Annotated in this window: 75 protein-coding genes (1 of these 75 cut by a window edge); 51 read left to right on the forward strand and 24 right to left on the reverse strand. The window is 47.7% G+C overall.

From position 1 onward, the window contains the following. The 32 genes from JFN88_RS05885 to JFN88_RS06040 form a co-directional block, all read left to right on the forward strand. Nucleotides 1-465, forward strand: partial view of an ECF-type sigma factor gene (locus JFN88_RS05885; protein WP_199018396.1) — the 3' portion only. The gene continues 90 nt to the left of window position 1, outside the view; the window shows 465 of its 555 coding nt (coding positions 91-555); its start codon lies beyond the left edge, outside the window; the stop codon is at nt 463-465. Then, complete coding sequence (locus JFN88_RS05890) at nt 447-815, forward strand: hypothetical protein (RefSeq protein WP_199018397.1); 369 nt, start codon at nt 447-449, stop codon at nt 813-815. The genes JFN88_RS05885 and JFN88_RS05890 overlap by 19 nt, the downstream gene beginning before the upstream one ends. Beyond that, complete coding sequence (locus tag JFN88_RS05895) at nt 815-1321, forward strand: ASCH domain-containing protein (RefSeq protein ID WP_233167429.1); 507 nt, start codon at nt 815-817, stop codon at nt 1319-1321. Before JFN88_RS05890 ends, JFN88_RS05895 begins: the two co-directional genes overlap by 1 nt. A 31-nt stretch (nt 1322-1352) precedes the next feature. Then, nucleotides 1353-1748, forward strand: coding sequence for a hypothetical protein (locus JFN88_RS24410; RefSeq protein ID WP_233167430.1), 396 nt, complete (start codon nt 1353-1355; stop codon nt 1746-1748). A 16-nt stretch (nt 1749-1764) separates the two neighbouring features. Continuing rightward, nucleotides 1765-2073, forward strand: coding sequence for a hypothetical protein (locus JFN88_RS05905; RefSeq protein ID WP_199018398.1), 309 nt, complete (start codon nt 1765-1767; stop codon nt 2071-2073). Nucleotides 2074-2180: 107 nt separating this feature from the next. Next, nucleotides 2181-2363 carry a DUF6877 family protein gene (locus JFN88_RS05910; protein WP_199018486.1) on the forward strand — a complete coding sequence of 61 codons (183 nt, stop codon included), beginning with the start codon at nt 2181-2183 and terminating at the stop codon, nt 2361-2363. A 92-nt stretch (nt 2364-2455) separates the two neighbouring features. Next, complete coding sequence (locus JFN88_RS05915) at nt 2456-2899, forward strand: ArpU family phage packaging/lysis transcriptional regulator (RefSeq protein WP_199018399.1); 444 nt, start codon at nt 2456-2458, stop codon at nt 2897-2899. Between the two features lie 588 nt (nt 2900-3487). Continuing rightward, nucleotides 3488-3721, forward strand: a complete 234-nt coding sequence (locus tag JFN88_RS05920) for a hypothetical protein (RefSeq protein WP_199018400.1) — start codon at nt 3488-3490, stop codon at nt 3719-3721. Further along, nucleotides 3718-4254 (forward strand): ParB N-terminal domain-containing protein, encoded by a 537-nt coding sequence (locus JFN88_RS05925; RefSeq protein WP_199018401.1) that lies wholly within the window; start codon nt 3718-3720, stop codon nt 4252-4254. The genes JFN88_RS05920 and JFN88_RS05925 overlap by 4 nt, the downstream gene beginning before the upstream one ends. Further along, nucleotides 4251-5315, forward strand: a complete 1065-nt coding sequence (locus JFN88_RS05930; RefSeq protein WP_199018402.1) for a DNA cytosine methyltransferase — start codon at nt 4251-4253, stop codon at nt 5313-5315. Before JFN88_RS05925 ends, JFN88_RS05930 begins: the two co-directional genes overlap by 4 nt. Then, entirely contained in the window at nt 5290-6582 is a 1293-nt protein-coding gene (locus JFN88_RS05935; RefSeq protein WP_199018404.1) for a DNA methyltransferase, read from the forward strand. The genes JFN88_RS05930 and JFN88_RS05935 overlap by 26 nt, the downstream gene beginning before the upstream one ends. Before the next feature lie 136 nt (nt 6583-6718). Then, the gene (locus JFN88_RS05940; RefSeq protein ID WP_199018406.1) at nt 6719-6937 is read left to right on the forward strand and encodes a hypothetical protein; all 219 of its coding nucleotides are present in this window, start codon (nt 6719-6721) and stop codon (nt 6935-6937) included. A gap of 34 nt (nt 6938-6971) precedes the next feature. Continuing rightward, complete coding sequence (gene terS, locus JFN88_RS05945) at nt 6972-7859, forward strand: phage terminase small subunit (RefSeq protein ID WP_199018407.1); 888 nt, start codon at nt 6972-6974, stop codon at nt 7857-7859. Then, nucleotides 7852-9273, forward strand: coding sequence for an AAA family ATPase (locus JFN88_RS05950; RefSeq protein ID WP_199018408.1), 1422 nt, complete (start codon nt 7852-7854; stop codon nt 9271-9273). Before terS ends, JFN88_RS05950 begins: the two co-directional genes overlap by 8 nt. A gap of 14 nt (nt 9274-9287) precedes the next feature. Then, nucleotides 9288-10778, forward strand: coding sequence for a phage portal protein (locus JFN88_RS05955; protein WP_199018409.1), 1491 nt, complete (start codon nt 9288-9290; stop codon nt 10776-10778). After that, nucleotides 10775-12328: a minor capsid protein gene (locus JFN88_RS05960; RefSeq protein ID WP_199018411.1), complete on the forward strand. Its 1554-nt coding sequence runs from the start codon at nt 10775-10777 to the stop codon at nt 12326-12328. The genes JFN88_RS05955 and JFN88_RS05960 overlap by 4 nt, the downstream gene beginning before the upstream one ends. Further along, nucleotides 12325-12489, forward strand: a complete 165-nt coding sequence (locus JFN88_RS05965; RefSeq protein ID WP_199018413.1) for a hypothetical protein — start codon at nt 12325-12327, stop codon at nt 12487-12489. The genes JFN88_RS05960 and JFN88_RS05965 overlap by 4 nt, the downstream gene beginning before the upstream one ends. A gap of 50 nt (nt 12490-12539) precedes the next feature. Further along, entirely contained in the window at nt 12540-12803 is a 264-nt protein-coding gene (locus tag JFN88_RS05970; protein WP_199018415.1) for a hypothetical protein, read from the forward strand. A gap of 114 nt (nt 12804-12917) precedes the next feature. Next, the gene (locus tag JFN88_RS05975) at nt 12918-13556 is read left to right on the forward strand and encodes a phage scaffolding protein (RefSeq protein ID WP_199018421.1); all 639 of its coding nucleotides are present in this window, start codon (nt 12918-12920) and stop codon (nt 13554-13556) included. A 6-nt stretch (nt 13557-13562) separates the two neighbouring features. Beyond that, nucleotides 13563-13922, forward strand: a complete 360-nt coding sequence (locus JFN88_RS05980) for a hypothetical protein (RefSeq protein WP_199018422.1) — start codon at nt 13563-13565, stop codon at nt 13920-13922. A 24-nt stretch (nt 13923-13946) separates the two neighbouring features. Beyond that, nucleotides 13947-14996: a major capsid protein gene (locus JFN88_RS05985; protein WP_199018423.1), complete on the forward strand. Its 1050-nt coding sequence runs from the start codon at nt 13947-13949 to the stop codon at nt 14994-14996. Between the two features lie 48 nt (nt 14997-15044). Beyond that, on the forward strand, nt 15045-15293 hold the full coding sequence (locus JFN88_RS05990; RefSeq protein ID WP_199018424.1) for a hypothetical protein: 249 nt from the start codon (nt 15045-15047) through the stop codon (nt 15291-15293). Further along, entirely contained in the window at nt 15290-15673 is a 384-nt protein-coding gene (locus JFN88_RS05995; protein WP_233167431.1) for a DNA-packaging protein, read from the forward strand. The genes JFN88_RS05990 and JFN88_RS05995 overlap by 4 nt, the downstream gene beginning before the upstream one ends. Beyond that, a complete protein-coding gene (locus tag JFN88_RS06000) occupies nt 15670-16044 on the forward strand; it encodes a DUF6093 family protein (RefSeq protein WP_199018425.1) in 375 nt (124 codons plus the stop codon). The genes JFN88_RS05995 and JFN88_RS06000 overlap by 4 nt, the downstream gene beginning before the upstream one ends. After that, complete coding sequence (locus JFN88_RS06005; protein ID WP_199018426.1) at nt 16044-16445, forward strand: HK97 gp10 family phage protein; 402 nt, start codon at nt 16044-16046, stop codon at nt 16443-16445. Before JFN88_RS06000 ends, JFN88_RS06005 begins: the two co-directional genes overlap by 1 nt. Beyond that, nucleotides 16442-16891 (forward strand): phage tail terminator family protein, encoded by a 450-nt coding sequence (locus JFN88_RS06010; protein WP_332908440.1) that lies wholly within the window; start codon nt 16442-16444, stop codon nt 16889-16891. The genes JFN88_RS06005 and JFN88_RS06010 overlap by 4 nt, the downstream gene beginning before the upstream one ends. Before the next feature lie 16 nt (nt 16892-16907). Beyond that, a complete protein-coding gene (locus JFN88_RS06015) occupies nt 16908-17123 on the forward strand; it encodes a hypothetical protein (RefSeq protein WP_199018428.1) in 216 nt (71 codons plus the stop codon). After that, nucleotides 17124-18440: a phage tail sheath family protein gene (locus tag JFN88_RS06020; protein ID WP_199018429.1), complete on the forward strand. Its 1317-nt coding sequence runs from the start codon at nt 17124-17126 to the stop codon at nt 18438-18440. After that, a complete protein-coding gene (locus tag JFN88_RS06025) occupies nt 18441-18905 on the forward strand; it encodes a phage tail tube protein (RefSeq protein ID WP_199018430.1) in 465 nt (154 codons plus the stop codon). It abuts the gene before it with no gap. Between the two features lie 30 nt (nt 18906-18935). Continuing rightward, a complete protein-coding gene (locus JFN88_RS06030; RefSeq protein WP_199018431.1) occupies nt 18936-19358 on the forward strand; it encodes a phage tail assembly chaperone in 423 nt (140 codons plus the stop codon). A 188-nt stretch (nt 19359-19546) separates the two neighbouring features. Then, nucleotides 19547-22822 carry a phage tail family protein gene (locus tag JFN88_RS06035; RefSeq protein ID WP_199018432.1) on the forward strand — a complete coding sequence of 1092 codons (3276 nt, stop codon included), beginning with the start codon at nt 19547-19549 and terminating at the stop codon, nt 22820-22822. Nucleotides 22823-22834: 12 nt separating this feature from the next. Then, on the forward strand, nt 22835-23077 hold the full coding sequence (locus tag JFN88_RS06040; RefSeq protein ID WP_199018433.1) for a PDDEXK family nuclease: 243 nt from the start codon (nt 22835-22837) through the stop codon (nt 23075-23077). On the opposite strand, the gene JFN88_RS06045 is transcribed toward JFN88_RS06040, so the two are convergent. Continuing rightward, complete coding sequence (locus JFN88_RS06045) at nt 23010-23675, reverse strand: hypothetical protein (protein WP_199018434.1); 666 nt, start codon at nt 23673-23675, stop codon at nt 23010-23012. The genes JFN88_RS06040 and JFN88_RS06045 overlap by 68 nt on opposite strands. A 172-nt stretch (nt 23676-23847) precedes the next feature. Between JFN88_RS06045 and JFN88_RS06050 the strand changes: the two genes are divergently transcribed. The 12 genes from JFN88_RS06050 (at nt 23848) to JFN88_RS06105 (ending at nt 33515) form a co-directional block, all read left to right on the forward strand. After that, nucleotides 23848-24552, forward strand: a complete 705-nt coding sequence (locus tag JFN88_RS06050; protein WP_199018435.1) for a hypothetical protein — start codon at nt 23848-23850, stop codon at nt 24550-24552. Between the two features lie 363 nt (nt 24553-24915). Further along, nucleotides 24916-25632 (forward strand): LysM peptidoglycan-binding domain-containing protein, encoded by a 717-nt coding sequence (locus tag JFN88_RS06055; protein WP_199018436.1) that lies wholly within the window; start codon nt 24916-24918, stop codon nt 25630-25632. A 4-nt stretch (nt 25633-25636) separates the two neighbouring features. Further along, nucleotides 25637-26611, forward strand: coding sequence for an XkdQ/YqbQ family protein (locus tag JFN88_RS06060; RefSeq protein WP_199018437.1), 975 nt, complete (start codon nt 25637-25639; stop codon nt 26609-26611). Then, a complete protein-coding gene (locus JFN88_RS06065) occupies nt 26608-26907 on the forward strand; it encodes a DUF2577 domain-containing protein (protein ID WP_199018438.1) in 300 nt (99 codons plus the stop codon). Before JFN88_RS06060 ends, JFN88_RS06065 begins: the two co-directional genes overlap by 4 nt. After that, nucleotides 26904-27287 (forward strand): DUF2634 domain-containing protein, encoded by a 384-nt coding sequence (locus JFN88_RS06070; RefSeq protein WP_199018439.1) that lies wholly within the window; start codon nt 26904-26906, stop codon nt 27285-27287. Before JFN88_RS06065 ends, JFN88_RS06070 begins: the two co-directional genes overlap by 4 nt. Further along, nucleotides 27287-28366 (forward strand): baseplate J/gp47 family protein, encoded by a 1080-nt coding sequence (locus JFN88_RS06075; RefSeq protein WP_199018440.1) that lies wholly within the window; start codon nt 27287-27289, stop codon nt 28364-28366. Before JFN88_RS06070 ends, JFN88_RS06075 begins: the two co-directional genes overlap by 1 nt. Beyond that, the gene (locus JFN88_RS06080; RefSeq protein WP_199018441.1) at nt 28359-28946 is read left to right on the forward strand and encodes a putative phage tail protein; all 588 of its coding nucleotides are present in this window, start codon (nt 28359-28361) and stop codon (nt 28944-28946) included. The genes JFN88_RS06075 and JFN88_RS06080 overlap by 8 nt, the downstream gene beginning before the upstream one ends. Next, entirely contained in the window at nt 28943-29227 is a 285-nt protein-coding gene (locus JFN88_RS06085) for a ketopantoate hydroxymethyltransferase (protein WP_199018442.1), read from the forward strand. The genes JFN88_RS06080 and JFN88_RS06085 overlap by 4 nt, the downstream gene beginning before the upstream one ends. Then, complete coding sequence (locus JFN88_RS06090; protein ID WP_199018487.1) at nt 29227-32076, forward strand: right-handed parallel beta-helix repeat-containing protein; 2850 nt, start codon at nt 29227-29229, stop codon at nt 32074-32076. Before JFN88_RS06085 ends, JFN88_RS06090 begins: the two co-directional genes overlap by 1 nt. A gap of 18 nt (nt 32077-32094) precedes the next feature. Next, the gene (locus tag JFN88_RS06095) at nt 32095-32301 is read left to right on the forward strand and encodes a hypothetical protein (RefSeq protein WP_199018443.1); all 207 of its coding nucleotides are present in this window, start codon (nt 32095-32097) and stop codon (nt 32299-32301) included. 34 nt (nt 32302-32335) lie between these two features. After that, the gene (locus JFN88_RS06100) at nt 32336-32800 is read left to right on the forward strand and encodes a phage holin family protein (RefSeq protein WP_199018444.1); all 465 of its coding nucleotides are present in this window, start codon (nt 32336-32338) and stop codon (nt 32798-32800) included. After that, nucleotides 32787-33515: a M15 family metallopeptidase gene (locus tag JFN88_RS06105; protein WP_199018445.1), complete on the forward strand. Its 729-nt coding sequence runs from the start codon at nt 32787-32789 to the stop codon at nt 33513-33515. The genes JFN88_RS06100 and JFN88_RS06105 overlap by 14 nt, the downstream gene beginning before the upstream one ends. 172 nt (nt 33516-33687) lie before the next feature. On the opposite strand, the gene JFN88_RS06110 is transcribed toward JFN88_RS06105, so the two are convergent. The 4 genes from JFN88_RS06110 to JFN88_RS06125 form a co-directional block, all read right to left on the reverse strand. Continuing rightward, nucleotides 33688-35007 carry a hypothetical protein gene (locus JFN88_RS06110; RefSeq protein ID WP_199018446.1) on the reverse strand — a complete coding sequence of 440 codons (1320 nt, stop codon included), beginning with the start codon at nt 35005-35007 and terminating at the stop codon, nt 33688-33690. 49 nt (nt 35008-35056) lie between these two features. After that, nucleotides 35057-35998 (reverse strand): tyrosine-type recombinase/integrase, encoded by a 942-nt coding sequence (locus JFN88_RS06115; RefSeq protein ID WP_199018447.1) that lies wholly within the window; start codon nt 35996-35998, stop codon nt 35057-35059. Further along, a complete protein-coding gene (locus JFN88_RS06120) occupies nt 35995-36330 on the reverse strand; it encodes a hypothetical protein (RefSeq protein ID WP_199018448.1) in 336 nt (111 codons plus the stop codon). The genes JFN88_RS06115 and JFN88_RS06120 overlap by 4 nt, the downstream gene beginning before the upstream one ends. A 101-nt stretch (nt 36331-36431) precedes the next feature. Continuing rightward, nucleotides 36432-36809 carry a hypothetical protein gene (locus tag JFN88_RS06125; protein WP_199018449.1) on the reverse strand — a complete coding sequence of 126 codons (378 nt, stop codon included), beginning with the start codon at nt 36807-36809 and terminating at the stop codon, nt 36432-36434. 148 nt (nt 36810-36957) lie between these two features. Here JFN88_RS06125 and JFN88_RS06130 point away from each other — a divergent pair, with 148 nt between their 5' ends. Then, nucleotides 36958-37137, forward strand: a complete 180-nt coding sequence (locus JFN88_RS06130) for a hypothetical protein (protein WP_199018450.1) — start codon at nt 36958-36960, stop codon at nt 37135-37137. Nucleotides 37138-37201: 64 nt separating this feature from the next. Here the strand turns inward: JFN88_RS06130 and JFN88_RS06135 are convergent, their stop codons facing one another. The 3 genes from JFN88_RS06135 to JFN88_RS06145 all read right to left on the reverse strand — a co-directional run bounded on the left by JFN88_RS06135 (nt 37202) and on the right by JFN88_RS06145 (nt 38120). After that, entirely contained in the window at nt 37202-37375 is a 174-nt protein-coding gene (locus JFN88_RS06135; RefSeq protein WP_199018451.1) for a hypothetical protein, read from the reverse strand. Nucleotides 37376-37581: 206 nt separating this feature from the next. Then, nucleotides 37582-37812: a hypothetical protein gene (locus JFN88_RS06140; protein WP_199018452.1), complete on the reverse strand. Its 231-nt coding sequence runs from the start codon at nt 37810-37812 to the stop codon at nt 37582-37584. A 95-nt stretch (nt 37813-37907) separates the two neighbouring features. Continuing rightward, a complete protein-coding gene (locus JFN88_RS06145) occupies nt 37908-38120 on the reverse strand; it encodes a hypothetical protein (RefSeq protein WP_199018453.1) in 213 nt (70 codons plus the stop codon). A gap of 158 nt (nt 38121-38278) precedes the next feature. Here JFN88_RS06145 and JFN88_RS06150 point away from each other — a divergent pair, with 158 nt between their 5' ends. From JFN88_RS06150 to JFN88_RS06160, 3 genes are read left to right on the forward strand one after another with little or no spacing between them, the layout of a single operon-like run. Beyond that, nucleotides 38279-38482 (forward strand): hypothetical protein, encoded by a 204-nt coding sequence (locus JFN88_RS06150; protein ID WP_199018454.1) that lies wholly within the window; start codon nt 38279-38281, stop codon nt 38480-38482. Between the two features lie 16 nt (nt 38483-38498). Further along, on the forward strand, nt 38499-38855 hold the full coding sequence (locus JFN88_RS24940) for a LexA family protein (RefSeq protein ID WP_199018455.1): 357 nt from the start codon (nt 38499-38501) through the stop codon (nt 38853-38855). Next, nucleotides 38845-39069, forward strand: a complete 225-nt coding sequence (locus JFN88_RS06160) for a LexA family transcriptional regulator (RefSeq protein WP_199018456.1) — start codon at nt 38845-38847, stop codon at nt 39067-39069. Before JFN88_RS24940 ends, JFN88_RS06160 begins: the two co-directional genes overlap by 11 nt. Before the next feature lie 40 nt (nt 39070-39109). On the opposite strand, the gene JFN88_RS06165 is transcribed toward JFN88_RS06160, so the two are convergent. From JFN88_RS06165 to JFN88_RS06210, 10 genes are all read right to left on the reverse strand, one after another. Further along, nucleotides 39110-40702: a recombinase family protein gene (locus JFN88_RS06165; RefSeq protein WP_199018457.1), complete on the reverse strand. Its 1593-nt coding sequence runs from the start codon at nt 40700-40702 to the stop codon at nt 39110-39112. A 64-nt stretch (nt 40703-40766) separates the two neighbouring features. Beyond that, nucleotides 40767-41198 carry a recombinase family protein gene (locus JFN88_RS06170; RefSeq protein ID WP_233167432.1) on the reverse strand — a complete coding sequence of 144 codons (432 nt, stop codon included), beginning with the start codon at nt 41196-41198 and terminating at the stop codon, nt 40767-40769. Nucleotides 41199-41224: 26 nt separating this feature from the next. Further along, nucleotides 41225-41395, reverse strand: a complete 171-nt coding sequence (locus tag JFN88_RS06175) for a hypothetical protein (protein ID WP_199018458.1) — start codon at nt 41393-41395, stop codon at nt 41225-41227. A gap of 328 nt (nt 41396-41723) precedes the next feature. Continuing rightward, the gene (locus JFN88_RS06180) at nt 41724-42041 is read right to left on the reverse strand and encodes a DUF960 family protein (protein WP_199018459.1); all 318 of its coding nucleotides are present in this window, start codon (nt 42039-42041) and stop codon (nt 41724-41726) included. Nucleotides 42042-42137: 96 nt separating this feature from the next. Continuing rightward, the gene (locus tag JFN88_RS06185; protein ID WP_199018460.1) at nt 42138-42602 is read right to left on the reverse strand and encodes a JAB domain-containing protein; all 465 of its coding nucleotides are present in this window, start codon (nt 42600-42602) and stop codon (nt 42138-42140) included. Nucleotides 42603-42819: 217 nt separating this feature from the next. Further along, nucleotides 42820-44325: an AICE element replication initiation protein gene (locus JFN88_RS06190; protein WP_199018461.1), complete on the reverse strand. Its 1506-nt coding sequence runs from the start codon at nt 44323-44325 to the stop codon at nt 42820-42822. Between the two features lie 73 nt (nt 44326-44398). After that, nucleotides 44399-45010 (reverse strand): hypothetical protein, encoded by a 612-nt coding sequence (locus JFN88_RS06195; protein ID WP_199018462.1) that lies wholly within the window; start codon nt 45008-45010, stop codon nt 44399-44401. A 143-nt stretch (nt 45011-45153) separates the two neighbouring features. Then, nucleotides 45154-45570 (reverse strand): hypothetical protein, encoded by a 417-nt coding sequence (locus JFN88_RS06200; protein ID WP_199018463.1) that lies wholly within the window; start codon nt 45568-45570, stop codon nt 45154-45156. 244 nt (nt 45571-45814) lie between these two features. Next, nucleotides 45815-46372, reverse strand: coding sequence for a hypothetical protein (locus tag JFN88_RS06205; protein WP_199018464.1), 558 nt, complete (start codon nt 46370-46372; stop codon nt 45815-45817). A gap of 298 nt (nt 46373-46670) precedes the next feature. Beyond that, nucleotides 46671-47981, reverse strand: a complete 1311-nt coding sequence (locus JFN88_RS06210) for a copper amine oxidase N-terminal domain-containing protein (RefSeq protein WP_199018465.1) — start codon at nt 47979-47981, stop codon at nt 46671-46673. Between the two features lie 435 nt (nt 47982-48416). Here JFN88_RS06210 and JFN88_RS06215 point away from each other — a divergent pair, with 435 nt between their 5' ends. Next, complete coding sequence (locus tag JFN88_RS06215) at nt 48417-48785, forward strand: helix-turn-helix domain-containing protein (RefSeq protein WP_199018466.1); 369 nt, start codon at nt 48417-48419, stop codon at nt 48783-48785. A 35-nt stretch (nt 48786-48820) separates the two neighbouring features. Here JFN88_RS06215 and JFN88_RS06220 read toward each other — a convergent pair whose 3' ends face one another. The 5 genes from JFN88_RS06220 to JFN88_RS06240 all read right to left on the reverse strand — a co-directional run bounded on the left by JFN88_RS06220 (nt 48821) and on the right by JFN88_RS06240 (nt 51817). Then, nucleotides 48821-49339, reverse strand: coding sequence for a hypothetical protein (locus JFN88_RS06220; RefSeq protein ID WP_199018467.1), 519 nt, complete (start codon nt 49337-49339; stop codon nt 48821-48823). A 97-nt stretch (nt 49340-49436) separates the two neighbouring features. Next, nucleotides 49437-49694, reverse strand: a complete 258-nt coding sequence (locus tag JFN88_RS06225) for a hypothetical protein (protein ID WP_199018468.1) — start codon at nt 49692-49694, stop codon at nt 49437-49439. Next, nucleotides 49684-50733: a hypothetical protein gene (locus JFN88_RS06230; RefSeq protein ID WP_199018469.1), complete on the reverse strand. Its 1050-nt coding sequence runs from the start codon at nt 50731-50733 to the stop codon at nt 49684-49686. The genes JFN88_RS06225 and JFN88_RS06230 overlap by 11 nt, the downstream gene beginning before the upstream one ends. 278 nt (nt 50734-51011) lie before the next feature. After that, the gene (locus tag JFN88_RS06235) at nt 51012-51404 is read right to left on the reverse strand and encodes a hypothetical protein (protein WP_199018470.1); all 393 of its coding nucleotides are present in this window, start codon (nt 51402-51404) and stop codon (nt 51012-51014) included. After that, nucleotides 51401-51817: a hypothetical protein gene (locus tag JFN88_RS06240; RefSeq protein ID WP_199018471.1), complete on the reverse strand. Its 417-nt coding sequence runs from the start codon at nt 51815-51817 to the stop codon at nt 51401-51403. Before JFN88_RS06240 ends, JFN88_RS06235 begins: the two co-directional genes overlap by 4 nt. Before the next feature lie 184 nt (nt 51818-52001). Here JFN88_RS06240 and JFN88_RS06245 point away from each other — a divergent pair, with 184 nt between their 5' ends. Together JFN88_RS06245 and JFN88_RS06250 are read left to right on the forward strand one after the other, a co-directional pair. After that, nucleotides 52002-52766 (forward strand): DUF5986 family protein, encoded by a 765-nt coding sequence (locus JFN88_RS06245; RefSeq protein WP_332908441.1) that lies wholly within the window; start codon nt 52002-52004, stop codon nt 52764-52766. A 30-nt stretch (nt 52767-52796) separates the two neighbouring features. Then, entirely contained in the window at nt 52797-53963 is a 1167-nt protein-coding gene (locus JFN88_RS06250) for a helix-turn-helix domain-containing protein (protein WP_199018473.1), read from the forward strand. A 175-nt stretch (nt 53964-54138) separates the two neighbouring features. On the opposite strand, the gene JFN88_RS06255 is transcribed toward JFN88_RS06250, so the two are convergent. Next, complete coding sequence (locus JFN88_RS06255; protein ID WP_199018474.1) at nt 54139-54978, reverse strand: PD-(D/E)XK nuclease domain-containing protein; 840 nt, start codon at nt 54976-54978, stop codon at nt 54139-54141. Nucleotides 54979-54997: the final 19 nt, after the last annotated feature.

The following is a 54997-nucleotide window of genomic DNA, read 5'->3' on the forward strand; positions in this document are numbered from 1 at the left end:
AAGCCATTCCGAGAGGATGACGAGCTACAGCGGATGCATAGCAAATGGCGCGTGGAGCCTGATTACCTGACAGAAGAAGACAAGCAACTGGTGAAGACAGCAAGGGAATACCTCATAGGTAATCCGACAGGAACGTTTAACCAGCTTGCTGCCGTGCCAAAATTCGGGATTGATTCAATAGACACTCAACGGCTGCAGGAATTACGAAAAAAAGTTAAACGGGTTATCGCTGATCGGAACCAAAGTAAAAACGATATCGATACAGTACTTGATAGAGTATCGGAGCTGCAAGAGCTCAAAGCCGAAATGAAGCGAATGGATCTTGCATTAGAAGCTTTGGCCAGTATTAAGTCAGCGTATACCGAAGTGTTGCGACTTCGGTATATAGAGGGCTTGCCGGTAAACGAAATCGCACAAAAGATGTTCATAAATCGGAGGACGGCACATTGGCAAATGAGATTGTAAATAAGGAGCAGTTACACGCTTTGTTCCTATCCGGCATGCCGCTTAAGGAGATTGCAAAACGGATGAATAGCAAGCCCGGCAGCATCCGGACGATGATATACCATGAGAGGCAGCGCAACCCGTACGAGTGGCCACACCGGATTCACTATCCGGGCAAGCCGAAAGAGCTGCCATTAATGATGCACAGCTACGAGTGTACTGAATGCGCAACTCGGTTTGCCGTTGAGGATTACGAGGACGTCGACCATTCTGCTACAGTCTGCCCGATTTGTCAAAGTAATCAGCACCTGCAGGATGGCAATTACGGGCGGTTCATCCCCACTTCGGTGACCAGGAGGGCAGAGGCTTAATGGAATTATTAACTCCTATTAAGACGATTACCGTGTGGCAGCCTTGGGCAACATTGATTGCGTTGCAGCTCAAACTGCTGGAGACAAGAGGCTGGGCAACGAAGCACCGCGGTCCGCTGGCTATCCATGCTGCACAAAAGATTGACCGGGAGGCCTGTGAGCGGGAGCCGATCAAGTCCGCGTTGGCCAAATACGGTTACACGGTGGACAATCTTCCAACCGGTTCAATTGTGGCCATAGCAAATTTGTCGGAATGTTATCAAATAGAAAGGCCTACACCGGAACAGATCGATGGTGGACCGATTTGGCTAAAAGCATCTGCAGGTGGAAGCAAAGGATGGGCCGGGAAATTCCCGGATGAATATTATTTTGGAGATTATTCCGCCGGTCGTTTTGCGTGGGAGCTAACCAACGTTCAGCAGCTCAAAGAGCCGATTCCGGCGAAGGGGCAGCAGGGATTGTGGAACTGGAACCATCGGCACCGATTACCAGCTATAGGGGAGTAACCCCCTAATCAAATAAAAGGGAGCGATTAATATGAAATCGAAAAGGGACCGTCGTTATACTTGCCATTTAACAAAAGAAGGTGTGTCTGCGCTCCTTAGAGAGAAAGAAACGATCCTCAGAGAGAAGCTTCCATGGGCTAAAGAACTGGTTAGTAAAGAACCTGACCGCCAGCAATACATTAACATCAAGCAGGGACTTTTGAAACGTATTCTTAAAATCAACCAGATGCTCAATTACAACTCAAACAAGACCTATGAAAGCATTCCAAGGAAACGTCTTGATCTAGTCGGTGCTATCGGCTCCGTTACACGCCGAATAGAGATACTGGATGCGTTTGAAGACAGAGGAGAAGTAGAAGTGCGGGTGCGCGATAGCATGGGGAATGAGTATTGGACAGAACTGGATGATGATATTTCATTAGATTAGGGGAGGGTGGTAGAGCATGAATATTGAGGAATGTATTGATTTTCTAGGTTACAGACTCGACAGGATCGACCAGCCAATGGTTGATCTAACCGTGCCCGTCATCAACGGCATAATTGCTACGTCTAACGGCTTGCAAATTAATCGCAATCGGTTAGCTAAAATGGCACTACCGGACGAACAATTGGAGCAAGTCCAGCGGGTATGGCGGGTCGGTATATGGGACCACACCAACGCCCGCGGGATTTCTATATTTGAGGATAAGACACTGATTGGAGCGCTGAAGCAAGCAGTTGCTCAAGTCAAGCTCTGGAGCAGCGCGAAATGAATCCGCCGCCGAAGCTTTATGCGGACGGTCGTCACCGAGGAACATGCTCGCGAATATTGGAAGCAATTCTTCAAGCAAATGAGCAAAAAGAGATTGGGAGAGGAGCAATGAAAATGGGTATGAGTCCTATGCAAGAACTGGCAAACATTTCGAACAGGCTCCCAGTCGATGTTTTACAAGACATTAATCAGCGGATAGGGGACTGGCTGGCCACTGGAGGCAAGGAAACGGATGCTTACATTGAGCAGCAGTTGCGGTATGCGAAGAACGTAATAGAAGCTATAAAATAGAATAATCCCCCGCACCTTGGCCGGACCGCGGGGGACATGGACTTTCAGGCAGCCCTTCACTGCAATTATATCATTGGGAAGCGGTGAGGGGAATGACTGAACAACTAGCTTTAAACATTTACAAAGTAGATGAGGAAGCAACGAGAGCGGCAGTGGAGAAGTATCTGCTGCAAGCGCGTGAATATAAGGTAACGGAATACATCCCTCTGGAGACAAGCGTTACTGCATCGTACAGCGATATGCCGCGTAGTTTCACTGGTCTGACGAGTGATCAGACGGCCAAGATTGCGCTGGCCAACACGGACGAGCCCGAACGCCGAAGAAAGCATATTGAACGAGCAGAGCGAGCTGTCAGCAGGCTTGGCAAACGCCAACAGCAACTCATTCAAATTCGGTACATGGAAGATGATGATGTTATGGACTACGATGCTGCGCAGGAGCTTGGATTCAGTGATCGACATTACCGCCGGATCAAGTCAGTAGCAATCTATAGGCTGGCCACGATGCTTGGATTGCTGGTGTTACATGACGATTAAATCATGTCCGCTTTATGTCCGTATTTTGGCCGAAAAATGTCCGGTATTTGTCCGTTTTCTTGGAATAGAGCGTGTTATATTAGTAATGTGCCAATTGAGGTCAACCATCTCCCCTCATACATGCCGCTCCTTCGGGGGCGGTATTTTTAATTCAGAAAGCAGGGCGACAGATTGCTTCCACTCTGGCTTTAAGAGATAGGAAGTTTTCTTCCGGTCTCTTGACGAGTTTTGGAATCGGCTGTAAAATGCCTTTATACGTATCTAGTTACTAAGTGCGTCTTTAATAATAATGAGCGACAGCGCAATTATAAAAGTTGTGGTTGTTGTGACTGCTACTACAGTGCGACACGCGTTTTGTAACTAAGTACGTATAACACCCCTCATTCATCGAATTATCATGGAATTTGTTGGATGAAATGAATAAAGAATATGAAGCCTCAGGAGCCGTTTTAAGCCCTTGGGGCTTTTTTTCGTTCAGTTGATGGATGAGGGAATTGAAAGGCGGGGAATAGGGCGTTGCTTTGCTCAGAATACGCGTTCGCATCCCTGCCTAACCGAAAACCGACATAACACAAGGAGTTGATAGATTTGGGTATGACAATCAGAGATGAAATGATGAGACAAGCAGTTGCGCAAGCAGTTATTTCAGAGCCGGAGCTGCGCATGATGTTCTTCCCGAAGGGTGTACATTCGCCAGCACTATCTGTATTCACTGTGGTACTGACCGATGAAGAGAAGCTACAGCGCATGCAGGCCATGATTCCGACAGCCAATCCGTGGGAACGAAGGGTGTATGTGGAGGGAGTGTTTCCGAGCGCATGAACATTCAGATTATTCCGATAGAGCGGATCAATCCGGCAGCCTATAACCCGCGGGTTGACTTGCAGCCCGGCGATCCGGAGTACGAGAAGCTTCGTAGCAGCATAGAGCAGTTTGGATATATTGACCCGATCATATGGAATGAGCGCACCGGAAACATGGTTGGTGGCCACCAGCGGTATAAGATCATGGTCAACGAGCTTGGCCATAAGGAGCTGACTGTTTCTGTTGTTGATCTGGATGACCAGCAGGAGCGGCTGCTGAATCTGGCGCTCAACAAGGTGTCCGGCCTGTGGGATGACGAGGCACTAGCCATGCTGATCGGTGAGCTACAGGTGAGCGGCGCTGATCTGGCGCTGTCCGGATTCGATGATGATGAAATCAGCCGGTTATTGGCCGATTTTATGGAGCCGCCTGCTGATCAGCTCGGCGATTTCGATAACCGGGAGCTGGATGTTGAGGATTTCGATGAATCCCGCTTCGACTGCAAATGCCCGCGCTGTGGCTTCGTGTTCAACCAGGAGCATACACCATGAGTCGCCCCGCGTGGGATTGGCGCTTGTCCGACTTGGCCAGTGTGCAGCAGAATGGGTTGACGGTTCTCTCCTGCTTCGCTTGCGGCGGCGGATCGACGATGGGATACAAGCGGGCCGGCTATACGGTTCTTGGGAATGTGGAGATTGACCCGCAGATGATGCGCATCTATCAGCGCAATCATAATCCACGCTTCCCGTTCCTGATGCCCATTCAGGAGTTCAAGTTGCTGCATGATAGCGAGCTGCCGGCAGAGCTGTTTAATCTGGACATCCTGGACGGATCGCCGCCATGCAGTGTGTTCTCCATGTCTGGCCAGCGGGAAGATAAATGGGGAAGTGAGCATAAATTTCGAGAGGGTCAGACTGTTCAGCGGCTGGATGACCTTTTTTTTGATTTCCTAGATGTGGCGGAGAAGCTTCAGCCGCGGGTCATCGTGGCCGAGAATGTCACCGGCATGATCAGAGGTAATGCACGGGGATATGTCAGTCTTGTGCTGTCCCGGATGCGAGAGCTTGGATACAGGCCGCAACTGTTTCTCCTAAATAGTGCGACGATGGGCGTTCCGCAGAAGCGGGAGCGCATTATTTTTGTCGCAGCACGCTCTGATCAGGACTTTCCGCCGCTCAAGCTCGAATTTAACGAACCACCAGTATTGTATGGCGAAGTACGCAGCGGCGAGGGGACACCTATTGGAAAGGATCGAGTGACTTACAAGCGCTGGTTGCTGCGGCGCCCTTCCGATGCAGATGTTGGGGATATTACTCGGCGTACAGAGGGGCGGCAGAGTAGCTTCAACACCCGTCTGCTGGCAGATAACAAAGTGGTGAATACCTTACTTTCATCATCGGTGTACTTACGTCATGATGAGCCGTGCAAAATATCGGACGAGGATATCATCCGGATCCAGACGTTTCCGGCGGACTACGAATTTATGGATGCTGATGTGCAATACGTTTGCGGCATGAGTGTTCCGCCGCTGATGATGGAGCGGATCGCAGAGCAGATATATATGCAATGGTTTGGAGGGAACAACAGTGAAGGTTCAGACAATACCGATTGAACAGCTCAGACACAACGAATGGAACCCGAACGAAATGGATGAGCATATCTACCGTTCTCTGGTGGCCAGCATTCAGAAGCATGGCGTGCTGCAGCCTATCCTTATTCGAGCGGATATGACGATCATCAAGGGAGAGAAACGTTGGAGGGCGGCGAAGGAGGCAGGGTTGACCGAACTGGTATGCGTCGTCGTAGAATCTAGCAGCGAGGAAGCCAAGCTTCTGACGGTGAGCCTCAGTAACCTGCGAGGGAAGACGGATGAGGAACTGCTGGCGTCGCTGATCGAAGAGCTGACCGCTACATACTCTCTTGAGGAGATTTCGCTGGAGACCGGACTTCAGTTTGATGAGCTTGCCGGGTTGCTGCAAGGAGTGTCGGCTTATGTAGATATTGCTGATCCGGTTGTGGAGGATGATTTCGACGTCAGCAAAGCGTTGGAGCAGATTCGGGAGCCCGAAACGCGCCGCGGCGACGTGTTGCAACTTGGCCCGCATCGGCTGGTGTGCGGGGATGCTACAGACCCAAATGATGTTGCGCTGCTGATGGACGGAGACAGGGCTGCACTGGTCGTCACCGACCCGCCCTACAACGTGGCCATCGAAAGTGATTCCGAACGTCTGGCCGCTGACGGCCGCAGCAGCATATTGAACGATGACATGCCCGCAGAGGAGTTTGCGGGCTTTTTGCATGCTGTATTTCAGCAGTACGCCGATATTATGGCGCCGACGTCAGCGATCTATGTGTTTCATCCTTCATCCTATCAACGTGAATTCCAGGACGCTATGGAAGCAGTCAGGATTGTCATTCGCAGCCAATGTATATGGGTGAAGAACGCTGCTTCCTTCGGATGGAGTCAGTACCGTTGGCAGCATGAGCCAGTCTTTTATGCTCATCTTCGGGGCAAGGCTCCTGCGTGGTACGGCGACCGCCGGCAATCAACAGTTTGGCGTGACGGTCTTCCTGGTGCAGAGTTGGAGCCGTCCAGCGTGTGGGAGGTATCTCGCGGTGATGTGGGCAAATACCTCCATCCTACTCAAAAGCCACTCCCGTTGCTTGCCATTCCGATCGGCAACAGCAGTCAGAAGGGTGATGTGGTGGTGGATTTCTTCGGTGGCAGCGGCTCCACTCTCATGACCTGCGATCAGATGAGGCGCGAATGTCGAACGTTGGAGCTCGATCCGGTATTCTGCGATGTAATCAAGCAGCGGTACCGGACAGCTACTGGCATCGAGCCTGTGCTGATTCGCCGGACTGAACCTGCAGAATAAATAAAAAAGGAGAGGCGCTCGAACGCCCCTCCCAAACACCAGGTAACCCCGGCTGAGATAGTGGAAACCGTGGCCACGGACTCTACAAGCCACTATCTCGCTTCCCATCATACAGGAAAGCCGAGGTTACCACAATATGACAGAGCAAAAACATGATGATTTGTTACTACAGCACGAGCTTGAGGTCATGCAAGGTATCATCGAATCAAAGGAGCAGTACCGCCGCATCATCAAAGCCGTGGTTGCCCGCTGGGTCAGAGACTTTCAGGACAACCGCATTGAGATAAACACTGTTGACGATCTGCGGAAGCTGATCGAACTAGATATAGAATTGCAGAAGGACGAGTTGCTATAGCCCGTTCTCCTTTTGCTGGGGGTGGTGATATGTAGTGGCCAGAGAGCGAAGTCCTGAGCGGGACAAGGCAAAACGGATGTGGCTGGAGAGCGGCGGGACGATGTTGCTAAAAGACATCGCTGCTGCTCTTTGTATATCGGATAGCAAGGTCCGGAAGTGGAAGACATTGGACAAATGGAATGAAGAACTGAAAGGGAGCGCTCCACTTGATTCTAAAGGGAGCGCTCCCCGTCGTGGTGCTCCCAAGGGTAACAAGAACGCCCTGGGGAACAAAGGCGGCGCGCCGAAGGGAAGCAAGAACGCCCTGGGGAACAAAGGCGGTCACGGCGGACCATTTGGCAACAAGAAGGCCGTCACGACCGGAGAACATGAAACGATCTGGTTTGACATGCTTGATGAGGATGAGCAGGAGCTGCTGGCCGGGATTGATACCGATCCTATCGCACAGGCAAACGAGTCCATTACGCTGTTAACCATCCGGGAGCGACGAATGCTTCAGCGTATCAAGCGGCTGACTGACGGGCTGACAGAAAATCAAAAGCGTGTACTTCAGCAGCTTAAATCCTTCAAAGAAATAATTGAGGTTCATGATGAGAAGAGCGGGAAAACGAGCAAAGTGCCTGTTACCCGGAACAAGATGGTTGAGGCTGAGATCGAGGAAACAACATATCGGGTCATCGATGATATTCTCAAATTAGAGGATGCACTGACTCGAGTCCAGGATAAAAAACTGAAGGCCATTGAGTTGAAAAACAGGCTTACCGTTGTGGATGAGGAAAAGGAAGTCCGTACTGCTATCCTGCAAATCGAATTGCAGAGCCTCCAAGGTGGGGCTGGCGCAACTCAAAGCTGGACAGAAGCCCTGAAGGAGATCGCGGAGCGGCGTAAGGCTAAACGAGCAGAGGCTTCTGCCGATGAGTAAGCCTTACAATGTTGTATCTGATATCGTCATCCTGCTTGATTTGTATTGGGATGATCCGGTCGCTTTTGCTGAAGATATGCTGAACTTCGATCCCGACGAGTGGCAGCGGGCTGTCATGATGGATGTGGCACAACATCGATTAACGAGTGTCAGATCGGGTCAGGGCGTTGGAAAAACTGGACTTGAGGCTTCTCTCGTGATCTGGTACCTGTGTTGCCGGCCAAATTGCCGTGTTGTCTGTACTGCACCGACAAAGCAGCAGCTCAATGACGTGCTTTGGGCAGAAGTGGCCAAGTGGTTGGAAACATCCATGGTCAAGAACCTACTCAAGTGGACGAAAACGAAGGTTTACATGGTTGGCCATGAAAAGCGATGGTTCGCTACAGCACGTACAGCAACAAAGCCTGAAAACATGCAGGGTTTCCATGAAGACTATATGCTATTTATCGTGGATGAAGCTTCCGGCGTGGCTGATCCGATCATGGAGGCCATTATGGGAACGCTGACCGGTGATGAGAATAAGCTGCTAATGTGTGGAAACCCGACTCGGACGAGTGGGGTTTTTTATGATTCTCATAACCGGGACAGAAGTCGCTTCCGTACACACAAGGTAGACAGCCGGACCAGCAAGCGGACCAGCAAAGATAACATTCAAATGCTGATTGATAAGTACGGCGCCGAGAGCGATGTCGTTAGGGTCCGAGTGTATGGTGAATTCCCCAAAGCTGAGGCGGATGCATTCATTGCTTTGGAAATTGCGGAGCTGGCTGCGGAAGCAAATATTGCCCCTGCTGGAGACACGCTGCACCTGGGCGTCGACGTCGCCCGCTTTGGTGATGACGAGACAGTCATTGCGCCGCGTGTCGGCATGAAGGTGTTCAAACTCAAATGCTACAACAAGCAGGATACGATGGTGACCGCCGGTTGGGTGATCGCTCTGGCTCGAGACATGCTCCGGAAGCATTCGTCGCTCCGCAATGTAGAAATCAAGGTCGATGATAGCGGCGTTGGGGGCGGAGTGACAGACCGGCTGAATGAAGTCATCCGGGAGGAGCGTCTGAAGGGTTGGCGTGTGACACCTATTAATAACGGAAGCAAGCCCACCCGCAAGGAAGAGGAGCATTACGAGAACCGAGGAACAGAGACATGGGCTGATTTACGGGATCTGCTGCAGGAGTCCTTTTCCAAACATATTCAGGGTCAGCCAGTCTCGCTTGAGCTGCCGGATGACGAACGCCTGGTCACACAGCTCACGCAGCGGAAGTACCGCATGACCAGCAAGGGTAAGCTTGCGCTGGAACGTAAAGAAGATATGAAGAAACGCGGACTGGATTCCCCGGACAGGGCGGATGCGGTCGTTTTGGCGTTCGCGCAGCCAGAGCGCGGCGGCGTATTCTTCCCGAATCAGAAATGAGAGGAGGAACAAACATGCCATGGCCATTTGGCGATGAACAGCAAAAAGAGATTGAAAACATCATTATTCGCGGCGCGAAGACAGCCGCCACGCTGGAGCAGATCATTCAACTTGAAATAGGCGACTGGCGAAAATCGGACAAGCGAGAATGGATGGGAATCGGCGAAAGGTACTACCGCAATAAAACCGACATCCTTGATCGTGAGAGGACGGCGATCGGCGCCAGCGGTGCCAAGGAGATTGTCGGCAATCTGGCCAACAATAAGCTGGCCAACGCTTTCTCGCGGAAGTTGGTAGATCAAAAGGTCGGCTATCTGTTGGGCAAGCCGTTGAGCATTCAGACGGTCAACAAGCAGTATGCAGACGCCTGGACTGAGATATTCAATTCAGCTATGTATCGTCGCCTACAGAGTACAGGCAAGGAAGCTGTGAATAAGGGGATTGCCTGGTGGTTTGTCAATTATGACGAGGCTGGTGAGTTGTCGTTCCGCAAAATGAAATCAGAAGAAATCATTCCACTGTGGGCCGATGAAGCACATACCATCCTGGACGCGGTTATCCGTGTCTATGATATCACCGTGTACGAGGGATTGCAGAAAAAGACGATCCGGAAAATCGAGTGGTGGGATAAATCCGGTGTGCGCCGCTATGTGATGGATGGTACCGGGCTATTGCCGGACGTCGAGGCCGGGGCGATAGAGTCGCATTTTACTGTTATAAAAAAAAGTAACGGTGAAGAGGAGCAGAAAAACTGGGAGCGCGTCCCGTTTATTTGCTGGAAGTACAACGAGGAGGAGCAGTCGCTTGTTGAGATCATCAAATCATTGGCTGATGACTATGACCGGAACAAGTCCGATAACAGTAACAATCTTGAGGACCTGCCCGATAGCATTTACGAGGTTGCAGAGTATGACGGAACTGATCCGGGTGAATTCAGAAAAAATCTCTCGGTATGGCGCACAGCTTTCGTGTCTAATGGCGGTGGAATTAAGGCGATCAACTTAGAAATAAATACCGAAGCCTACAAGATACACATGGAGCAGTCACGAAAAGACATCTATGAGTTTGGTCGGGGCGTAGACACTCAGGGCGTGGATATAGGGAGCGCACCCTCGGGTATCGCGTTGAAATTTCTTTATTCCGATCTTGATCTGGACGCGAGTCTAATGGAGACGGAATTCCAGGCATCTTTAGAGCAGGTTCGCTGGTTCGTTGATAATCATCTGTATTACATTTCCGGTACTGACTATAGTAACGAAGATGTGCAATTTATTTTCAACCGCGACATGCCAACCGATGAATCGGCTATCATTACGGCGATCAAGGACAGCGTGGGCATTCTGTCGGACGAGACGCTTGTCGCGCAGCATCCGTGGGTTCGGGACCTGCAAGCGGAGTTGAAACGGATCAAGAAGCAGAAGGAGGAAGCTTTGAAACGCATGTCCGACGGTTATGGTGGTATGCCGCCGAGCAAGGACCCGGACAAAGACGGTGGGGACGAATGAAGCCGGAGGAATACTGGTCTAAGCGCATGGAGGCACTGAACGAGGCTGAGCTGCGAAAGGGTGAGGAATACGTCCGGAAGCAGAACGAGGAATACGATAAGGCCATGGCCCGGATCAAACGGGACACGGACGCTTGGTATGCTCGTATGGCCAAGAATAATGATGTCAGCATGGCCGAGGCCCGGAAACTGCTTAAAGATAATGAGCTTCAGGAGTTCCGGTGGTCCGTCCAGGACTACATTAAAGCCGGTCGTGAGAATGCGATTGATCAGCGATGGATGAAAGAACTGGAGAACGCCAGTGCCAAGGTCCATATCACCCGGCTTGAGGAATTGCAGACCAAGCTGCAGCAGGAAGCGGAGCTTCTGGCAGCCAAGCGGGTCAAAGGGGCCACCGAAACGTTAGGTGATATTTACAAGGATGGCTATTACCGCGGTATCCATGAGGTTCAGAGGGGCGTGGGTAAGGGCGTTCCGTTTGCGCGGCTCGACGGCCGGCAGATCGACAAGGTGTTGTCCAAGCCCTGGGCGCCGGATGGCAGCAACTTCAGCGCGAGAATCTGGGCCGACCGCGATAAACTGGTTTCGGAGCTCCACACAACGCTGACTCAAAACCTGATCAATGGATCGCCATCAGATAAGGTAATCAATGATTTCGCGCAGCGTATGGGTGTCAGCAAGTCGATTGCTGAGCGACTCATTCTTACAGAGTCGGCCTACTTCGCGGGCCAGTCCCGGCTTGACGGGTACAAGCAAACCGGTATCACTCATTATAAATATGTGGCCACGTTGGACAGCCGGACCTCGGACAAATGCCGCCATATGGATTCAAAAGTCATTCCGATCAGCGAAGCGGAGCCCGGCGTGAATTATCCACCCTTGCATGCATATTGCCGCAGCACGACTATTCCTCACTTTGATGAGGCGGAGCCGGATTCGGACGATGACGAGGACCTTTATGATGTCCCGGAGGATATGCCTTACAAGGATTGGGCTGAGGAGCACGCGCCGGCAGATGCAACTGACCCGCCTAAGCCAGCGGACACAGCACCAGTAGGGCCGCCGAAGGTTACGACAGTAGAACCTGATAAACTGACAATTGATGAAGAGGCAGCCGTTACGAATTATATTGGAGGAGGCTCCTACACACTGAATGACAAACTTCGGCGTTCCCAGCCACTTAACAGTGAAGAGATGGCATGGGTGGAACAATTGGACAAGGCGCTGAATAAGCTTCCGAGATATTCAGGTGACTTGACAAGGTCCGTCCATTTCTTTTCGCCGGCAGCTTTGCAGGATTTTGTGAGAGACATCAAGCCTGAAACCGTGGTACAATATCCGCAGTATATATCCACTACTGCTGGCGATTTGTATAATTCAAAAGCCCAAGTGATTTTCTACATTCTCGATGCAGCTCTCGGGGCGGATATCACGGCGCTGAATCCTGGGGAAATGGAAGTGCTATACGGCAGGGACTTTCCTTTTAAAGTGGTCGAGCTGGAGATAATAAACGGTATGTACCATATCCTGTTGAGGGAGCTGACGAAATGAGTGAAAATAAGCCTTTTTCTGATCCCAGATGGAACGACTCCGGCAACCCAAAGGTGATCGGTCATTTTAAACGGACAGAGGAAGAACGGGCTGCTGACAAGCAGCGATTCCGTGATCATTTGCGGAAAGTCGGTATTTTGAAAGATGAATCGAAAGACTGAAGCACTCACGCTACGGCGAGGGTGCTTTTTTTATGGGGAGGTGGGTAATAGTGGTCAAGCTCTACAAAAAGAATGTATACGTCCAGACAATTAAATTCGACAACACGGCCGGTAACCACCAGGCGATCATTGAGTTTACAGGGTGGCCGATCAGCGTTGAGTATACCAGCGATGGGGTGCAGTTGCGCGTCATCCGGGGCGCATACAGCGTGCTGGTGGCCAAACTTGGTGAACTTATCGTAAAAGGAGCGGACGGCTCGCTTCGGGTTTGCACCCGGGAAGCATTGGAAACGGAATATGAACTTGTAGAATGATGGGCTCCGGCTGAGACTGCCGGGGCCTTTGCCGTCTTTGGCTGGTAGACGAAAAAACTGGCTCATCACCGGACGCAACCGGGTAAAAAGCGAAGATGAATAGGAGGATCACATATGACAAAGGAAGAGTTTATCGCATTAGGACTGACGGAGGAACAGGCCACAAAAGCCGCGACTGCTTCAGCCGAGGAACTGAAGGGATTCATTCCGAAGGCTCGATTTGACGAGGTGAATACATCGAAAAAGAAAGCCGAGGATGATCTGAAGGACCGTGACAAGCAACTGGAGGAGCTGAAAAAGTCCAGTGGCGATGCTGCGGAGCTTACGAAGAAAATCGAATCCCTTCAGACCGAGAATAAAGCTGCCAAGGAAAAGTATGAGACTGAGGCTGCTACTCTCAAGCTGAATACCGCCGTGAAGTTGGCGCTCGCCGGAAAGGTTCACGATCCGGACGATGTCACCCGGCTGCTCGATACGACTAAAATCGAGCTGGACGAGAACGGTAGTGTTAAGGCCGGACTGGACGACCAAATCAAAGGCCTGCAGACCAGCAAGGCTTATTTGTTCATTCCAGAGGATAGCGGAGCTGGCCAATTCCAGTTCCGCGGCACGAATCCGTTCGAGAGTGGCGGTTCCGGTGGAAGTGGTGGTAGCGGCAAAGACAAAGCGGCTGACTTCGGAAAGCAGATCGCCGAATACGCAAAAGCCAACGCTTCGACGTCCGATGCGCAAAAATCATATTTTGGAGGCTGATAATCTATGAGCAAGTTTGTAACCACGACGTATGGCAATCGAAAAGGAATCCTCAAATTCCCGGATCATTACGTTACGATACCGATCACCGTTGATAACACGGGAGTAACAGCAAACGCTGACGGCAAAAAGATTGTTCCTGCTGGTACGATCATGGGCGGCGGTGTAATTTCCGATGCCACGAAATTGGCGGTCAAGAAAAACGATGTAGGAGCAGAAGGCGTCTTGTTTAATGATGTTGACGTGACCTATGGCCCGGCGCCTGGTGCCCTATTGATTCACGGCTACATCGACTTGGCCAAAATACCGGAAGCACCGGTAACCGCCGCTGCTACTGCACTTAAACAAATCACATTTATCGCCTAATGGCGGGAAGGAGAACTGAAACATATGCCTACAATTTTTGATTATGTGACAGCGGGGGCGATTGCTTCCTATGTCACCAACAACCCAAGTAATAATATCCCGTATCTGGGGGCTACGTTGTTCCCGTCACGCAAGAAGTTGGGACTGGACCTGAGCTGGATCAAGGGGGCGCGAGGCGTGCCTGTCTCGCTGCAGCCGTCCGCATTCGACGCTAAAGCAACGCTGCGGGACCGTATCGGTTTTAGTAAAGTAGAGACCGAGATGCCATTTTTCCGCGAGGCAATGAGGCTGGGAGAAAAGGACCGTCAGGAGCTTCTACGTTTGCAAGATAACAGTAACGACCAGTACATCATGCCGATGATTACGCAAATTTTTGATGATCGTGCACAACTTGTTGCTGGTGCCCAAGTCATTCCCGAACGCATGATTATGCAGCTGCTGTCCAGTGGTCATATCCGCATCACGTCCAACCAGACACGACAGGATTATGACTACAACTACGGATTTGCTGGCAGCCATAAAGAAACGCTCACTGGCTCAGCAAAGTGGAGTGACCCAACCAGCACACCAGTCCAAGACATTCAGCGCTGGAAGAGAGTCATTAACGGAGACACAGGGGCCACTTTGACCCGTGCGATCTGCACGGAGAAGACATGGGGCTACTTGATGCAGCATCCGTCCATCAGGCTTGATATGAATCCGATCGGTGGGCAGAACGTCATTATGACTGACGCGCTCCTGCGGACATATCTTCAGAACAAACTGGGTATCACGGTTGCCGTATACAACAAAATTTACGCCTTGCAGGATGGCAGCACGCATCAATTCTACCCGGATGATTTCTTCACGTTGATTCCGGACGGCAACCTCGGTAACACTTGGTACGGCACAACCCCAGAGGAAGCCGATTTACTGGCTGGTGCAAAGGCTGCTGAGGTAGCTATTGTCAATACTGGCGTAGCGATCACCACTATTAAAGAGCCGCATCCGGTCAACGTGGAAACGATCGTGTCTGAGATCGTACTTCCATCTTTTGAAACGATGGATACAGTGTTTATTGCCAAGGTGGCATAAGGAGAGGCTAATGTCTCTCCTATTTTAATTCTGGAAGGAGAATGAACAATGTCGAAAACGAAACCAGAGACAGAAACAGAACAACAAGAGCAGCACAAGGAGCAACAGTCAGGTGCGCCTGAAGGAACTGCGAACAGCGAGATACCGGAGGTTCAAGTGCCGACCGTGAGAGTCGAGTTCCTCACGAATGTTAAGCACGATAATGAATTCTATCGGGCAGGGCAGCGGGAAGACCTTCAGGAAGACGTTTTTCTGACGCTCAATGCGGCCAAAGCGGTTCGGAGATTAGGAGAATGATTTCGGCAGCAGATGTATGGCCGATCGTCAAAGCGCGCCTTGAACTGCTGGACGACGCTCGGAAACCGCTGATTGAAACATACATCGCAGAAATTGAACACCGCATGAAGCATTATTGTAATATCCGCGCGCTGCCCGACAACCTGCTGTATGTGTGGGCCAGCATGACCGTTGACGCTGTGCGCGTGGATCTGCCAAACGCGGATGAAATCGCAGACACGGTGGGCGGCGGGGCAAATATCAAGGTGGGAGACACCTCTGTTTCGGGCGGCAGCTCTGGCAGCGGCGTCACCAACACGTCCAAAGCGGTCATTGATCAGGTTGTTCTGGATTACCGGGTCGACCTTAATCGTTACCGCCAGATGAGGTGGGGCGGATGATCAATTATAGACGGCACCGCCGGGCCATCGAGAAGATGTATGAGGACAAGGCAACGATCAGTCGGTATATGTCGTCCGTCAAAAACCCGGATACCCGTGTGACGGAGCAAAAGTTGCAGCCTGTTTATGAGGATCAACCTTGTAAGCTGTCTCAGACCGGCTTGGCCCGCAATGGTCAGACCGAAGCCCAGAACAATCTGCAGTATGACGCTAAGTTGTTCATTGCTCCGGAGTTGGAGGTTCAGCAGGGCGATGTTGTGGCGGTCACTCGGGCAGCTACGGGCCGTGTCGAGATGTACACCGCTGGCCAGCCATTCCCGGCGTACAGCAGCCATCAAGAGATCATGTTGACCTGCAAAGGGTCGGCGTGATGGGAGGCAAAGGCTTTGACGTATCCGGGCTGCGGAAACTGCTCGGTAATATTCGAGGCGCGAAGCAAGACACCCGGCGTTTTATTGAGAATTGTGTCAAAGAGTTGGCCAACCGGTTGCTGGCCAAGGTCATTCCCCGTACCCCATCGGATAGCGGGGTACTGCGGGCAGGCTGGCAGCTTGGGCCTGTGGTATGGGAGGCAAATGGGAGTTGCTCCGTCGAGCTACTTAACGCTGTCGATTACGCGCCTTACGTCGAGTATGGACACCGAACAGTCAATCATATGGGATGGGTCGAGGGACGCTTTATGCTGACGTTCAGCGTGGAGGAGCTCGAGAGGGAACTTCCACCACTTTTGGAACGTCGATTGAAGCAATACCTCGACCGTATTTGGAGGTGAACCAACTGATTACCGTTAACGATGTGCGACACGCTGTTTCCCGTGCGCTCGATGCCGCGTTTCCGGATGTGCCGATTTACGGGGAGGAGATTAAGCAAGGGCTTGACCCTCCCTGTTTTTTTGTCAAGTTGTTTCCTGTCGTTCAGGAGCGGCAGCAGGGGCGCCGGTACATCCGGCAGCATACCTTTGACATTCATTTTTTCCCTCGCGGGTTTGAGACCGGCAGAACCGAGACAGCGAATGAGGATATTCATCAGTTGTCCGACATGCTATATGACGTGATGGAGTACATCGACTGCAATGGTATGATTCGCGGCAGCGGTCTCCGGCATGAGGTTGTGGATGGGGTACTCCATTTTTTTGTGTCGTATGACCTTCATGTGCTCCGTCAGCGTCCGGCATCCAGCCCGATGCAGGCCATGGACATGGAGCAAGAATTGAAATGAGAAAGGGGCATCTGAGATGGCCAAGCAGAAAGAGCAAGAAGATAAGCAGCCGACAGCAGATCAGTCGGTTGCCATGCCAGCACCGCAGTATGCTGTCCGGCAATATTTGCAATCAGAGACGTATAAGGCTGACCGGGATATCCTGGTCGCGCTGCTGGATGAGCAACAACTATATACGCCTGCCGAGGTGCAGGACGTGATTGATAGATTCAAAACACAGGAGGCGATTTAAGTGGCCGGAGGTACTTGGACGAGTCAAAACAAGGTAAGACCAGGCGTTTACATCAATATGAATAGTGCTCCGCAGTCTCTCGGTGCCGCTGGCGATCGGGGCGTGACCAGTATTGCCCTTACGCTGCCGTGGGGGCCGTCCCAGCAGATCATCAGCATTGCTGCCGGACAAGACGTGCGGGATGTGCTTGGGTACGATATCACGGCGCCGCAACTGCTGCTTGTACGAGAAGCGCTCAAGCGCGCACAGACGCTGCTGCTGTATCGTTTGAATGTGGGAGTAAAGGCTGCGGCTACCCATAGCGGGCTCACAATCACAGCACAGCACGGCGGAACACGCGGCAATAGCTTGAGTATCGTGGTTCAAGCCAACATTGATCAGCCGGGTAAGTTTGATGTAATCACTCTGCTCGCTGGCATCGATGTGCATCGACAACTTGTAGCTGATGCTGCTGGATTAAAAGCTAATTCGTGGGTCACCTTTGCGGGGGGAAGCACCTTAACCACTACTGCAGGCGTGCCCCTGCAAGGCGGAACGGATGGTACGGTGACAAATGCCGACCATACCGCATACTTAGGAGCCTTGGAGCTTTACTCATTCAACACGGTCGCTTTGGCCAGCACGGATAATGCACTTAAGGCGGTCTATGCTGCTTTTGTCCGGAGATTGCGGGAACAAGAAGGTGCCAAAGTACAGGCGGTCCTTGAGAATTACCCCGTTGCCGATAATGAGGGCGTCATCAGTGTGAAGAACGGCGTTATTCTGTCTGATGGTCAGACATTGACTCCCGCGCAGACAACAGCCTGGGTAGCGGGTGCAACCGCTGGGGCCGCGAACAATGTCTCTCTGACCTATAGTGCGTATGACGATGCTGTGGACGTAGCCACGCGCTACACCAATAGCCAAATCGAGGCAGCGCTGCTGGCTGGTGAATTTTTGTTCACACCGAGTAACGGGCGTGCGGTAATCGAACAGGATATTAATACATTGACCAGTTTCACGCCGAACAAAGGACGGGCATTCAGCAAAAACCGTGTCATTCGTGTATTGGACGGCATCGCCAATGATATCAAGCGAATTTTTGAAACCTTTTATTTGGGCAAGGTCGACAATAATCCGGACGGCCGAATGCTGCTGGCACAGGAAATCGTCACTTATCTTGGTAGCCTGCAAGACAACGCAGCGATTCAAAACTTTGATCCACAGGCAGATGTATCCGTCATTCCGGGCAACGCTGTTGACAGCGTATATGTTGAGGTCAGCATTCAGCCGGTGGATGCAGTAGAGAAAATTTATATGAAAGTGACGGTGGTATAGATGCCGTTTTTGAATGCAAGAGACAGCATTTCCGGTCAAGAGGGCCGGGCCTATGCCAAGGTGGACGGCGTGGTGGAGGAACTGTTTTATATTAAAACCCTGGAAGCGACAGTTGAGAAGGAAAAAGCCGAGATTAAGACACTCGGCCGCCGAGGTACCCAGCATAAAGCAGTCGGGTGGAGCGGTAGCGGTAGCATGACGATTTACTACGTCACATCCTATTTTCGGAAGATGATGTACACCTACATCAAAACAGGGAAGGACGTTTACTTTGAAATCTCGGTTACGAATGAGGACCCGACCTCCACGATCGGAGCACAGACAGTTGTGTTGAAAGGCTGCAACCTTGATTCCGTCATCGTGGCTAAGCTCGATACGGAGAGTGACGCCCTAGATGAGGAAGTCAGCTTTACGTTTGATGATCTGGAAATTCCGGAGCAGTTCAAGGCTCCGTCAGCTAATTAAATCCCATAACAATTAACGGAGGTAAATAAAATGAGTGATTTGCAAGGCTTTTTCGCACAAAATGCAGTAATCGATACTACGGAGGAATTCGTTGTATCCCCTCGTTTTAAGGATAAGGACGGCAGGCCGATCCCTTGGAAAATCCGCAGTATGAAGCAAAGGGAAAATGAAGAAATTCGAAAATCAGCAACCAGGAAGATTAGGGATAAACGTGGCGGCTATCAAGTTGAGACCAATTCCGATGAGTATATCGCGAAGCTGACTGTCGCTAGCGTTGTTTTCCCGCCACTGAAGGATGAGGCCTTGCAAAAATCCTATGGTGTACTGGGAGCCGATAAGCTGCTTAGCGAGATGCTGCTGCCAGGCGAGTATGCGGACCTTATTAACAAGGTCCAAGAGCTGAACGGATTTGAAAAGGACATCAATGAACTGGTGCATGAGGTAAAAAACTAATCCAGGAGGGCGACGGTGAGGCCAACTACGCTTACTATGCCCTCCACGAGCTTCACATTTTGCCGCACCAGCTCATTGCCATGAGCAAGCATGAAAAGGCCGCCATTTACGCCATGATTGATGTAAGAGTGGATCAAGAGCGACGGGCGGCTGCTCGGGCCAAGAAGAAGACGTAAGGAGGCGTACTGATGGCAACGATAGGGGCAAGCCTGCGACTGTACGACCAAATTACAGATACGCTTGCCAAATCCGAACGAGGGATTGAGTCTGTGATCGCTGCCGCGGAGCGCCTTAATACGGCAGCTCAGCGGCATATTGAAATTATGGTTGACACCGCGCAGGCTATATCTCAGGTGGATGCACTGACAAACCGCATTCAAAATATGGTAGGGACGTCTACTATCAAGGTAACAGTGGGTGCAGCAGACATTTCTCAGCAGATTGGCCAGCTCCAACAGCAATTAAGGTCATCGCTGGCTGAGACGGCAGTCCGTGTCACCGTAGACGCGGGAACAGTCATCCAGGATGCCGCACAGCTTAAGAGCCGGCTTGACGGCGTATTCGCCAATAGCTCTCTGCTTTTGCAACTGGATCAATCTCGCATTATGGATGGGTTGGCCGGCTTGCGGGCGCAAATTAATAATTCGGCTTCTGCCTTAACGGTGCAGCTCACCATTGATTCGGGGCATGCCCTTACACAATTGGGAGTGATCAAGCAGCAGCTCGCTGCCCAGGCTGGGACAATTACGGTTCCGGTATTGGCCGAATTAGACCAGGCGAGCTTGCAAGCCGTCATCGCGGCGATAGAAAGGCAGCGTGAATCTGCCGGAAGGCCGATCCAGCTCCATATTGATACTGCAGGAGCTCTGGCGCAAGTTGATGCCCTGAGCGCGCGGATCGCATCGATGATGAACAATTCGGATATTCGGGTAACCGTGGATGCAGCGGATTTATCTCAGGAGATAGCCCGTATGCAGCAGCAGCTTCGTGGTGCATTGGCGGCAACGGCCATTCAGGTTACATTGGATAGCGGAGCGGCGCTCCAAGAAGCTGCCCAGCTTAAAAGCCGTCTTGAGGCTCTGACCAGTCCCCTGCTTGTACAAGCAGGGTTAGATGGTTCAAAGATTCAAAGCGATTTGGCCGCCCTTCGTGGCCAACTGGCGGGGACGGCAATGGCTGTATCCATCCCAATGCATATCGACACGGCTCAGGCTGTCGCTCAACTGGGTCCATTGCGTCAGCAATTGACGAGCATGATCGGTACGGTCCAGATTGAAGTTATGGCACGTTTGGACCGTTCCCGCATCATGGACGATTTGGCGGCACTACGAGCGCAGGCGAGCCATTCCGCAGCGGCCGTTGCTTTGACGGTAACCATCGACATTGCAAAAGCTCTCGCTCAGGTTGAGCCATTCAAGCAACAGCTTGCTGCCCAGCTTGGTACGATTTCAGCCGAGTTACAAATCACTTTGCCGAATACTTTGGAAAAAATGTTGGTGGATTTACGCCGGCTTGTGCTGCAATTGTTGCTGGCTGTCCGGCGAATTAGGCAGACGCTGCCAACGGGAGCTGCGCAACAGTTACAGGGATCATTGCAGCAGATCGCTCAGTTGCAGCAGCGGGTCGTACAGTTGCAACAACAGATCGCTCGATTACAAAGCCAGATCAACAGCGGCATCAACAAAACGCATTCAGGGAATCAAAATTGGCTCAGTGGGCTTAAAGGTATCCTGGCAACTTATCTCTCCATTGCTGGAGCAGCCAAACTGCTGTCAGCTACCGTGGGCGCATCGATGGAGCAACTTAAAATGGAGGACATGTTCAAGGCCCGGACAGGTGATGTTCAAGTGGGCTCGGCCATGTTCGATAAATTTAAGGCCGAGGCTCTGGCAGCGGGACAGGATGTAAACAAGTCGTTGCAGAGCACACTGTCCTTTTTTTCTACCACGCAAAATACGGATCAGTTGAGCAAACTCAATAACTTGGCCCAGCGACTGAATGCCTTTGATAGTGCCGGGAACGGAATTGAGGGTGCAGCCTTTGCTTTGAAGGAAGCTATGTCCGGCGACATCGTTTCTCTTGCCGAACGTTTCAATATGTCCAAAACAGATATCCGAGCATTTAATATTGACGAGTTGGGCAAGGCCGGTGACATGGAAGGTTTTATCAAGGCGTTTGACCAGCTTCTTGAGAAGCAGAAAATGGGCCAAGCAGCATTTGAGACAATGTTGGCCAGCCCAGCCAAGCAGGTTGAGATTCTGAACAATAACATTAAATCCATGTTTGCTAATGCCGGTGGGGATGCGGTTCAGGCATTGCTGCCGCTCATTAACATGCTGAACACTGCCTTCCAGGCAGGTAAATTCCAGCCGTTTTTCGATGGGTTACGTGCTGGTCTTGAAGCTGCGACCAATGTCGCGACGGAAGTTTTCGGAGTATTGATGCAGGTCTATGATTTTTTCGTAGCGAATTGGTCATCCGTGGAGCCTGTCATTTGGGGCGTCGTGGGAGCATTCACTGCGTGGAAGGTAGCGACGCTTGCCCAGGCGGCAGTGCAAGCTATTGCCACACTAGCTTCAGGGGCAAGCACGATTGCTATATTCGCGCAAACTTTGGCAACGCAGGGGCTTGCGGCGGCTTGGGGAACACTTAACGCTGTCATGCAAGTCAACGTTTTTATACTCATTATTACGATAATTGTTGGTCTGATCGTCTGGCTGGTTAAACTGTGGCAGACCAATGATAAATTTGCCGCTGCGCTCATGCGGGCGTGGAATAGTATTTTAAATTATTTTGACCAAATTCCGGCTTACTTTTGGCAAATGGTCGAATCGATGATGACACCCTTTGGCTGGTGGGCGAAAAGCGTAGGTAAAATCTTTGATGCTGTGATCAACGGCATTATCGCCGGCATCAATGAAGTGCTTAAAATAGTTAACAAAGTTACGGGGTCTTCGTACGAGTTGTCGGCGAAATTCTCCTTCGAGAATATCGGTAAGGAACTAGAAGGATTCGCAAAAGCCAAGAAAGAGGACGCCTTTAAGAAAGCGGAAGAGAAAGCAAAAAAACGTGAGCAGGGTGTCAAAGACATGCTCAACGATCGCGCGAGGAAGCGCGACGAAGAGAACCAGAAAAAGGCCAAAGAGAATGCCGGTAATAATTTCAACTTCGAAGAATGGAACAAAAAGGCTGCTGCATCCGGTACTCCGAAGGAAATCGACAAAGTGAAGAAGCTTGGGAAGATTGAGGACAAGGTTGATATTTCAAGCGAGGACCTGAAGATTATGCGGGACTTGGCGGAGATGAAGACGATTCAGAATTTTGTCACCTTGACGCCGACGGTTCAGATCACAACTGGAGATATTCGGAACGGGGAAGACCTCGACTCCATGATTGACAAGATCGAGACCGAGATCACAAAGCAGATTCAGGCCAGCGCACAAGGTACTTATGGGAATGGTTAGGAGGGGGAAGTATTGAGTAATAAGTTTATGAGAATTATTACACTTGCTCTGACAATATTCACGTTCGTTATTATAGCAACCGGATTTATGGCAGATTTGGAGAAAAGAAAGCTCAACCAGTTGTATAAACAACAGATTGAGCAGCAGGCCACACAGTGGCAGGAGTTAATTGCGGAATATAGTCACTCTATTCACCGTCAGCAGGAGTTGACTGATTTGCTTCGGGAGCGTCTAACTGCTCCGGTGCAAAACTAGCAATCGCATTAAGCATTTCTTGTATTGCTGCTTCTAACCGAAGTGCATTTTCACTGTTTTGTTGCAAGGCTTCTTTATGATGACGCTCGTTTTGTTCCATCTGCTCAATATGATGGCGTTCGAGTTGTTCGGTACTCTGGTTACCTGTATAAATTGTTAAGGCCAATGGAATTAATACGTTAATTACGAAATTAAGAATTTGCTGAATATTGAGTCTCTGAGCACCTATCCCCGTCCCATCAGGCGTAGTTTTTTGGGATTCCTCATCCTGGATATCAAGGGGGAGAGTATCAAGTATAGCCTCTTGCAAATTTCTTATTTTGGTGTAAAACTTGTCATAAGAATGGGAGAACGGATCGTTGATCACACTGACTTGTTCGACTATACTTTTTATTTGATTAGCTGCTGAACTTTCCATGTATCGTGTTGCATCTTGCGCGGCTCTTAAAGCTGAATCCGAAGGGAGCAGAATATCTCGAACTCTGTCACTGAGAGTTAGACGAGATTCAATCATTTTCATTTTTTCAATCATTTGTTGAGCGGGTGAATCAACTATTCGGTTAATAGTTTGGAGCCAATTATAAGCATCATTTTTCAAAATACGATCACCTCTTATGTCTAATATTTGGAACTGAATTATATCCAATATTCGACAGTATAGGAGTGAAGACCTGCTAGTTGAAATCGAAACTCTATCAAAACGTATTTCCTCCCGTGGTAATGTTTGGTACTATAATGTTAACCACATGATTAATAGGAGGGGATACGTTTTGAAAAAGAGCATCATTACACTTGCAGCGGGCGTTCTGATCGGGGTTTCAATCTCTTATGCCGGGCCAGCGTGGGCCGCGGCGAAGCAGTATATTTTGAATGAGGTTAACTATCCGGTTGTGGTGGACGGCAAAATCTATAAAGATGCAACGTCGCCGATCCTGAATTACAACGGGTCCACATACATTCCGTTGGCCAAGATCGGAGACCTAACGGGAGTTGCTTACAAATGGAATGCTGATAAGAAGCGTGTGGAGATCAGCACAGGGAAGTCTTCCAGCAGCAGCGATGGTCCTGCCGGCCGCAAGAACGACAACCTGAAGCCGGATACGGAGGTTGAAATCGATGAGCCGCAAGTCAAGGGCTACAAAGGCATCTCCGACGAAGCCGACGTGAACATTGAAATAGCTAAGGTTTACAAGGTTTCCCCGCCTCCGTTACTAAGTCAGGGGTGGGTTTCGGAAGATTTGTTTTATGACGTCTTTAAATACAACAGATTGTATAGTGAAGATAAACCGGGCGTCGAGGTAGTAAATATCGGCAAGAATTATGACGTGTTAATTACTTTTGAATTCCCGGATGGCTGGTCGGATACTGACGAGCAAAAAGAAATTAATGTAAACGGCGTTAGAGTTAAACGATACCTTGATACGAACTACTATAATATTGCCGATTTTGAAAAGAAGCTTAGCATTAAAAAGTAATATTGCGGGACTAAATCCGCTATGATATGCTTAAAATAGTAATAGGAGCCGGATGGCCGTCCGACTCCCGCACAACATTTTTCGGTGGGAAACCTCCGAGCATAACTCAGAAGAAAATAACCCGTTCCCTTGGCGCTAACCTGGGCGGGTTATTTTCGTTTGTTCAGATAAGTAAGAAAAGCAAGGAAGAACATTCCAAGCATAATTACCTCTGTCAACGAAAACTGCATGAGTACCACCCCCGCTCTGGAGGCGATACTTTCCCACTCAAGTCATGTTGTACTGGATTAGTATACCATCAATAAATAATATTTTCTATTAAAGTCATTCTCTCTGAGTGGCTTTTTTTGGGGAGTGAACCACATGGCAGAGGAAAAAACAAACAATAAGAAAGTAAAACATTCATTCCTTCAACTTAGTTTCAACAATGGTGCTGAAGTTCTTATTTTCCCAGTTCTTCCTGAGGAGATTCTAGTAAAAAAGAAGGGTAAGGGGCAAACATACGATATTGTGGGCCTGGGGGAAGTAAACGTCATAAAGTCACGTGAACTAGCAGAGGTTAGTTTCGAGAGTTTTTTCCCTGCGGATAAGAATGCACCATATTTATCAGTTCCAATAACGCAATTTAATGATCCTGAAACTTGCGTAAAAAAAATAAATGGCTGGCAAGAATCTATTTATCCTTGTCGGTTACTCGTTCAAACGGAGAACCTGAAATTTACGATCGCAGTCAGTATTGAATCATTCGAACGTTGGGAAGCGGCCGGGCACGGCGGGGATATTTACTTTTCGCTTACGCTCAAAGAGTACAAATTCTACTCGGTGCGGCGGCTAGTCACCGAGGAGGATGAAAAGACTGGTAAGACTAAGGTGAAACAAGAGCCAGCCAAGCGCCCGGACGAGCGGGTACCGCCAGATACTTACGTGCTGAAACAGAATGATAACCTGTGGAAAGTGGCGCAGCTGCAGCTTGGGGATGGTTCCCGGTGGAAAGAACTCATGAAGCTAAACAATCTGACGGAAGCGCAGGTTAAAAAACTCCAGGTTGGAATGGTGCTGAAGCTCCCGAAAAGGAAGTGATTCCATGTTCGAAGTGTTTGTCGATAATAGAGACGGGATCGTCTGGAACATCTCCAGAATTATATCTCAGTTGAAGATAAAAACCGCCCGGATCGGTAAGGCCGCGATAGTAGACATCACCTTCGTCAAGAACTCCCCGTTCTCCGATGACGAATTCAAATATGCTTGCGGGGATATAATTCGTATCCGTAAAGATGATCTGAACATCTTCTATGGCTATATATTCACGGTGGATGAAGATGAAAATGACGAGGTTAAAATTACGGCTTACGATCAAGTGCGGTACCTGATGTTTAGTGATACCGTCGTAATGGTCAATACGACAGCAACGCAGCTCGTCAAAAGGATAATCAAGGAGACGGGGCTTGCAGCAGGTGATCTGGCTGACACGAGGTATGCGATCCCTAAAATTATGGAAGATGCTCAACCATTCTTGGATATGATCTGCAGGGCGCTGGATAGTACCCTGATAGCCGATAAAGAATTGTTTGTTTTCTATGATGATTTCGGAAGGTTGACCCTACGTAATATCAAAGACTTGGCCCTGGACATCGTGATTGGGGAAAAGAGCCTGATGTTCAGCTATAAGGATAAGAGGTCCATTGATACGGATACTTACAACAGGGTGAAGCTTTACAAAGATAATAAGAAAACAGGGAAGCGTGAAGCATATGTCGCCGAGAACAGCGCCACAATGGCCAAGTGGGGGCGGCTCCAGTATTACCAAAACGTTGATGAGAAAATGAACCCGGCACAAATCAATAAAATGCTGGAGAACATCATGGCATTAAAAAACAGGGAGCAGCGTTCCCTCAAGGTCGAAGCTTTGGGCGATATTCGGATTAGAGCCGGAAATGTCATTTGGCTGGCCATAGAATCTAAGGGAATCAAACAGCAATTCGTCGTCGACGGATGCACACAAAATTATGATGGCGACGAGCATACAATGTCACTTGATTTGGTGGTGTATGGTTCATGAGCTTAGTTGATCTAATCAAACAAATTGGTACGGCAGCGGTGGATTCACAGCATCCCGTTGCTATGATGTTCGGGGCTGTCACACAAGAGTTTCCCCTAGAGGTAAGCGTTAATCAACGCATTACACTCACAAGGGATTTTTTAATTGTTCCGGAGACGCTTCGCGAACAGAGAATTACAATCGGCGGGACGGAGTATCTTATCCGAAAGCCACTCCAGCAAGGGGAGAAGGTGGCGCTGCTGCGTGTGCAGGGCGGACTAAGCTACTACGTCCTGGACAGGGTGGTGGACGAATGATACCGACAGGAGGCGTGCTGGCAGATGCGGAGTTTGATGAGAGTGAACAGCCCAGCCGGACCTATAAGCTGGACTTCGCCCGCGGCCGAGTTTCTGGAATGGTGGATGAATTGGATGCCGTCAAACAGGCCGTATACAAAACTCTGAGTATTGACCGGTTTTTTTATTTCATTTACTCGAGTAACTATGGTTCCGAAGTGCAGATCAATTCAGCGGAGACAGAGCTGGAGCGCTGGGTCAATGAAGCCCTGCTCCAGGATGATCGAATCACGGCCATTGAGAATTATCAGGTGACAGTTAATGAGGACAGCGCACTAATGGAATTTACCGTCGTTTCCACGATGGGGCGATTTTCTGTTTCTCAGGAGGTGACAGAGTAGTGTACGAAACATATACCTTTTCTTTTTTACTAAATCGGATGCTCGGCCGGGTGCCGGACACGGTGGACAAGCGGGAGGGCTCTATTATTTATGACGCTTGCGCCCCGGCTGCCGCCGAACTGGCGCAGCTGTATATGGAGCTGGAAATGAACGCCGCGTTATCGTTTGCGGATACAGCAACCGGGGAATTTTTGACCCGGCGTGCCGGTGAGTTTGGTGTACGCCGATCCCCTGCAACCAAGGCGAAGCGGCGTGGGCTTTTTGTGGATGATAGCGGCAGACCGATGATTGTTCCGCTCGGAAGCCGCTACAGCATTGAGGACACTGTTTATGTCGTTGTCGCAGCTAATTCAGTGGGATCTGTTGAGCTTGAATGCGAGACTCCAGGTGTTGTCGGCAATCAATTTTTCGGACAACTGCTGCCGATCGACTATGTGGCCGGGCTGGCCACAGCAGAACTGGCGGGCATCCTTATTCCTGGGGCCGATGAGGAAAGCGACGATGCCTTGCGTGAGAGGTACTATTCCGCTGTGAATGAGCCAGCGTTTGGTGGTAATGTGGCCGACTACAAACAGGAAATCAATGCAATCAGCGGAGTGGGAGCCTGCAAGGTCTATCCAGCCTGGAACGGTGGAGGGACTGTGAAGGTGACAATTATCGCAGCCGACTGGTCTGCTCCGACAACGGCGCTCGTCAATCAGGTACAGACAATTATGGACCCAACGGTCAACAGCGGGCAGGGACTTGGCTTGGCTCCGATCGGTCATCAGGTGACGATTCAGGGTGTGCAATCCTTAACGGTTAATGTAGAGACGACTCTGACGCTTGCTGCCGGCATGACGCCTGGTCAGGTTCAAGCAGATGTGGAGGCTGTGCTTGCTGCTTACTTGCGAGATTTGCGGAAGGACTGGTCCAATCAGGCGCAGCTTGTCGTCCGGACAGCACAACTCGACGCTCGTATCCTGACCATTGCAGGTATCGAGGATGTGGCTGATACAAGGCTTAATGGCTCGCCCGCTAACCTGACGTTAGGAGCGGACGAGATCCCAACAGTGGGGACGGTGACCATTAATGTCTAATCCCGTTCTGGATTATTGGCCAGACATTTACCGGGACATCAAGGATTTTATAGAGCTGGCTAAAACAGAGGACGCCGAGTTGCAAGCATTAGGTGAAGCAGTCTCCCAACAGCTTGACGATCAGTTTGTAATATCATCCACTGTCCAAGCCGTCCGGCGCCGCGAACAAATGCTGGGAATCAAAGCGGACCCAACAAATGAAACGTTGGAATTCCGCCGCCGCCGAATTCTCAACCGCTATCAGACCAAGCCGCCGTTTACCATTCGATTCTTGCAGCAACAGCTTGATGCACTTGCTGGTCAAGGGATGACTCTTGCATCCGTTGATGTGGAGAAACTTGTGTTGACAATCACCACGAACGTCAGCAATGCCAGCGTATTCGGGGAAATCGCTCATACCGTTGAGACGATTAAGCCTGCCAATCTGGTTTATCAGCAGGCAGCCGCTCTGGATGTGGAGATTGAGCTGGATGAAAAAATAACAATGAAGTCGGTAAACTGGCGGTACAAATTGGATGGATCGTGGCAACTGGGAGCAATACCATTTGCCACGTACGGGACGGAGGTGCCGATTAAATGATCAATCCAAGTCTGCTGCATGATATGGCCGTTATTCTTAATGCGCGCATTGCTAAAGTGGTCCTGAATGGGAGCTATGAAATCACAGACTTTCGAGTCAAACAGGTCACGGATAGCACCGTGGCCTTAAATTATTTTGTACCGGTATCGGACGTATCGCTTATTACACGGATCGAGCTACAGGACGCCGCGGGGATTGTACTGACTTCCAACGATGTGCATGTTCCGCTGGCAGCCGATCAAATCATGATGCAAACAGTGGCAGTCAAGGAGGCGATTTAATGGCGAAGACAAATTGGGATATGAACGATACGGTCAAGCCCGCCGACCTCAACCAGATCGGGCAAGAGATTAATGACAATGTAGCACAGGCCAACATACTGAAAGGAAGGAAAATTAATACCAGTGGTGGCCTGAGCGGTGGCGGCGATCTATCCGGTGACCGCACCTTATCTATCACAGACGGTGGCGTCACCGATGCCAAAATTGGTAATCGGACGATTAGCGACGCAACGGCTCCGACATCGGATACGGGGACGATTACTGGGCTGATGTCCGGACTGGCCAATATGGTCAAAGGGATAACTGGCGGTGCGACATGGAGAACCGCACCGGGTATGACGATTGCAGCGATCAAGACTATTCTGGACGCTGCAACAAATCTTGCGACTGCCAGCGCCATAATCAAGCGGGATAGCAGCGGAAGGGCAAAAGTGGCAGCTCCATCCGCAACGGATGACATTGCTCGGAAGCAGGAGGTTGACGCAGCGATAGTCACAGCAGCAACGGACGCTGCCAGCAAATTTATCGCCAAGACCGCGATGGGATCAGGCGGAGGCATCGATGCTGATACCGTTGACGGGTATCACCTTGACCAAGACCTCAGAAAAGCGGCAAATGCCACTTTCGCCACTCTGGACTTATACGGTACAAACTCATTTAAGATGTACTCAGGTGGCAGTGACCACACCTATCTGGCGATGTTCCCGCGGCTTGCCGATAAGTCAAAAAGAGGCATGTACTTAGGTTTCGGAGTCAGCGGAGGGAATAACCTTGTGCTGTCTAACGAGATCGATGAAGGGGATTTGTTGTTACAGGTTAAGTCAGGAAAAACTGTAATAGCAAACTCGTTCTTTCAAGCCGTGCAATACATTTCCACTACTACAAGCGTGGCGCCGTTGCAAGTCGCATCTACGCTCAAGGTCGACAAATTACATGCTGACATGCTCGACGGAGCCCATGCAGACACAGGAGCCACGGCAAGCACGATTGCTATGAGGGGCACGGATTCGAGTTTGCGGGCAAGTATTTTTAATTCTACGGTGGCTTCTGGTACGTCTCCGATTACGGTCGTGTCCAGTACGGTAGTTACTAATCTTAATGCCGATATGGTGGACGGATTCCATGCCGCGCAAGGGGTATCTACACCTAATACCTTGGCGACTCGGAACGCTTCCGGGGATTTGCACGCTAACTCGTTTGCCTCCAGTGCGAACACAGGTGTGCAACCCATTTACGTAAACTCGACAACGTTGGTAACAAATCTTAATGCTGATATGGTGGATGGATATCATGCAAACGGCGGCGCTATTGGTTCGACACTGGCAGTACGGGACAGTTACGGAGACTTGACATCTAAAAGGTTCTTCTCAACTCAAACGACTGGAATTTCGCCGTTTATGGTCGTGTCCACGACCATGGTCGAGAATCTGAATGCGGATATGGTTGACGGGTTCCACGTGCAGGAACCAGGTACGCCGTCAACTATTCCAGTCCGAGATGGTAACGGCACGCTAAATTCGTCGAGTTTTTGGGCGAACACAAGCGGACAGCCATATAAGACATCGTCCGCCGTTAAAAACGACAACCTTAATGCGGACATGGTGGATGGCTTCCATTTGGACCAAGACGTAAGGACAACGGCCAGCCCTACGCATTCGCGGCTAACGTTATCGGGTGCCAACGGCACAGCGCCTTTGCAAGTGACGTCCAGTACGGTAGTCACTAATCTTAATGCCGATATGGTGGACGGCAAGCACACAAGCGACTTGATACAACGGGCGGGGGTCGACAACCAAACTATTTACGGCAACCAAAATTCTGACTTGACGCTGCAATTACTTTCCACGGACGGTAAGTTGGCTACGATTTATGCAATAGGATCGATGGGGACATCTACTAAAGGCGCGGGGCGCGTATACGTAGGTGTAAATACGTCACAAGGTGGAGGCATGGAATTTACGACGGAAAGTGCGGATCGCCCGCTATCAGGCGGCGGAGATTTTCACTTGACTCTGTTCCGGAGCCGGAATTCAAATCAAATTTGGACGGCCCGTAACAATACAGGGACAAACGATTGGGAATTTGCTGGTAAAGTCACGGCTGCGTCACTGGCTGTCACCAGCACGACGGTAGTGACAAACCTTAATGCGGATATGGTGGACGGCTTGCACAGTTCGGATTTAATGACAATAACGGGGGTAGCAAGCACATCCATCAACTATTACGTAAGCCCGTCCGGCTCAGATTCTAACACCGGAACTTCGTCTGGTTCGCCCTTTTTGACAATCAATAAAGCCCTTCTTGAAGCCCGAAGGGGCTATGGCGTAAGGTACGCACAAGTAAGAATAAACCTTGCAGACGGGACGTATAACGAAACGATAAACATTCAAGGTGGCTATTACAGCGGGTATAACTATGGGTTGTGGATACAGTCATCCACCGGCGTTATAGGCAACTGCATCATATCTGGAACCGTCACAGTTGATGGACTTTCTGGCTTCCTTATCGGCAGCGTTACACTTAGTACGGCAAGTGCAGCGTTGACGATTAATAATACTCAATACGCATTGATTCAAAATCTAAACATTACCGCTTCCGGGTCTACCGGCATCGATGTGAATCGCGGGTCGTCAGCTTATATTTCTAACTGCACAATCTCCAACAGAGGTCAGGCCATACGAGCCGACGGAGTATCTACCGTGTTTTCAATTAATAATACCGGTTCGGGTAATACGCAATATGGCCTTTATGCACAATACGGCGGGAAAATTATCAAGAACGGGACGCAGCCAAGTGGAGCGACCAACGAAGGAGCCTTGGTTGGCGGAACGATTGCAACAACAGCATAATTCGAAAGGGGAAACACGATGAAAAGTAAGACTAGACAACAAGCAGCCGAAAGGCTCACGCAAATTCAAGCGCGCCTTTATCAGATCGGGCAGGAGGAAAAGGCACTGACGGATGAGGCTCGCACGATTGCCGGATTCCTGAATCTTGCACAGCAAGAGGACAAGGAGTTGGCTGACGCCGCTGCCAAGGCTGACGCGTCATCTGAGAATCCAGGCTCCGCATAAGCGGGGCTTTTCTATTTTGGAGAGGAGCGTACTTATGATTAGTAAAATAGGGCAAACAGTCTTAACGGCTGCCGTGGGATCGTCAGGCAAAGAAACGGCCATTGGGGGAGCAGTTGCAGCCATTGGGACATTCTTGGCTGTATCGCTTGGGGGATGGGATACAGCTTTAAAGATTTTGGCGTATTGCATGGCATTTGACTATTTAACGGGTGTTTTAGGGGCTATTAAAACCAAAAAGTTGAATAGCGATGTCATGTTTTGGGGCGGGATTCGCAAGGGGGTTGTACTTGCTGTTGTGGGGCTAGCAGTGCTGTTAGATCAACTTATCGGTAATGATAGTCCCGTTTTTCGGACAATCGCGCTTTATTTTTACATCGGCCGTGAAGGTCTTTCAATAATTGAAAACTTGGGTGTTCTGAATGTCCTGGTTCCCCAGGTAATGAAGGATCGGCTCCATCAGCTTAACGGGAAGGGAGGCGGCAAGGGTGCTGACGTTTGATTTTGTACGGAACAAGTCGGCAGCGCGGCTGACCGGCCTCCTGCCGGTTGTGCGAGCTGCGACAGAGCGGCTTATTGACCGATCGTATGCGGCTGGTGTACCGATCCTGATTACGCAGGGGCTGAGGACCATAGCGGAGCAGGATGCCTTGTATGCGCAGGGCCGCACTGCTCCCGGCAAGATTGTCACCAACGCCCGGGGCGGCTACAGCAATCATAATTTCGGCGTGGCGATTGACTTTGCGATTTGGCAGCCCGATGGCAGGGATGTATCCTGGGAGGTTAACAAGGACTGGCTGACGGTGGTGGGGATCGCCAAGCAGCTCGGCTTTAGCTGGGGCGGCGACTGGACGAGCTTTAAAGATTTCCCGCATTTTGAGATGACGTTTGGATTGAGCACCGCGCAGTATCGAGCCGGGCAACGGCCCACGCAGGCGCAGGTCGATCAGGCAATGAAGAAAATAACCGAAGGGGACGAGGAAGCTATGACAGCGGAGGAAAAGAAAGTTTTTGAAGCGTTGCAGAAAAAAGTGGAGGCATTGGAGAAGCAACTGCAGCAGCAGGAGGCGCCGGCATGGGCAAAGCCTACAGTCGATAAACTGACCAAGTTAGCCAGCGTGCGCGGGAACGGCGTGGTGCTGTCTGATCCTACAGGGGATCACAGCTTTTTCCGCACGCTTGTTGTGCTGGATCGTACGGGCGCTTTCGATAGATAATAAAAAAATCCCGCCTGGCCGGAGCTGGGCGGGATTTACAAATTGACAGTTATATGCTAATATCAATTCATAGCCTTTTGGCTTGGTCGCACTATGTGAGTGCGTGGATTGAAACATACCTTTTATGACTACTCAAGAACCCCCGTGAGGAAGCACCTCCGGGGGTCTTATTTTATTTCCTCCCCATGTGCATAATGACACGCATGATATGGGGACGAACATCTTTAGCGATCCTGCTATCGAGGAAATCCACCAGCTCGCCTATTGTTACCGATTCTTGGTGTCGGAAGTATTTACGTTGAAAAGCTCTCGTCCCTACATCGCAGTTTCCTGCTGCGATAGAATCAGCAGGGGTTACAATCAAAGAGCGATCCACACTATGCAAGAAATTATCGTTAACATATGACTTTCTGACCGACTCTGCAACGTAACTCATTGCTAGTCGGGCGAGGTATATATGATGATCTTGGTAACCACTACTATCTAGATAGACGGTATCTGGGTCTACAAAAGACTCATACTCGCACACGGGAGGGATAATAAACTTTTTTACCCCGTAATAAAACTCCTCTTTTGTAAGGTCCATCGCCTCCCTGCTGGGTTTTACGAAGGCTACCCCTAACAGATAATCGAAATCTGTATTCTCTGCGTAGAGGTGATCAGCCCCCATTGTTGGCAGTAGTATAAATCCGCTGTCCTCGTCAAGGTGTTTTACATATCCACCTTGGGACGTGACTAAGGCACGCAGTCCCTCATTATCAATAATCGGATCAGCATCAAATACTGCTGTAACGTTACCTAGTCGATTGATTTTAACGAAACTATCAGATATCTCGTGATACTGCACCATTAAAGTCGAATGAGTTCGAGATACCTCCTTAGTTTCAATTTTTTCAGCGCCTGAAGTAATCAGGGACTCGTAATCAATCCCTCGTCCAAGGTTATGATTTATTATAGTCCAGGACTCTTCCCAACTCTCCCATTTTGTATACGCGTACCCGTATCGCGTTAGCTGCAACGTAAATGTGGACAGGTCCCAACCCTCTGCCTCTCTCGCCATGTATTCGTAGCAAGATACTGTGTTGTCTGCATGGCTAACTAAGCTATACAGATATTTCGAAAATTTTGTAAACTCTTCGAATTCTTCGAAGAAGATTAACAGATTTTTTTCTCCCATCATGCGAACGACGATCTTTGTTGGGTGATCCCAACGACTGGAGGCGGCGAATAATTGAATATTTGAGGACATGAAATCATGCGCCTTATATGTAGAATTTGCGGTATTGATCATGCGCAATCCCGCGAGGTTTTTGTCTATGAAACCACTACCTGTGGCTCCGGACCTCGAGCAATAGTATTGAGCTCCACCCATGTCATTATGAATTTCTCTTGAATTGTGAGGATACAGGTAGACCTTGCCTGTAATGTAGTTTATCAAACCCATTGATGTCTCTGGTGTGTAATGCAACTCTACTCTTTTCATTCTAATCATCCTTTCTTTCCTCATCCGGTATCTCCGGCTTATTGGGGCTGTCGCGCTATTAATCAAACTTTGGAACACTTATGTCGCCGCATGGATCACAGAGGTCATATGATGTATTGAGATCGACGCCCCATAGTCGCACGTACTCGGAGGTCATCTGCGTGGATGAATGCCCCATAATCCGGGACAGTGCGATTGTATTGCCGCCCTTGATCACCCACAGTCGGGCGAATGTATGCCTCAAGGTATGCGGACTTACTCGCATCTGATCGATATCGAGGTGAGTCCCCAGTGACTTACCGGCCTTGCGTAACGCGTCCCGAACGGAGGAGTGCTGCAGCGGGCGTCCGTACCGGGAAGCGAAAATAAACTCTTCTCGATCAATGTCGTACTTGCGCGTGTACTGAAGCACCAACATAGACAAATCTCGGGAGAGTGGGACTTCGCGCTCTTTGTTTCCTTTGCCGAGAACGATCATGATCCGTTTGTTGTGGTCCATGTCGTGTCCTCGCAGATTAAGAGCTTCAGAAATTCGTAACCCAGTGCTGGCCAGCGTATAGACCAGCAAGGACATGCGATCTTTATATTCTGGAGCCGACCGCACATTACGAATGGCGTCTATAATCGCCTGTAGTTGGGCCACGGAAAAACCTTGTATGACGGTTTTTTTACGGGATGGCCGTTTGATCCCTTCGAGCAGCGAAGCAGCTAGGAGCTTGCGCTCCATCAAAAAATTACTGAGTAGCCTGAGGGTGCCGTAATGCTTCAACCGGGTTGCCGATGATAAAGGCTTTCCGGTGTGCCGGTTAGGGCGATCCGTCAGCCAGACCAGATAGTCACGGGCAACGTCCACACGGAGATTCTGCGGGGCAACCCCGCAGGCCTCCGTGAAGGAGCAAAACTCTTTGAAATGAAACATATGGTTACGGATGCTCTCTGGCTTGTTATCCTCGCTGAGTAACCAGTGAGAGAAATCATCTGCAAGGCCAATCAGCCTCATACGGCCTCTGGGACCAGCGAGTCAGCTGCCAACTCCTTGAGTTTTGCAAATAGCGGCAGTTCAAGCACCTCGTCATTACCAGAACGCAAAATCGCTTGCAGCGCTTGCTTATCCGTAACTACCTCTGCCCAATCACGTTCCCCTTGCCATTGTGTACCATGGATAAGGACATAACGCCCGTCGCGCAACCGAGTAATACCTAAATGGCTCCCGACACCTCCGTTACCCCTATTGCGGACGTCCCAGTAATCGAGACGGTCGTTGTATGCAACTCTAGCGATGATAGGACCATCTCTGAACTCGTTCTCGTAGACATTCACTTTGCTACCCATTGTTCAGTCCTCCTGAATTGGTATAATGGAGGACAGGGAGGCCGTCGAAAGTTTCCCTGTCCGTTGCCGCCCAGGTATGCACTTACCCAGGCGGCTTTTTATTAGCCAGCGATTTCCCATTCTTCGATTTCTGCAATTACTCCGCCCGATACTTGAATGAAACTGCGTTGGCCGCCGTTGCAGACGTCGTAAATGCCATCTGTCAGCGTGTACTCAAGCGCATGGCCCAGATGCTTGAAATTGTTGATAAACGCGCGCTCATATTTGTACTGACCTCCGATAGCGGTAATGCGGGCAACCCATGTTTTGTGCTTACGGCTACCTGTCAGGGTTTCCAGCTTTGCAGGTTGCGGAAGGCGAGTAGCTTTCCACGCTTGACGGAGTGCTTCAGCAAAGTATTGCTTTACTTTTCCACCGAACTTCGCCGCTGCCGATCTTGCCACTTTCCAAGCCTTTACCATTACCGCTTTCTTAGTCATCTTAACCGCTCCCTTTTAATTAATTTCTCAACCTTATGAATTAATAATAACATGAAATTAATTAAAAGTAAATATACATTAATTAAAAAGTTTGCAAATTTAATTAGAATAAGTTTATAATTAATTAGGAAGAAGGGTGGTGACGGTAATGGAAGATCAACGCAGGGTAGTAGCAAATATATTTGAGGATACCAGGGCAACGCTCAATCAAATAAAGGATGAGTACCGCTTCAAAAATGACGATGAACTTGTAAGATTCCTTTGTGGATCATTTTTGAGTGATCCGCGCAGGGAAGTGCTTTTGAATTATCTGAATGCCCGGAAATAGAAAAGAAAAAGAGCAGCCTGATATGGACTGCTCTTTTTTACGTCGATTAATCTCCGCCAAACCATCATTTAATAAAACCGAAATCAGACAACTGTTGTTCCAAATCCTCTATAGTAGTTGCGCGGGCTAATTCATGTTCATCGCCATTTTCTTCAAGAACAGTTGCGAAATAAGTCCTGTTCTCAGACAGAACAATTCTGGAGTCAGCAATTTTTGCCTGAAGGCTTTCCAATGTCATAATAATTATCTCCTTCAACCCGCCGCCTTTGCGCAGCTGCAGCTTTATACTTATCGTTTCCGTTTCTTTGAGACAATGCGACACTCGCCAGCCTCGCTATCGTCATAAAGGAGGAACATGGTTGTGACGTCAAACAAGATCAAAGGGACGATTACTTTGCCGTATACGGCGTAGTCCAGGTGCCGAAGTGCTTTCATGGTATCACCTCAGGGAAGGCCCGAAGGGCCTGTGTTATTGTGCTGCCTTGTTAGCTTGAGACAGCGTCCTATGCCCGCTGTCGATTTTCCCGTCTCGAATAACCACCCAACGGACCCATTCAGCTTTTCGAACCCGTGAGTTATCGCTGCTATTTTATTTCTTACCCCAACAACCGTGACGAAGGACTTGCTGCCGTATTCATGCGTAAACACCACTTTGTAGATTTTACTTTTGTTCATCCCCATTACCTCCCCGCGTAAGCCCGCCGGCAGTTTATATTTTCAATAAATTATGTTAAGATGAAGGAGGGAGCCGTTAACTCCCTCGAGAACTACTATTTGCGTTTACGTTGCTGCTGTATTGCTGAGTAGCGGTCGTAAGCGCGCTGTTCGTCGTCTGAGAGTTGGTATCTCTCGATGACCTTTAAGCTTTCTTCCCGGAACGCCTCTCGCGTAATGCGGCTTAGACCCATCTGGTCACGCAGCACTCGCAAGAGGTGTTCTCTTTTTTGCATTTTCTCAAATGCACGAATTGTCATCTTGTCCATTCTTACCCTCCTTTCAGGAAGCGTTTCGTTCACTTCCTATCTTTATTATACGACAATTATAATAACTTGTAAACAATATATTTGTCGTTTAATTAAAATATTTGACTAAAAGTTATTTATGTTGTATTGTCATCCTATAATATTAAAGGAGGGCAATCATGATTAAAGTCACCGATATAGACAAAACAATTAAAATGATGATCGCCGAGAACAACATTGATAGCAAAGCTGCTCTGGGTGAATTAGTTGGTATAAAAAACACGACATTCCGCGCAGCTATTGCCAATAATTCATTAAGATTAGCCGATTTCATTCGTATTGCTGATGCACTGGGCTATACAATTACAGTGTCGAAGGAATAGGATGGCAGTGTTTTTCGTGAAAAAGAAAAAGGAACCGGCGATTGGATTTCCCCTTTCTGACCTGCATGAGCGGGTCTTTTTTTATTGTAAGTTGGAAGCTTTCCTGTATATAATAAGAACGAGTGTTCTGAATAAAGGAAGGGTGATATTTATGGGAAAAATTACACCGAAGCAAAAGAAAGTCTTATCATTCATTGTTTCTTTCGTCAGGCAGCACAATTACCCGCCCACACTGCGCGAAATTGGAGCAGAATTGAACATCGCATCTCCGAGCACAATACATGGTTATTTAACCCGCCTACAAAACGGCGGTTATATACGATGGGAACCATCAGCTCCGCGTACAATTAGGGTACTGGTCAATGCTGAGTGATCTGGAACGAAAAGTGCTGCGCATCTGTTATAATTATTCCGTGGCCAATCGCAGGCCACCGACGATCCGGGAGCTTTGCATCAAAACAGGCAAGCCTATTGGTCGAATTAACTTTATTCTTCATCAACTGACGACCAAACAGTTTATTGAGTGGAAGCCGGAGCGGCATGGAGAACTGCGAGTCATTCAGGCGTGGGAATTTTCTTGGAACTAAAAAAAGAAAAGAGCCGCGCAAATTGTTATTTTGCCGGCTCTTAAATTTCCGTACTTAGTGGGGGGTGAGACCCCTCGCCTCCACCATGCAAATCCACAACCGCACGAGGTTGTGGATTTTTGCTTTCTTCGATATTCAGCTTTAGAATAAGCTCTACATGCTCCTTATAGACGATCACCTTCTCTACATAGCTTCCGACGAACTTCTTGATTTCGGGGATGTTGCGGTCCGTCACATGATCTTTGAAAGCAGCCAACAGTTGCTTCAAGGCATCCTCCGAAACAGCCGACTTTTGTGCTTTGGACCGATAAAGGACAATTTGTTTCTCAATCGCTTCTTTCTGTTGTTCCAGTTCGTTCAACTTGCCCATAAGAGCAGCATTGGCAAGCCCAGTTGCGACGGCATTAACAACGTTCTCGATCTGCTTTTCCGTTTCCCGAAGATTCTTCGCGATTCTTGCTTCTTCATTCCTATAGGAGACATCCTTTTTCGCTTGAAATTCAGCCAATTGCCTAGCTAGTTGTGGAATGGATTGCTCATTGAAAATCTTCTCGTAAAGCTGGGCGACAACGTAGCTTTCAACGTATTCTCTACGTAACTCTTTGTTGCCGCATTGCTTTGTTCGCTCCCGATTCCCGCAGCGGTAGGTGACGTACTTTAATTTGTTTCTCCCGCAATGCTTCGTATTCCCCAGCAGTGCGTACTCATGACCGTAGTTCTTCAGGCATTCTCCGCAGACAATCAAGCCGCTCAGAAGGTACAGCTCTTTTGCCTTGTGACGACCGGGCTTATGCTTCGCTGCATTCATTTTTTCCTGAACGAGTTGAAAATCCCCTTTGGAAATGATCTGCGGCATCCCGCCCTCTATACGAATGACTTCTTCAGGGTTTTTAGTACGATGGCTATTTCGCTTCCCGAAGGCATCCTTGCCGCTTGCCAGGTTGAAAATGTAGACTCCTGTATACTTTTCATTGCGGAGAATGCCGTGTAAGACATTTTTGCCGATAGCCCGACCGTATCTCGACCTGTAGCCTTTCTCGGCCAAGGCCGTCACAATTTGATTGTACCCGTTCCCTTCGAGGAACATAGAAAAGATGGTTTCGATCATGCCGCGCTCGTCCTCGTTGATTAAATACTGCTTTGTATTGGGGTCAACCTTGTAGCCGATAGGTGGCAGACCGCCCGTGTGCTTACACTGAAAAGCGGTTTCTTTCATGCCTTTCATCACTTCTCGCGCCAAGTTTTTGCTGTAGTATTCAGCCATTCCCTCAAGCAAAGATTCGAGAATGACGCTTTCGGGCGAATCGTCCAGATTCTCGGTTATGCTCAGGAGTTTTACGCCGTTCGCTTTTAGAATGCGCTTATAATTGGCGCTATCGTATTTGTTGCGGCTGAAACGATCAAGCTTATGAACGATGATTGTATCGAAGAGTCCTTTTGCGCTATCGGCGATCATCTGTTGAAATTCAGGCCGTTTATCAGAAGTGGCCGTTTTCGCACGATCAGCGTAAACCTTAACGATTTTAAGGCTATTTTTTTCGCAATAGGCTTCAATCGCACGAAGCTGTGCCTCAATGGATTCTTCTCTCTGGTTGTCACTGGAATAGCGTAAATAGGGTGCTACGTATCTCATTGTTAACAACTCCTTAGTAGAATGCCTCCATCCATATTCATGAAGGGAGGCATTCGTATTTTTGTTAGTTTGTCTCTGCTGGAACTGAGTACAGTAGTTGATATTTTTCGTAGTATTCAGCCATTCCTTTATTCAAAGAGTAGAGAATCGTGCTTTCGGACAAATCGTCCAGATTCTCGGTTGCGCTCAGGAGTTTCACGCCATTCATTTTTAGAATGTGCTTATAATTCGCGTTCATGAGTTTGCTGCGACTGAGGCGGTCAAGTCTATGAACAATGACTGCATCGAACAAGCTCTTTTCGCTGTCGGCAATCATCTGTTGAAAAGCTGGTCGTTTATCGGAAATGCCGGATACCGAACGATCAACGTAGGTTTTGACAACGACGTATTCATTGTTATTGCAATTTTCTTCAATCGCTCTCCGTTGTTTATTAAGTTGCACTTCTGCTTGATCCGCTCCACCAGAGCGCAAGTAGGCCGCTACATATTTCATCATGAACATCTCCTCATTAATATTCTGACTTAACGGATGATAGTTTTTAAAGGAATGAGGGCATCAAGCCCTCTACCAGCAGTTTGTTTGGCAAGATTCTGTTTACCTAAAGAAGCCCTTACTTTAACTGGAGTGTTGTTGGATTCGTTACTTTGGTTGTCACTTGAAAAGCGGGCGTAAACAATAGTACGTGTTGTCATATACATATCTCCTCTCAATGTGTGGTAGGGGGAGCCGCGGCATATATCGAGGCTCAACAAGGTATACAAACATGTATTAATTCAGCTGCTAGACAGCACGATTTTTTCGATGAATAGCATCGAGTGCTTCCACTGCGGGCAAGTAATATTGTTCTGGTGTTTCGCATACACGCTCAATTTCCTGCCATGCGGAGTGGTCTGGGTTGTGGCGGTATTTGACAAGCTTATCCCTTGAAATTTGTGTACGATAGTGAGCCAAGTGCATGTTAATACTCCTCTCGGTGCTGGGATCATTGCATAGATGGTTGAGTTGATTAAAGCGCCAATCTCAGTATTCTTCAGGCAGTAGCATGGTGGCATGAGTCTCTTCATCAACAATCCAGACCGTCAGATCAAGAGGAGCATCCGTGTCACAGATGGTATACTCCACGCTTCTGAGGGGCACTTCCTGACGATGAACAATGCACTGATGATATTTACTGTTAATCACTTTAGTAGAAAACTCGAAAATTTGAAGGTAATCCATGTCAAGCCCTGAAGAAACTTGCCTATCCACGTACTCAAAAAGCTTAAGTTTCATCGACTGGGGAAGAACATCATGAATGCCTTTCGTTGCACACCGTGGAGCAAAGGTGCGATGACGCATACGGGAACCCTCCTTAGCCCTTCTTCTGTTTACAATAATCAATAATTTCAATAACGAGTGTGGCAGTGGCGGCGATAAAGGCTAGAATCGCCTTCTTCATGAGAAGCCCAGCCCCCGTTCCTTGAGACTCGTAAACGTGCCATCTCCGAGAATAATATGGTCCAATAGCTCAATCCCTAAAAGAGTGCCGCTATCTCGTAGCCGTTCGGTCAACCCGATGTCTTCAGGGCTTGGCGTGGGATCTCCTGAAGGATGGTTATGGCAAGCGATAATAGACGCTGAATTGGCGAGTACCGCCAACTTAAACGTTTCTCTTGGGTGCACGAGGGAAGCGCTCAAAGTCCCGCAAGACACTTGATGCATAGCCGTAGGCTCGTTCTTCGTATTCAAGCAAAGGATGCAAAACGATTCACGGTCACAATCGCCGATGAACTGTCGAAACAGTTCGGCTGCATCCTCCGGCTTGCGAATAACGCGTCCTGAGTACAGCAAAGAGGTTTTTTCGCGTACCGTGCGTAAAGAAACAATTTCAATGCGCTTAGAAGCATCACGTCTACTCATCGTCGTTACTCCAGGTATTACAATCAACCAACCGAAACCAAATCATTGAATAGCTCCTTTCAAATTATGAATTCATTCTTCTCATTCATAATGTAAACTTGAAAGGTCTCATAATTCGGTTTCTATTCTGCCTCCGTCAGAAGCGAAAGTAGCGACAACAGCGACAAATTACGCTACTTTCTCATCTTTCGCTTCATTGGGAAGTGGAGTCAACGAGTCACTCCGCAGGCTTTTTCTCAATTGTGATAAACTTGGCTGGCCCTTCGTTTTTAATGTCAAAGGTGATGCCTCGCTTTTCCAGATTGGACTTTACTTCGCCAAGTCTTCTGGATAAAATGTGCGCGGCCTTTGGCCACATTCTAGCCTTCGTGTTAATTCGCTCATGAAAGGCAACGTTTTCTAGCGCGTCGAGAAGTCCGGTCACTGTGCTATGCCATTCAGGCTGCTTGTCCATTAGGACGCATATGGCAGTCGCTACGGGATTGGATTCAATCGCTTCCGTATTGGTGCGCGTTATATTTGCCTTGTAAGCCTCCAGGAACAGGTTCCCGTCCAATCCGGCAGCCTCTGCGACGGCATAACCCCAGCGCGTAAAGTCGGCCATGCGGAATAGCTCGGGAAGTTGCACGGATGGATAAAGCTTCATGGCTTTACCCACCAAGTCATAGATAGCTCCCAGTATGCAGGGCTTGGCTGCTTCAAAATCCGCCCATATCGTGCTTTCCTCTTTCCGATCTTTTTCCTCGATACGTTCAAGCTCTATGAGTATAGAGCGATCCAACAAATCGGGGCGACTAGCCACAACATGAATGCCATTTAACACAATGCAACGTTTGAAGCTCAGGATGACTTCCTCATCATCAGTGAAAAGTTTCCGCTTGCTAATGCCGCCACCAGTAACCGCAGTACAGAGCAAATCGCTTTTCTCGGCTGTGAGCGAATCGAGATTGTCCAAGCAAAGCATATAGTTTTTGGATAACGACAAAGCCAAGTCCCCAGTTCCTGATGGCAGAAAGGTTGTATCCTGCTTGGCAGGATCGACAAGGGAACGAATGATACGAGTAGACGTCGTTTTGGCAGCGCCTTTCTCACCTGAAAAAATAAGCGCAGGATGAGGGATGCCCGGAATGAAACAGGTAACGAGATAGATCATGAAAAGCAATTCGTCCCATTCGTCCTTAATGCGAACATGCTGTAGAATGTCGCTCAGTTTGCCTCCAGCAGCGGGAAGCGATTGAGGCGCTACATTCAGTGTTCGGTGGAATAGGATAGGAGGTTGCGCCTCAACCCTATATCCTTCATTCGAAATCTTGATTACGCTTCCGCTAACGTCCCCGTTGTCGTAGTAAATCGAATCTTGATGATGAGCGATTCGCAAATGAAGAGGATAAACAAGTTCCTCCTCATGCGCCTTCATCATCAATACACGGTTCGTCTGTTTAATGGCATCAGGAGAAGGCGGAGAGTTGAAGTCGGCAAAGTATTGACGCATAAGCCAGCGATCCAAGGCTTTACTGCCTATTTTTTGTATTTCTCTCTTTCCGCTTGATTCAATGACTGCATACGCCTCATTGTATTGATTCAGAAACAGCTTGAGTTCGGAAGCAAGCCGAATGAGCGTATCGGTTTGCGTTTCTTTTTTCTCTTGCAGTTGAGGCGACTCTAGGGTTGTTTGAGCCGTGTCTAACGTTTGAGTTAGTCCGGCGGTTCCGCTTGTATTCATTTTTTCGTCCTCCCCTTAGTTGATGGATACTGGGTCTTGTTCTTATTAGAACAAGACCCGATGAATGAGTGAATTACATGCTTCCCCAGACTTTCTTCTGAGGCGATTTGGCGGGAGAAATTCTATTTTTCCTCAAAGGGTTAGTTGGCTGATGAGGCTTATTGTTGATATCCTCAGCGGCTTCCGTTTGCTTTGTTCGCTCTAAGTCATTAGGTGAAATGTTGGTCGTCTCTTCTTCCTCCTCATCATCAAAAATGGATTGAGAGGCTGAGACAGACGATTCGCGTTGCTTCTTCCAGGCAAGGAGTTCCTTGGGAAGTTCTTCGCTTGACGGGACGAGTTGAACAACATTGCTGTAGGTGCGATTTTGGTACGTATTTTCTTTAATAGTGACCAAGACTTGTTTTCCGATAAAGAATTCGCAATCAAAATCTTCATTAAACCGGGGCAGAGCGCCAAATGTGTTGCAAAGCACATACATGGGATCTCCTGGGTTCCAAAATAGCGGAACCGTCTGTGTTACGTTCATTAGTTCTCCGTTGACAGGAATGGTGATGGACAATAGGAGCGCCTGGTATTGCAGCCCTTTTTGAGAAGTTTTGTCCTCGATATTCCAATCGTTAATGATGCCAATGTATTTGTCTCCTGGTGGACGAGTAAGCTTTGCTTTAACCATCATTTTCATGCGTAGGCACGCTCCTTATTTAGGACGCTTTGCGTCAAATGTAGTAAACCGAGAGTGATTGTTCAGGCCGCTATCCTGAACGTCTTGAAGAATGAATAGGCCCGGATTGTTGGCCGGGCCAGCATAAGGCCCTGGTAAAGAAGTTACTGTTTTCTGATGATACGGCCTACTTTTCTGCGGTCAGCATCCTTCAGATTATGAAGAGGCGCAATCGAGAAGTTCCCGTATACGTTGTGACTGAAGTAGAGCGAAATGCCTGAATTGCTGAAGCCGTGTTTTTCGAGCAGCGTCCGTATTTGCTGTTTTCGCATGCTCATGTAGTTGAGCAGTGAATGGAATTCAGAAACGGGATCACGCTCGATTGCATTGAGGCATGTGACCTTGAGTGCTGTTGACTTGTAGCAGAGCTTGACTTCATAGTAGCTACCAAGCTCTTGAAGTAGAGCGTTTAAACATTCGTCACTTGTTAATTGGCCAGCAGGTATGATGAAGTGCATGCCTTCCTCCAGGGCTGGATTTTCTTCGTTGATTGGGGCAATGCCTTGATTAAAATTGTTCATTTGATTTTCTCTCCATTCGATTTAGTTTAGTGACCTCGGCGAATCCATAACACCTTATTTAATTTTCAAAGAGCATAGCTGAGTGCGACGGGGTATTGAAAAGCAATTATGAAGAATGATTTATGTGAACCATCGTAGCCTCCTTTACACAAGATGTTGTCTACACATTCAGAATAAAATAAAAAGCGCCTTGCAAAAATGCAAGGCGCTTAGCATGTAACTTTCTATTGACAAAAGTTTATGGTTATGATAAAAGAGAGGCTTCTTTGTTCACTTTAGGTGAAAGCTTTGTTTCAATCCATTGATCCAGGCCCAAATGGATTTCTTTCAAAAAGTCTACATGCTCATTATAATTTAGTTGTAACCCTGATACTTGATTGGCAATTTCTTGAAACTTATGGATAAGATCAACGTTCAATTCATTAATCTGTTTTTTGCTCAGGAGTTCAATAAGATTGAGCCAGTCTGTTTTTAGTTCTTCATCTTCTATATTATTGGCTATATTCGTCATGCGTTCGTGAAAATCCATGGCGTGCTTGTAAACATCAGAACTATTTTTGCCCAATGATTTCTTTGAAGTGGTTTGAATGAGATACGATTCTCCCATTTCCCTTAATAATTGCGTCAAGATGTCTTTTTCAGCAGGATAAAATGCAATCTCACCAGAATCATCTTTGAGCATATCCATTGTAACGCCAATGAAATCCATGAATTTTTTAAGCCGCTTGTAAAGGATGTCGTATTCACAAAACAAAATGTCGCAAAAGTCTTTTAATCGTACTGTTTTTTCTTGTTGCCCCAATGATGTCAGCTCCCACTTTTTTGTAATGAAATTATTCTAACATTAATAATTTAACCCATCAATCTAATAGATAAAAACCATCAGGCTGATTTGAAAGCGAAAGTAGCGGCAGTCGAGAAAGCGGCCTCCAAATAAAAAAAAGATAGCGCCTTTGAGGGGACGCTACCTTCAGCATTTTCTGCCAGAATTGATATTTCATTTGAGTATATGAAATTTGAACACCAAGATTGACTGTCGTATCGCTCACGTGGACAATACTTATAGGTCTATTTCGCGTGTGAAATGCCGAGTCTTGCGATTATTCATATGAGACGAAACTGGTTAATTCCCCAGCATCAGTAATGATTTGAACAAAGTACGCTTCTCCTAAATTGCCATTAAAGCTGACTCCTTGATTATTTTTAAAAGATGATAATGAAATCGTCAGACCTCCTTCGTAGCGGTTGGGCAGCTCGAATGGAGCGTTGATTGGATACTTGTAGTCCATGATAGAGATGCTTTTAATTTTTAAACCCACATCCAAATCGTCTGTAATATTTATTGTATCATTGGTCAGGGTAATCGACAGGTTCTCCAATGCCTGTTTATTGATGGTATTTACTTCCTCAGGGAAGTTTAACCCTCCTCCAGTACTTTCGGAACGTGCTTTTCGAATGTCATATTCGTCAATGCTCCGCAAAAAGTTCCCAGCAATCATCACGTTCATTGGAGTGGTGAACTTCACGCCTAGCTCATTTACGAGGTTAACGGCATTTTGCCCCACAGGCAAGCCGTTAACCGTTGTTCCGTCTCCTTTCTTGATTTTAGTTGAACCCAGATAAAAGATTTGAAAATAGTGGCTATCGGTCCAACTTTCCGTCATCTTGTTATATTTCCCGCCAGTATGACCAATTGCGACAGTAACGGTTTGTCCGGTGCTCATCTTTACCTCAGAAATTTCGTCAATTTCGACAAAAGTCAGGTTTACTAAGCTGCTGTAATAGCTGCTAATGCTTTTTGTAATTGATGCCTCAGAGGTTGCCTTTGCGATTTTATCTAGGGAAAGAGGGTCGCGATTCATTTCGAAAAATTGCTTCTGGTGCTGATTTAATGTTTTTAGACTTGTGCTAGAGAGAGTAACACCTTCTCCATACTTGCTCAACGCGAGCTTTATGCTATCAACTCCGATGTTGGCGGTTGTGCTTGAAGCGCTGGATGTAATTGTAATTGTGTCTGTTTGGGCATTCCAATTCACCGTAGCTCCAAGGATTTGTGCGACTTTACGGAGCGGCACATAAGTAACGCCGTTGAGGCTGGGCAAGTCTACACCCGAAATGGTAGAGCCATTTACGATGAGGCGGGCTGTACTGCTCTTTTTCATGCCATTAGCTTTTTCTTTGCCTGTGCCTACGATGACAGTGTTGCTTGCTTGGTGCCAGGTGACTTCTACGCCAAGTACGGTTGCGATTGCCCTTAGCGGCAGGTAGGATGTCCCTTTAATTGTTTTTACTTTGACATCGGTGACGACTTTACCGTTCACAATCAATTTTGGTTCCTGCGCGGCAAAAGTGGGCGAACTGAAAGTGACTAGCAGTACGGCTATCATAAGAGTGGTTATAAACTTTTTCATGTGTTGAATCTCCTTTTTAATAGAATGATGCTATAAACAATTTTTAGTGGTAGTGGCAACAACGTTTGTGACGAATTTTTTTATCGCTTTTTTAAGGTTTGCTGTCAGCTCATAAGTAGTGTTTTGAGTTTCTGGTATCCTGCAGCAGCCGTCTCATAAACTCAATTTATAGCTTTGGCAATCATTAGCTAGGTCATCGCAATAGTAACCCCTCCCCATGATTTTTGCAGTTATTGTTGAAGCTTGTGTGGTACCTCAATAAGTCATTCACAGCCCACACGTAAATTCCTACTTATGATTCTGCCAAATGATCCCTTTGAACTAGATTGATTATACTAGACTTATAAGTACATTAAAAGAATAAATTAACTTTTAATACCCTTCTGGTCATGAGCTTCCTTCTCTAGCATGAATAGTAGAGGGATAGGTGATCGAATGGTCGAATTGAAGGTTTTAGTAGGAAATCGTCTCCGTCAGATACGAAAAGAGAAGGGACTCACGCAACTCGTGGCTGCTGAAAGGGCAGAACTGGAGGCGACTTATCTGGCAGGTGTGGAACAGGGGAGGAGGAATATTTCTCTCGAAAGCTTGGAGAAGATCGTGAAAGCGCTGGAAGTCGAGCCGATAGAAGCATTTCGATTCGGTGCTCTGGAATTGAACAACGACTTGGCTGAAAAGCGGGACTCCATTCGCTTGCTGTCGGCATTCTTGGAAGAGAGAAGCATGGAAGAGATTGAACTGATTCGAAAGCTCGCAAAAGACGTCACGGCAACCATTGACATTGAGAAGCGAAAGAAAGACTAAGCGTGCCCGATCCTTTATGGAATCGGGCCGTTTCTTTATGGGCTTGGATAATGACGATCAAGATATTCGCGGACGGCCGAATTCAGCAAGTTTGCGATCTTGGGAAACTCGCCCTGCCGATGCAATGCATGAACACGATGGAACAGAGGGTTTTCTAAGTAGGTCGTCATTCGCCTGTATCGCTCGCTGAATGGCGGCGCTTTTTTCGGTAATGGCGTGGGAGATTCGCTAGACGAGGGCGTTTCATCAGATCGTGCCCCTGCGAGCGGCATGGGGACAGAAGGCGGATTCCCTTTTGGACGCAGGACAGGCTGACGTTTACTGCTCGGAATGGCTTTGCGTGCAGTCGGAAAGGCAGTCTCTATCGAAAGTCCTTCTGTATCGTGCAGTCGTTTGGCTGTCGTTAATGTTAGCTTCTCACCAAAATCTTTATCTTTGCTTGATTCGTCTTCTTTTGTCACAGAGGAAGGAACCCCTGCTGTAGGCAAATGAAGGTTTCGTTTTTCAGAAACTTGTTCACTAGCATCTGAAAAGATAAGCGGTTCTTGGCTCATAGGGAAATCCCTCCGAAATCGTATTAGGCAATACCTATGTCAGCGTATACGCTGACATAGACGACTACATCGTCGTCTACGTCTACCTAATGGATTGTTAGTGGTCAGATTCCGAGAGAGTTGCGAATGGCAGCAGATGAAGCTGAACTTGAAGCGCTTCATCGTCAATCAATTGAAAGATGGATCGCCATGCTGAAATCAGGCAGTGTACAGTGGGCAAATGAAGATTTTCACCCGATGACCGCGCGCATCTCCACGCGGCGGCGAGCATGACCTGACAGGTTTCCAATTGTTTCAGCAGATCGTCTTCCTGCTCAATCAGTGCGGTATGTTTGGCGACGCGATCATGATCCATCATGTTTCTCCTCTGTGAGGACATACTTCGGGTTGATCGAGACAGGCTCGTCCGCATATCGCAGATAGAAGCGCATGTCGCGTGTTGATTTATTGGCCTGCTCGGTAAAAGCGCGGCGCACCTCCTGGTTTTGGAATAGCCAATAGTCCCGTTGCTTCTGCCCTCCAAAAAGGCTGACCAGCGCGTAGTTGAAGCTGGCGGGGTTGCAAATGCCTGCTGTGCCTAGAGGAAGTTGTTCGATGACATCTCCGATCGTAAAGTCTGTTTGACCCTGATCGCTCGTTTCCTGTGAAAGGAGAAAGCAGGCAAAGAGGATGTCAGCGTTCGAACGATGAGGAATCAGGTCAAGATGGAATCGCTTTGATGTGATTGTCTCCCAGGAAAATGAGCGAATCGTTGCTTCTTTCGACTTATAATCAGCAGGTAGAAGCTTGTAGGCATGGCGATTGCCATACGATTTGAGGAAGCGATCGAGCTTAACTCGGGATTCGTTCCCGTGAGGGAGCTTGGGGAAGATGGATCGGAAGAATGAGGTGTAGTCCTGGATATCGAGGTAGGATAGGGTAGTTATGCGCTCTTTTTCGGCGTGTTCGATGGTTTTCAGCAATTCGAACATGGCGTCAATCCGATGGCGGTCTGCAAACTCGTATTGATCGGGCCGCTGAAGATGAAGCAGGAAGGCTACTGCTCCAAAACCATGATGCCAATCGCTCAGCTTTTGCTCCCAGAATACGAAGGCCTGTTCGGCATTGTGGGAGGGATGGTCGATGTATTCAGGCCAAGCTTTTAGAATGGCAGCAATGATTTTACGGTGGGAAAGAGCAATGTCTTTGCGCTGCCAGCTTCCGAAGTGCCAACTCAATGCTTTCTTAAGCGTGTCGGAGGGGACAGTTTTAGGATCACAGAAAATACGCTGCCATTCATTCAATGGCTCCATGGGATATCTCGCAAATGGGAAATGATTTAAATGAGCTTCCAGTTTTTCTTGCACGGCAGCGGCAATGCTTCGTTTTTCTTTTTCGCTCATAGTTAGACTCAAGGGTATCGCTCCTTCTTTAATTGAATGGAAGCGAAAGTACCGAAAGTTGCGTCAAATTGTCGCTTCTGTCGGTACTTTCGCTTTTGAAAGAATTTCTTTGGCAGCAGCAATTACCACAATCAAAGAAATAGATGCGTATGAATACAAAGAACATGGGGGATATGCTTCTGCCACTTCAGGGCAGGGTGATATGGTATGGGAGGTGCTTGACGGAATTAAGTGCACCAACTGATACCTTCATATCTCCTATGGTTACAAAAGAAGCTTGATTTTGAGTATCACACTCCTTCTTCAGAGTTAGCGATGAGCCAGCACTCTACTTGGACAGAATGAATGTCTTTTATCGTGAAAAATGTGATGCTACTTTCGTTATCCAGCAAAACGTAAATTTTATACAGACAGCTACCGTCGTTAAAAGTATAACGCTCAATGTATTCGGGGTAATATGTGCCCGCGGCGCAGGTAAAGACTAAATGGTCATCATGATTAGCATCGAGCTCGTCCGTTGCTTCTAAAATGAAGAACCAATGTCCGGGAGGAGGAAAGGCTTCATCTTCAAATGCTACGCGGATTAGAATCATGTAATCGCTAATAAATGAGAGGCAAGGGATTGGGAATAAATTGGTTGGACACAAGTTGGTGATCTCCTCATGGGATGTAAGGTCTATCAATTTTCCGAGTCCTCCTTCTGGCAACGGATTTTCATAGCATTGCCACTGGTGATAGTTTGAGATGCTGCAAGGGCTTCCGGGGAGAAATAGAATGGCTCCGCTAGCTTCGAAACCCAGCCTAAAGCGAGCTCAATAGGACTTCCTTCAACAGCTGGAGGGCCATCGGCCCATTCTTCTTCCAGAGTGAACTGAATGCTATCTTCGTCCATTATTACAAACAAATCTGTGCCGTCATAATAAGGGTTTACTGTGTCTCCTTCCTGAAAAGTAAGAGCGACCCGTACTTGGTGTACGGGCCGCTCTTTTCCGTGAACTTGAATTTCCTTTTTTGCGATTGCTAGGAAGTGAATGTCTCCTTCGGGGTTGAAGGCTGTGTTGAGAATTGAAAGCAATTGACGATGTTTTATGTCCATAGTATCCTCCTTCAATGTATTCATGAATATAATATATAGATAAATACATTTTCATAACATTTTTGAATAACTTGAAGCGGTTTGATGTAAATGAGACGTTTTTTTTATATTCAGTATATTTGGTGGACTTTTTTTAAGAAAAGAGGTAATATAGATATACAATATTAGGGACGAGGTGTTGTGCGTGAAATTTGACTCAAGTATTCCTTTGTCAGATAAAGAGAAGGGAAGACTAATAGAATCTATCTATAATGCATATAAAAATGATGTGCGTGAATTTCTTCTTGAATATGAGCTCGAAACGCACAACTGTGTACATTTTCTGAGATGGGACTTTACGAACACTAATATTATAAGGGGGTTTCAAAGCTCCCACTTCCAATGTTTAAAGGCGAAAAGAGGACCATGGAGATTCGTGTTGATTTACGACAAAGAGTCTGGATTTTTATACTCTCTTATGCGAGAAAAACGTTTTTTAGAATTACAGGGAAGAGTCAATAAAGATCGTGTTCATTATGTTGATGCGCTCGCCTCATTAAATCATGATTTGGATGATTCTAGTAATATCGAGAGGGTATTTGCTCAAGATCTATTTGATATGGATGGTGCTCAATGGAGTGGTGAAGTCCAAACAGTATTGCAAGAACTAATTATGAGCATTGATGGTCCAATTAAGTATTACGGATTAATAACGTTTTCCTCTGAAAAGGATGAGATAACTTCAGTTACAGCATATATTCCGACAACTGATTTAGGTATAGCACATCAAGAAAATTGGAATGAATATATTACCGCTGACTTTTCTAATACTTATGAAGAATCTGCTTTCCCGATTGATTCCGAAGATGATGATATACAAATTGGTTTGCGAGATGGAGTGGTTCCGCAACAAGAGGAAGACCTCGTTCAACCTAAAACAGATGAACAAAAAGAGGATGATGAAGGATGATTTCTAGACTTCTCTTGGGAGGAGTTCAAAATGACAGTAACAAGGACTTTTAATGGCGATAGGCTGAAAGCCGCTCGGATATATAGGGGGAAAACTATTGCCGAGTTGGCTGAAGAGGTCGAGGTGACAAAGCAAGCAATTTCTCAATTTGAGAATGGAAAAACACCAGGGCTCGAAACTCTGTTAAGACTTATAAGTGCGTTAGGGTTCCCCCGTGATTATTTTTATGAACAAAACAGGAATGAGGCTCAAATTGGAAATACTTATTTTCGGGCCTTGCTTACATCCAAGAAAAAAGATCGGATGTCACAGATAGAAAAAATGAAAATCGTCGCTAGCATATATCATTTTTTGAATAAGTATGTTAATTTTCCTAATCTAAACTTACCCAGTGACTCATATGACTTTAATGATATTGAGTCAATAGCCAGTCAGCTAAGACAATTTTGGGGAATAGGAGTAGATGAGCCGCTCACTAATATGGTGCGACTTCTCGAAAAAAACGGTATTATTGTAACCTCATTTTCTACTGATGGTGAGGGAATAGACGCCTTTAGCCAGCGGCAGCAAGTTGAGGGATGCGATTACTATTTTGTAGTCCTTGGAGAAGATAAGAGATCAGCAACAAGAAGGCAATTTGATGCGGCTCATGAACTTGGTCATATTATACTTCATGACTGGACTCATGACATTGAATCTCTGTCTCGTGAAGAATTTCGTCAAGTCGAGAATGAAGCAAACCAGTTTGCTGCTTCATTTTTGCTTCCAAAAGACGCTTTTATCAGGGATCTTATATATCCGAATAAGTTAGACTATTATGTAGAATTGAAGAAAAAATGGAGAGTTTCTGTTTCTGCGATGATTGTGCGTGCTTATCAGTTAAAGGTAATCAACAACAACCAATACCAAAATCTAATGAAGCAATTGTCGAAAAAAGGATGGAGGACGAAAGAGCCTCTAGACGACGTAATACAAATTCCCAAACCTACATTAATGAAAAAAGCGATTGAAATACTAATTATTAATCAAGTTATGACAGGGGAACAGATTGTTAGACAACTCTCTACTAACAATCTTAGCTTAAATAGTAGTGAAATTGAGGTATTGCTGGGGCTAGATAAGGGGACATTGGTAGATAAGAATCAAGGAAATCCTGTAGTAAGTATAAGGCAAAGTATAGGTCGAGAAATAGAGTGAAGATGATGCGGGAGAATGACATACGTATGGTTAGAAGTGGAAGCTAATTAATCGGAATATTTTGTCGTGAATTCAAAACAATCAAAATAAACGGAGCAAAATAACATGAATTGAACGAGACATTCGTGTTATTTTGCTCAATTGTCTGTCTCCGCTCTATTTGTATGTGTGAGAACTATAGTATAATTGGTTGTACAATATATGTGTCTATATTTTTGTCATGAGAGCCTTTCTCTCTGGTAAAGCTTCTCTTAAAAGCATCAGCATTAGTTATAATTCTTTTATCGTCGTATATGAATAAGAAAAGATGTTCAACTTTGTAATGGAATGAGTCAGAGCCTAATTCCTCTGTCAAGTTTCGCTCAGTCATATTAGAACGAGTACATTTTACTTCAATTGCTAAGTCGTACTCATCAATAAAAATATCATATCGCACGGGTCTATAGCCTGCATCGACTGTAACTTCAAGACGAGCCTCTGGGAAAAGCGGCTTAATTAAAGAGTACAGAATGCGTTGGACATCGTATTCATTTCCAATTTGTATGCGATTCAGATCCTCGATTTTAATTTTGGCACTGCCATGAATATCATCCTGGTACATCGTTTTTAAATGCAAATGAAAGTTGGCTAAAATTCTCTTTATTATTAAGATAGCAGTGGGTTGATCAAAGGTATTATTTATCTTTTTAGAGTGAAGCCCATTCAAAATATCTTCTATAAGACTTTCAATAAATTTTACAGATTTTTCTATGGACTGCACTGATTCTTTTTTGATATCGCGGCGTCTTTGAGGCACACTAATAATTTGAGAGTGTAGAAGAAATGATTTTGCAATTTCATCATTTGAAAAAGAATTTTGTAGCTCTTTTTGAGTTGTATCGAACCATGAACTAATTTTATGTTCATTCTCTGGAATTTCATACATGTCCTGAATTACCTGTAATCCTCTTTCAACTAAATTGTTTAAGCGTGTTATAACCTCTTCTTTTTCATATCTAATTTCACTTATCGGCATAGTAGTCCTCCAATTAATT

The sequence above is a fragment of the Paenibacillus roseus genome, from assembly GCF_016424485.1.
Lineage (GTDB): Bacteria > Bacillota > Bacilli > Paenibacillales > Paenibacillaceae > Paenibacillus_D > Paenibacillus_D roseus.

Coding starts and splice junctions, on each gene's coding strand:
- JFN88_RS06170 (WP_233167432.1), bottom strand. CDS start 41,198: ATGATGAAATATGTAGCGGCCTACTTGCGCTCTGGTGGAGCGGATCAA.
- JFN88_RS06085 (WP_199018442.1), top strand. CDS start 28,943: ATGATCAATCCAAGTCTGCTGCATGATATGGCCGTTATTCTTAATGCG.
- JFN88_RS06175 (WP_199018458.1), bottom strand. CDS start 41,395: ATGACAACACGTACTATTGTTTACGCCCGCTTTTCAAGTGACAACCAA.
- JFN88_RS05940 (WP_199018406.1), top strand. CDS start 6,719: ATGACAGAGCAAAAACATGATGATTTGTTACTACAGCACGAGCTTGAG.
- JFN88_RS06145 (WP_199018453.1), bottom strand. CDS start 38,120: ATGGACAAGATGACAATTCGTGCATTTGAGAAAATGCAAAAAAGAGAA.
- JFN88_RS06185 (WP_199018460.1), bottom strand. CDS start 42,602: ATGAGTAGACGTGATGCTTCTAAGCGCATTGAAATTGTTTCTTTACGC.
- JFN88_RS06150 (WP_199018454.1), top strand. CDS start 38,279: ATGATTAAAGTCACCGATATAGACAAAACAATTAAAATGATGATCGCC.
- JFN88_RS06195 (WP_199018462.1), bottom strand. CDS start 45,010: ATGAAAATGATGGTTAAAGCAAAGCTTACTCGTCCACCAGGAGACAAA.
- JFN88_RS06025 (WP_199018430.1), top strand. CDS start 18,441: ATGCCGTTTTTGAATGCAAGAGACAGCATTTCCGGTCAAGAGGGCCGG.
- JFN88_RS06160 (WP_199018456.1), top strand. CDS start 38,845: ATGCTGAGTGATCTGGAACGAAAAGTGCTGCGCATCTGTTATAATTAT.
- JFN88_RS06120 (WP_199018448.1), bottom strand. CDS start 36,330: ATGGGTAGCAAAGTGAATGTCTACGAGAACGAGTTCAGAGATGGTCCT.
- JFN88_RS05915 (WP_199018399.1), top strand. CDS start 2,456: ATGACTGAACAACTAGCTTTAAACATTTACAAAGTAGATGAGGAAGCA.
- JFN88_RS06190 (WP_199018461.1), bottom strand. CDS start 44,325: ATGAATACAAGCGGAACCGCCGGACTAACTCAAACGTTAGACACGGCT.
- JFN88_RS05895 (WP_233167429.1), top strand. CDS start 815: ATGGAATTATTAACTCCTATTAAGACGATTACCGTGTGGCAGCCTTGG.
- JFN88_RS06000 (WP_199018425.1), top strand. CDS start 15,670: ATGATCAATTATAGACGGCACCGCCGGGCCATCGAGAAGATGTATGAG.
- JFN88_RS06100 (WP_199018444.1), top strand. CDS start 32,336: ATGATTAGTAAAATAGGGCAAACAGTCTTAACGGCTGCCGTGGGATCG.
- JFN88_RS05960 (WP_199018411.1), top strand. CDS start 10,775: ATGAAGCCGGAGGAATACTGGTCTAAGCGCATGGAGGCACTGAACGAG.
- JFN88_RS05965 (WP_199018413.1), top strand. CDS start 12,325: ATGAGTGAAAATAAGCCTTTTTCTGATCCCAGATGGAACGACTCCGGC.
- JFN88_RS06220 (WP_199018467.1), bottom strand. CDS start 49,339: ATGAGCCAAGAACCGCTTATCTTTTCAGATGCTAGTGAACAAGTTTCT.
- JFN88_RS05930 (WP_199018402.1), top strand. CDS start 4,251: ATGAGTCGCCCCGCGTGGGATTGGCGCTTGTCCGACTTGGCCAGTGTG.
- JFN88_RS06055 (WP_199018436.1), top strand. CDS start 24,916: ATGGCAGAGGAAAAAACAAACAATAAGAAAGTAAAACATTCATTCCTT.
- JFN88_RS05980 (WP_199018422.1), top strand. CDS start 13,563: ATGAGCAAGTTTGTAACCACGACGTATGGCAATCGAAAAGGAATCCTC.
- JFN88_RS06130 (WP_199018450.1), top strand. CDS start 36,958: ATGGAAGATCAACGCAGGGTAGTAGCAAATATATTTGAGGATACCAGG.
- JFN88_RS06165 (WP_199018457.1), bottom strand. CDS start 40,702: ATGAGATACGTAGCACCCTATTTACGCTATTCCAGTGACAACCAGAGA.
- JFN88_RS05950 (WP_199018408.1), top strand. CDS start 7,852: ATGAGTAAGCCTTACAATGTTGTATCTGATATCGTCATCCTGCTTGAT.
- JFN88_RS06015 (WP_199018428.1), top strand. CDS start 16,908: ATGGCCAAGCAGAAAGAGCAAGAAGATAAGCAGCCGACAGCAGATCAG.
- JFN88_RS06255 (WP_199018474.1), bottom strand. CDS start 54,978: ATGCCGATAAGTGAAATTAGATATGAAAAAGAAGAGGTTATAACACGC.
- JFN88_RS24410 (WP_233167430.1), top strand. CDS start 1,353: ATGAAATCGAAAAGGGACCGTCGTTATACTTGCCATTTAACAAAAGAA.
- JFN88_RS06200 (WP_199018463.1), bottom strand. CDS start 45,570: ATGAACAATTTTAATCAAGGCATTGCCCCAATCAACGAAGAAAATCCA.
- JFN88_RS05975 (WP_199018421.1), top strand. CDS start 12,918: ATGACAAAGGAAGAGTTTATCGCATTAGGACTGACGGAGGAACAGGCC.
- JFN88_RS06135 (WP_199018451.1), bottom strand. CDS start 37,375: ATGACATTGGAAAGCCTTCAGGCAAAAATTGCTGACTCCAGAATTGTT.
- JFN88_RS05925 (WP_199018401.1), top strand. CDS start 3,718: ATGAACATTCAGATTATTCCGATAGAGCGGATCAATCCGGCAGCCTAT.
- JFN88_RS06035 (WP_199018432.1), top strand. CDS start 19,547: ATGGCAACGATAGGGGCAAGCCTGCGACTGTACGACCAAATTACAGAT.
- JFN88_RS06065 (WP_199018438.1), top strand. CDS start 26,608: ATGAGCTTAGTTGATCTAATCAAACAAATTGGTACGGCAGCGGTGGAT.
- JFN88_RS06095 (WP_199018443.1), top strand. CDS start 32,095: ATGAAAAGTAAGACTAGACAACAAGCAGCCGAAAGGCTCACGCAAATT.
- JFN88_RS06250 (WP_199018473.1), top strand. CDS start 52,797: ATGACAGTAACAAGGACTTTTAATGGCGATAGGCTGAAAGCCGCTCGG.
- JFN88_RS06225 (WP_199018468.1), bottom strand. CDS start 49,694: ATGGATCATGATCGCGTCGCCAAACATACCGCACTGATTGAGCAGGAA.
- JFN88_RS06110 (WP_199018446.1), bottom strand. CDS start 35,007: ATGATTAGAATGAAAAGAGTAGAGTTGCATTACACACCAGAGACATCA.
- JFN88_RS05910 (WP_199018486.1), top strand. CDS start 2,181: ATGAAAATGGGTATGAGTCCTATGCAAGAACTGGCAAACATTTCGAAC.
- JFN88_RS05985 (WP_199018423.1), top strand. CDS start 13,947: ATGCCTACAATTTTTGATTATGTGACAGCGGGGGCGATTGCTTCCTAT.
- JFN88_RS06240 (WP_199018471.1), bottom strand. CDS start 51,817: ATGGACATAAAACATCGTCAATTGCTTTCAATTCTCAACACAGCCTTC.
- JFN88_RS06180 (WP_199018459.1), bottom strand. CDS start 42,041: ATGCGTCATCGCACCTTTGCTCCACGGTGTGCAACGAAAGGCATTCAT.
- JFN88_RS05995 (WP_233167431.1), top strand. CDS start 15,290: ATGATTTCGGCAGCAGATGTATGGCCGATCGTCAAAGCGCGCCTTGAA.
- JFN88_RS05990 (WP_199018424.1), top strand. CDS start 15,045: ATGTCGAAAACGAAACCAGAGACAGAAACAGAACAACAAGAGCAGCAC.
- JFN88_RS06140 (WP_199018452.1), bottom strand. CDS start 37,812: ATGAACAAAAGTAAAATCTACAAAGTGGTGTTTACGCATGAATACGGC.
- JFN88_RS05905 (WP_199018398.1), top strand. CDS start 1,765: ATGAATATTGAGGAATGTATTGATTTTCTAGGTTACAGACTCGACAGG.
- JFN88_RS06070 (WP_199018439.1), top strand. CDS start 26,904: ATGATACCGACAGGAGGCGTGCTGGCAGATGCGGAGTTTGATGAGAGT.
- JFN88_RS06005 (WP_199018426.1), top strand. CDS start 16,044: ATGGGAGGCAAAGGCTTTGACGTATCCGGGCTGCGGAAACTGCTCGGT.
- JFN88_RS06125 (WP_199018449.1), bottom strand. CDS start 36,809: ATGACTAAGAAAGCGGTAATGGTAAAGGCTTGGAAAGTGGCAAGATCG.
- JFN88_RS06115 (WP_199018447.1), bottom strand. CDS start 35,998: ATGAGGCTGATTGGCCTTGCAGATGATTTCTCTCACTGGTTACTCAGC.
- JFN88_RS06030 (WP_199018431.1), top strand. CDS start 18,936: ATGAGTGATTTGCAAGGCTTTTTCGCACAAAATGCAGTAATCGATACT.
- JFN88_RS06215 (WP_199018466.1), top strand. CDS start 48,417: ATGGTCGAATTGAAGGTTTTAGTAGGAAATCGTCTCCGTCAGATACGA.
- JFN88_RS06080 (WP_199018441.1), top strand. CDS start 28,359: ATGTCTAATCCCGTTCTGGATTATTGGCCAGACATTTACCGGGACATC.
- JFN88_RS06060 (WP_199018437.1), top strand. CDS start 25,637: ATGTTCGAAGTGTTTGTCGATAATAGAGACGGGATCGTCTGGAACATC.
- JFN88_RS06090 (WP_199018487.1), top strand. CDS start 29,227: ATGGCGAAGACAAATTGGGATATGAACGATACGGTCAAGCCCGCCGAC.
- JFN88_RS05955 (WP_199018409.1), top strand. CDS start 9,288: ATGCCATGGCCATTTGGCGATGAACAGCAAAAAGAGATTGAAAACATC.
- JFN88_RS06210 (WP_199018465.1), bottom strand. CDS start 47,981: ATGAAAAAGTTTATAACCACTCTTATGATAGCCGTACTGCTAGTCACT.